The following is a 57,671-nucleotide window of genomic DNA, read 5'->3' as shown; positions in this document are numbered from 1 at the left end:
TTTCAACAACTATCACTATTTGAAGATAGAAATACTCATATTGCTAACTGTTTTTATAGAAGCATTGAGGAGTCTGGTTTTAACTATCAAGAAATTGATATAGGTGATATCACATTTAAAGCAGGACAAACAGAGTCAGTACATAGATGGTATCGGCTGACCCCTAGCTATTCGCCAAATTTAGTTCGCTTTTTTATTGATATATTTAAAATTAGTAAAGATGATTTTGTCGTTGATCCATTTAGTGGTAGAGGCACAACAGTTATTGAATGTCAGAAGCATGGAATTAAGGCTATGGGAATTGAGATTAATCCTCTACTTCAGCAAGTGGGAAATAAGTCGTTACTATGGAATATTGATAATACGCATTTAATTAATATTTATCTTGAAGAAATATTTGATACGATTAAAAAATATCAGACATTTTCACTAGAAGATGTTATTGAGATATTCAATACCAGAGTTCCAATTATTCATAATGTCTTTCGTTGGTGGAAAATTCATGTTTTAAAGAATTTGATTATTTGCCGTGAGATAATGAATCAGGAAAAATATAATCCTATTTCTGAATATATCTGGTTATCTTTGAATAAAGCGTGTTTAGATTGTGCAAATATTCATAGAAATCATCCAACTATTACATTTGATGATAATCATCAGAGGGAGATAGATGTTTATTTGGAAATTAGTACAAATCTCCAGAACATAAAGGAAGATTTGATCAAGCTCAATCAAAAGCAAATATTATTTTCAAATTTTAACTCCATTATAGTCGGTAATTCCACAAACAACTTACAAAATACGATTATTAATCGTTCTATAGATTTTGTAATTACTTCACCTCCCTATCCAAACCGTTATAGTTATATTCATCAAACCAGACCTCAATTGCATTTCTTAGAACTATTAGAAGATATTAGTGAAGCTACGGAAATAGATTTACAAGCAATAGGTGGAACATGGGGTAGAGCGACTTCAATTTTACAGAAGGATTTAATTATAGTTCCTGATGAGATTAAGCCATATTTTTCTTACTATGATGAGCTTAAAAATCAAAACATCTTGATGTGTAATTATGCTACTAAATACTTTATTGATTTGTGGAAACATATAAAATGTTTAAAACAGAGCGTATCCAGAAATTTTCAAGGTGTTTACGTTGTGGGTAATTCTAGGCTCTCAAATGTAGAGATATTTACAGAGGTGATTTTGGGTCAGCTTTTTCAACACGAGGGTTTTGAAGTTGAGAAAATAATTTCCTTTAGGAAAAGGGGTGGTAAAAAACGTTTGTATGAAACAGCAGTATGTATTAAAAATTAGAGAAAATATGAGAAAATATTATCTATCTCTTTTTTCAACAACTCTGAATTTCTCTGAAGGAAATTATAAAGGTCGAAACCAGTAATAGTATGAACTAAATCAAAACTGTTTCTTCCTTCATAGAGTTCCCAACTCTTTGATAATCTCAGTACAGGACCTTTTAAGGACGTATTGCAGAAAATTAGCATCACAGGCAGAATTTCGTAAGACTTCAAAGCCAAGGACATATCATAATCAGCCTGAATTCTTTTAGAATCACCAATTTGATAGCATGAACGGACTTCAAATCCTATTCCTTCATATTTAATCCAATCTGAGGGAATATTTTGATTGAACTTATCTTTTCTGATTAATCCATCAGTGGATCGAACCTGGTCACGTTTACCAATTTTAACATTGACACTAAAGTGTAGTTCATTCTCATTTAATCCAAAACTCTCTTTTAATAAATAGGCAAATAAATTCTCATACATATCACCAAGTTTGCGATGTAAGGAGGTTACAAGATTTCCTCCCACTCTGGCAATAATGTATCTTTCGTCGTCCAAACCTAAAGAGCCAAAAGCAGGATCATTAGCTATTAATTGCTGAAATTCCTCTTTGTTATTGACACCAGAATAGCTTTTATAAGGTTTAAATTTTGAAACTTTTCTAATATTTACTATAGCTATATTCAGTAAATCATCTTCATTTATCATTTTGTGTTTTCTCCATTTTCTATTGGATTATCAAACAAATCTTTAGCTGTAACTTGAAGAGCATCAGCTAAACGAAAAATATTCATTAAACTAATATTTCGTTCACCTCGCTCTACAGCACCAATATATGTACGATGTAAGTCAGATTTTTCAGCCAATTCATCTTGGGAAAGTTTTAAACTTTTTCTGAAATAGCGAACTCTGATCCCAAAAGCGTCCATTCTAGCATCCATATTTAAAAAATGTGTGCTTCAATAGAGTAAACATTTTACCTCATCAAAACCAAATTATTATATAATTTTATCTGACCTTGACTCTGGTTATAAAAAATTATGGCTTTCAATTTAGACCTGATTTAGCTCATTTTTTTTACCCAGAAATAGCGATCGCGAAAAACTGTATTTGGGGCTTGACAATTGATTTAATTCGTGAGGTTTGATCGTGGTTATTACTCAAACCAGTCCCCCCAATATTACTCAGGATATAACAACAACTCACTTCACTCCAGATGAGTATTGAGTGATGGAGGAAACCGCAGCCGAAAGACATGAATATTGTAACGGAGAAATTATCGCTATGGCTGGAGGTTCAGAAGTTCATAGCCTTTATAAAGGGGCGATCGCACTCCCGCCTTTGCTAAGGTTGTTTTACTCAGCAAATTGTAATGAATATCGGGGTGAACCGCGTGTTTTTCAGGAGATAAATGATCAAAGGGAAACAGGGTAATAATTTTCTCAAGGCGATCGCTCTGATTGAGGTGGTCGAGATAGACCGAGCGGGTCAGGACTTCAATATTTTCGTAGCGATAACCAAAGCAATCCCGCCAATAGTCGATCAAGATATTACGGGGCAGACGAGTGGTGATTCCCGTCAGATCATTGCCTAAAACCGCTAAATTTTTCCAGGGTTCCTTTTGGCAAATCTTGTCATAACTGACCTTATTGGCTTCATCACTACCGTCTTGGATAAAATATTTTTGGGTGTTGGGATAGTCTAAAATTAATTTTGCGTTATAGTCCAAACGACAGCCATGAAGATTGAACAGATCCGACTCTATCAAATCAAACAAAAGTTACCCACTTTATTCAAAACCAGTTATGGCGTAAACACCCACAAAAATTGTATTTTAATCTCTGTTCATACTCAAGGTTTAGTTGGTTGGGGGGAATGTGTCGCCTCTGAACATCCCTCATATTCTTATGAAACGGTGAAAACCGCAAGGCATATATTGGAGGATTTTTTAATTCCCATTACGATGCAATGTGATCTTGACACTGTTGATGATTTGCCAGATTTTAGCGCAATTCGCGGGCATTTAATCGCTAAGGCAGCCCTTGAAAATGCTTTGTGGGATTTGTTGGCTAAATCCCAGAATGTCTCCCTTTCTCAGATCATTGGTGGCGTGAAAACTAAAGTTGAGATCGGTTGTAGTATTGGTATCCAAAAAGATATACCAACCTTATTGGATAAAGTAGCCACAAGATTGGATGACGGATACAGACGGATCAAAATCAAGATCAAGCCTGGATGGGATATTGAGCCTGTGCGAGCTATTCGAGAGCATTATCCAGATATTCAATTAATGGTTGACGCTAATAGTGCTTATACCTTGGCAGACACCCCATTATTTCAAAAATTAGACTTATTTAACTTGCTAATGATCGAACAGCCATTAGCCCATGACGATATTATTGATCACGCCAAGTTACAAACAATCATCAATACGCCGATTTGTTTAGATGAAAGCCTTTATTCTGTCCAACAAGCACAACGAGCGATTGATTTGCAGGCTGGGCGCATTGTTAATATGAAAGTCGGCCGAGTCGGAGGATTTCGTCATGCACTGCAAATTCACGACATGATGCAGGCGGCGGGTTGGCAAATGTGGTGTGGAGGAATGTTTGAAACACCGATTGGGCGGGTTGTCAACCTACATTTGGCGGCTAAAGCCAATTTTACTCTAGCAAACGATATTAACGTTTATAGTTTGGGCAATTCATGGCTTAAAAATGGGACATTTGTGCGAAACAAACAAGATTCAACCGTAGCTGTGCCAACTGGTGCAGGCATAGGAGTCGATATTGATCAGGAAACCCTGGCTCAACATCAAATTTACCAAGTCAATTTTGAGCAAACTCACTACTTCTCTCATCAAAAAACCGTTGTTTCGACAACAAAAGACGAAGATAATAAGTCCCAACAACCAAATTATTTACCAAATCCGTCACAACCTCTGCCTTTTCGCTGGTTTGGTGCGATACATGAATCTTTTGAGCAACAAGTGGAAAGAGTACCAGAAAAGTCAGCCCTTGTTGGTCAAGATATTACCTTCAACTATCAACAATTAAATGAATTAAGTAATCAGATTGCCCATTACCTTCTGGAGTATCAATTAGAGGGAAAATTGGTAGCTATTTATGCGGCATTTTCACCGTTTTTGGTAGTTGCTTTGCTGGGAATCCTCAAAGCAGGTGCTTCTTTTATGGTCTTAAATAAAGACTATCCCGTGACGCAGCTATTGCGATATTGTCAATTAGCTGACCCAAAAGCGTTGATCTGTTTGGAAGTGGCTGGGGAGTTGCCAGAAGCTTTACAAGAGATTGCACCAAAAGTACAACTTCATTTACCAAAACAACTCCACCAAGCAAAGAAAATTTTAGGTCAGTATTCGATTACCAATCCCAATCGGATTATAACTCCTGAGCAATTGGCTTATATCGTGTTTACCTCTGGCTCTACAGGAATCCCTAATGGTGTTGTGGGTACTCATAGCCCCGTTACCCATTTCATTGAGTGGCAAATTCGCACATTTGGATTAAACGAAGAGGATCGTTTTAGCAATTTAGCCAGTATTGCCCATGATATTTTGTTACGCGATGTTTTCACCCCCTTGTCTTTAGGGGCAACCTTGTATGTGCCACCCTCGTTGGATGAATCCTCAATCAGTTTAGATTTGGGGGAATGGATGGGAGTCAATAAAATATCCGTTGCCCATCTCACACCCCCAAGAGGACAACTACTCACAATCACTAATCAGCCTTTACCTGATTTGCGCTATCTCTTTTTCGGTGGGGACAAATTACCAAACTCCTTAGTCAGTCAGTTGCAAAAATTGACGGTTAATTTGAGTTGTGTCAATTTCTATGGGACAACAGAAACACCTCAAGGGATGAGCTATTGCCGAGTGTCATCTGATAAAATGGCATCTGCGATCGCGCCTATTGGACAAGGTATAGACGATGTACAAATTTTATTATTAGATGACAATAACCAATTGGTTAGGATTGGTGAAAAAGGGGAAATAACCGTCCGTACCCCTTATCTTTGCCAAGGTTATTTAGATAATCCCGTTTTAACTCAGCAGCGTTTTATTACTAATCCTTACACAAAAAATCCAGGCGATCGCATTTACAAAACGGGTGATATTGGCCGATATTTGCCCAATGGAGATGTTGAAATTTTAGGAAGACGAGATAATCAAGTCAATGTGCGCGGGTTTCGCATTGAATTAGATGAACTTGAGGGAATTTTGTTAGAATACCCACTCGTTAAAGAAGCAGCAGTAAAATTGATTGAAGAGGGAGAAAAACAGTATTTAGTAGCCTATATTGTCGGTCAAAAAGGTCTAGATTTATCGCTTTTGCAAGTTTATATTAATGAACGTTTGGTAAATCGGGTAAAATTGAATATATTTGTTCGCTTAGAGGCTTTCCCGTTGACAGTAAACGGAAAAATAGACCGTCAATCTCTACCAAAACCGGACTTTTCTAAGCGAGAATATGTACCGCCGCAGACAGAGACGGAATCTTTATTAGTCAGTATATGGGAAGAGGTATTGCGGGAAAAAGTTGGGATTACAGATAATTTCTTTGAATTGGGCGGAGACTCTCTCATGGCGACTTATATTGTCGTTAAACTAGCAAAATTATCTGACACCCATCTATTACCGACGATACTATTTGATTATCCCACTATTGAGAGTTTAGCGACTCACATTGCTGCGTTACAAAACAACATTATTACCCATGCAAACAGCTATGTAACAACTTCAGTAACTTATGCCCCAGCAACGTATGTCCAAGAAAAGTTGATAAAATGGCTGGAGTCGGGGACAGCTACATTACCTTATCATTTGCCCTCTGTTTATCGGTTGCAAGGATCACTCAATGTAGAGGCATTACAACAGAGTTTCGCTTATTTAGTCCAACGGCATGAGGCACTCCGCACCAGACTTTTGTGGAAAGATGGTCAGTTGTTTCAATCTATCGCACCACAGATGTCAATTGATTTTCTGGTTAAGCAGTTGTCAGATCAACAAGCAATTGGAGATTATATCGATAGGTTTCTCTATCAACCCTTTGATCTTGCCCAAGAACCACCAGTAAAAGTCGCTTTACTACAAATAGCAACCGATGAACATCTTGTACTAATCATCTTTCATCATATTCTGGTAGATGGTCGAGCTAAACGTTTACTACTCAATGAATTGAGTATCTTGTATCGTGATCTTGTGTTGGGCAAAGAACCATCCCTTCCCCCTTTGTCAACTCAATATATTGATTATGCCTACTGGCAACGTCATCTCCCCACCACACTATTAGAACAACATCGCACTTATTGGTTGCCCCGTTTAGCTAATATCACCGATACCCCCGTCCTACTCCAAGATTATCCGACTCCAACGGTTCGTACCTTCAAAACTGAGCAGATTCGTCAAATTTTGCCACTGCCCTTGAGTGATGGCTTGAAGCAGTTGACTCAAAAAGAGCATACTACCTTATTTATGGGTTATCTTAGTTGCTTTTATCTGTTGTTATATCGCCATAGTGGTAATCGACAGTTAGCCGTTGTTACACCGAATACGGTTCGACCATCGGCTAATTTTAACGGCGTAGTTGGGAATTTCACCAATTACTTATTATTGCAAATTGAATTAGGAGAACAACCTACAACCTTTCGAGAGTTGTTACAAAAAGTGCGCTGCATAACCTCAGATGCTTATAAATATCAATATGTACCTTTTGAACAGTTAGCCCACGAAGCCCATCCCCATCGAGACTTTCTTTCTCATCCTCTTTCTCGGATTCAAATTAATATGATTACCTGGGAACAGCCTTTTGAACTCTATGAGATCAAATCGGAACGACACGCCCATGAAGAATCTGGCTACGCTTCGTCGCTGGTGGTCAACTTTTTTGATCTGTCTTTTGTAATTCGCACAAGACTATTGCCAGTTGCAGATGAATCTGAACCAAAAACTCACTACATGATACAGCTTAAATATCAATCGCAATTATTCAAAAGAGAGCGAATAAATCAGTTTTTAGCTGATTATCAAGATCTGCTCCAAGAAGTCGTTGCCAATCCTGACCAAAACATGGGACACAAGCCCCGTCCTAGAAGGACGGCTTTTCGTATTGATTAAGAATTTGAATAATCGCGCGAAGTTTCTCTGATTCTAGTTCGGGAAGTAGAGATTCTCCTGGCGTCGTCCCTTGACGCTGCATTTAGATGATTTCATAAATCGTCCGCGCCATTTCTGCCGGGGGTAGCACTTGATCTACAATACCTGTAGCGATCGCACTTTGGGGCATTCCATCAAATTCAGCAGTCCCCGGTGACTGGACATTTGAAATTTGTTATCATGAATTTGATAAGGAAGAACTATCTTAAAATAAATTATTTGCCTGTCTAGGATATCAAACAAGCGTTTTCTAAAATCTTGTCGAGCGCGAAAAACTGTATTTGGGGCTTGACATTCGTGAGGTTTGATCGTGGTTATTACTCAAACCAGTCCCCCCAATATTACTCAGGATATAACAACAACTCACTTCACTCCAGATGAGTATCGAGTGATGGAGGAAACCGCAGCCGAAAGACATGAATATTGTAACGGAGAAATTATCGCTATGGCTGGAGGTTCAGAAGTTCATAGTGCGATCGCTAGTAACCTCTTAGTCTATTTGGGGTTTTTGCTCAGAGATAGCAATTTTCGCTTATATAATAGCGATTTGCGCGTTTGGATTCCCGAATACAACTGTGGAACTTACACTGATCTAATGGTAGTAGATGGACAACCACAATTGAACGGTGAGCGCACCGATGAAATTCTCAATCCTCTGGTAATTGTAGAAGTTTTATCACCCTCTACTGAAGGTTATGATAGGGGTGATAAATTTAGAAAATATCGCTCCCTTCCTAGCTTTTGCGAATATCTGCTAGTTAGCCAAACTGAACCCTATATTGAGCATTATCACAAACTGGATGATAGTAGCGATAGCGTTCGCGGAGCGTCCCGGAGGGAACTAGCGCTGCTGCAAGCAGTTCGCTGGCAATGGCAAGTTTATGATCATCTTGAGCAGTCTATATTATTACATAGTTTAAACGTAGAAGTCCCTCTTGGTGAAGTTTATCGCCGCATTAATTTCTAAAAGCTGACTCACGATTTATATAGCGGTAATTTTTAAAGCTGGTTCGTTACAGTTAATTAAGCGTTCAACAAATTCTAATGCTTGAGCAATGTTAACCAAGCGAATGGCGTTGGCTAGTTGTAAGCTATTAGCAGCACTTTCTGAGACTAATTCTTTCACCATATCCCCATTGACTGTTTTACCCAAAGCATAGGTTTTGAGCTTTTCTAGTTCGGTGAATATCAGTCGTGTATTATTGCCTGTGTAATCAATCAATACTTTGTAAGCATCAGTAGTGAGTGTTACACCTACTTCGTCAGCTAATGTCCGAGCTTGCTGTATTAATGCTTGGGTTTGCCATTGGGGAATGAGAGGAAATTCTGTTACCTGTGCGTACTCCAGTAGGAGTTTGACGGATTTATTTCTCGCGTCAGGTTTGTGAGTGTTGGTGATCAGGTAGAGTCGAAGGCGGGTATTATCCCGCGCTCCTCTCTGTTAGATCCGGGCGTGCGACTTTCACCGCACCCGGCTCCCGATGTTCTTAGCTTTCGCTTTTGCTCATGTGTATGTAATCGTGGCAGCTTTCGTGAATTGCTAGAAGGTTTTTATATTTACCATTCTTATGGTTTCCGTCAACATGATGTAAATGTACCTTCTCATCACTGAGCATTTTTAACCCACAATGACCACATTTATGGTTTTGCCGTTTAAGGGCTTTAGAGGTATCGTTGTTATAGAGCTTGCTGTTACGCTCGCTCCAATAACTTAAATCTCCGTCATAGGGTGATTTCTCACCTTTAACATTGATGTGCTTGTTTTCGGAGTAAGGAACTGTTGGGAATGCTTTGTCTAGTAGTTTCTTGCTAGAGTAACGATTCTGTAACCTCTAACTACAGGGGCTAATTTCTCAGCCTTTGTGGTAGCACCATAATTCGAGTTGTTGACGATGTGTTTTACTTTCTTGCGAAAAGCCTTAAAGTTGTCCACTGATGGAACGCATCTAAACTTTCCGTTTTTCTGGACTTTAAAATGCCAGCCGAGGAAATCAAACCCATCTGTCGTGGCGGTTAACTTTGTCTTTTTCTCACTGACTTTCATTCCCCGCTCTGCTAGGAACTGACTGATTTTGTCAAGTATTTCTGTTGCATCGTCTTGGGGTCGGAGTATTATTACCATGTCATCCGCATAACGGATTGATGGTTCTTTTATTCGTCCCTTGGGGTCTTTGTATCTAAAAATACTTTCAATCCCATTTAAGGCGATGTTAGCTAGTAGTGGACTTACCACCCCGCCTTGAGGTGTTCCTTGTTCGGGAAACTCTGGATTAACTCCGGCTTTGAGACAGCGGAATATTCCCTGTCTTATGCTATAAGGAGCTATGAGTCTATCCATGATTGCGGTGTGGTTTATCCTATCGAAACATTTTTCGATATCGAGTTCTATAACTCGTTTATCTATTCCTTTTGCACTAGAGCTTAGGTTGATGAACAGGATTTTCTGTGCGTCATGCGCTGACCGTCCCGTTCTGAACCCGTAGCTCCTAGCATGGAAAGTTGCAACGCGCAAGCTGGTTCTAATGCGTATTTGACAAGACATTGATAAGCCCTGTCCGCAATAGTGGGGACTTTGAGAATTCGGGTTTTACCATCCTTTTTGGGGATGGGTATTTCGCGCAATCCCTGGTGTTTCCAGTCGTTGCATTCGGCTCTGAGCTTTTCGTTCAGTTGAAACCTTTGCTCGAATGTGAGTGCGGTTTTACCGTCAATTCCCGCTGTCTTTTTCCCAGCATTTAGCTGTGTTACTTGACGGATAGCCAGTAATCTCGCTGCGGTTGATTTCAGAATCAGCTTTTGTAGTGACTTAGCTTTGCGCTTGTCTCCAACAAGAACCGCTTTATACACGCGTCTTTGTAGGCGGAATAAGTTACGGCGGAATTTCTTCCAGGGTAATTTCTTCCAGGATTCACTAGAGTTGTCTCTGTGTCTAATCATGCTCTGCTCCAATCTGTGTATTCTGAACACCTCAGACCAGTTACGGTCTGTCCTACCCGAGTTGAGGGAGTTCCGCTGCTCGTCCAGCCTACTTAGGGTTCGACCGCCCTTAGACCCTCAACCCGTTTTTATTCGTTCCCTCGGTTAGATTATTAGTTCCGTTAGGTGTAGCCATTTCAACCACTGGATTCCCTAGACTCTTGCCGCTATTCTCTCCAAAATGCGGCGGGAATTAACTCCAGTTAAGTCAGGTTTTTTAAGTTGTGTCCTGCTCCAAATTAGGTTGCTTTTTGAGGCTCTGTTTCACCATAGGAACTCCCCATTAACGCCAAGTGTCACCCCACAACGGATGTCTGATTGCGTCCTGTTCCCAGCTTCGATCTCCCGAAACCGAGTCGGGTCATCGTGGGCAGATAGGGAGTCATACCTGAGTCTGGTAGATGGGACTTACACCCGTATCAGACCGAGAGTTCAACCTTTCTCTATTGCTAGATTGGGTTGGTTAGCTTATGTACGGACTGATTACCGTGATTCAGCTAACAACGAACCGCACGCAGGGTATTTGTTGAGGGAATTTTGGGGAGAATGGACTCCAAGAGCAACAAAATTTCTTTTGAACAAACTCCCAGTAATGTGCTGTTGGGCAAATGTACTAATCTTCCTCCACTCCCAACTGGTGGTGTCATGATATCGGATAATGCTTGAGGAATGGTTTCTTTAGATTCTGGGGGGTATTCTGTATAGTTGAAGTTTGACCATTGTTGATCTAGAGTGTGGGTTTTTAGTTGTTTGATGGTATGATTCAGAAAGAATTCGTCTTCACCAAAGTATAAGTATGTTGGCATGGTAGTACGGCAATACAATTGTCGTACATGAGCGTTAGCTCTAAACTTACTGTAATCTTGTCTGCTTCGGAAAGCAGTCATTTAACGTCTTGGCACTCTTTTTTCAACGTGGCTTTCAGGCTCTATCCCTTATGAAACAAGCTGTTTAACTACCTTTTCACGCGTTAAGGCGATTCAGAGTAATGCTGAAGTATTGAGACAGGTGCGTGATCGAATTTGAGGTATGCAGGCGTGGGGCTTAGAGGCGGGTCTTCATTACATATTGTGCTAAATTGCACTCATAAAAACGATGAAACCCTTATCCTGCAATAAACATTCGCATTATTTATTAACATTTTAGGTGTTTTTCATGCATTCTGGCTTTTTGCCTTTATTTTTGGACACATTTTTGATGTTTAATTGAAAATTTGGCATACAAGGTACTGAAGAACCAAAATAGCATATCTGTAGTATTAGTTGAGAATTTTTAAAATCTATATTGAGTTAGATAAATATTTTCTCTAAATCACTTAATTTTATAACTAACTGAATCAATCTCCTATTAATCTCTGTTCAATTAGTTTCATCACCTTCTGTCTGATTTTTTTATTTATCTCATATGAATGCAAAAACTTGCAATCTACCTTAAGAATGCTTGATCTTCGTTAATTATAAAATTAGATTGTTCGCTGGATATAACCCAAGCAAAGTAAAGTCCTGATGTCAGCACTAGCGATTAAGGGAAGCTAATATGAACCTTGTCAAAGAGAAAAAAGAAACCAAAACTCAAATAGAAAATAAAATTTTGATAGAACCAAAAGATGAATCATAACCTTTATCAAATTATTTATTAAATTTATTGGATACTTCGGTAGCTTTGTCTTATAATGAATTCTATTCGGTATTAAACTGTATCTTTAAGATACGAATTGATGAAGTAGTGAGCGCAATCGCTTGAAACCAGCCAAAACAATTTTCAATTTGTAGGGAAATATGAGGAATTAATAAATATGAGTTTATCGGGTCAACAAAATAAAGAATTACACAGTGCTTTAATTGATGCTTTTCCTAATACCGTAGCTTTAGAGCAAATGTTAAAATTTCAATTAGATAAAAATTTAAGAGAGATTGCTGGTGAAGGAACTTTAGGAGAGATTGTCTTTAAATTAATACAAAGAGCTGATGCTGAGGGATGGGTTGAAGATTTAGTTCGTGCTGCGTGTGATTTTAACCCTAAAAACCCAAAACTGATTACTATTATCGGACAAGTAGTTCCCCCAAAACCAACTCAGCATCAGAAAATTTTGATTCTAACAGCAATTCCTCATGGACTGCGTTTAGATAAAGAAATTCGAGAAATTGAGTCAGCTATACGACGAGCTACAAATCGGGATTTATTTGAAATTCGCGTAATTACTGCTGTACGTCCTCAAGATATCCGTCGTGCTATTGCCGAAGAACAGCCTCAAATTGTTCATTTTTGTGGACATGGTTTAGAAGATGGCAGCTTGGTGTTAGAGGATGATAGGGGAAACAATCAGCCAGTTGCACCGGAAGGTTTAGCATCTCTGTTTAGGTCGCACGCTGATTATGTTAGATGCGTACTGCTTAATGCTTGTTATTCAGAAAAACCTGCTGTGGCAATTAGCCAGTACATTGATTATGTGATTGGCATGAATAACCCAATTCAAGATAGTGCAGCTATTGAGTTTGCTAGAGGTTTTTATGATGGCTTGGGTTACAAAAATTCAGGCAACCAAGATGTGTTTCAGAGAGCCTTTGATGAAGGCATAGTTGCCATTAAAATGGAAAATATTTTACAAGGAGCGATACCAGTTTTAAAAAAAAAGAAAAAATACGATCCAGTTTTAAAAAAAAAGAAAAAATACGATCCAGTTTAAAAAAAAAAGAAAAAATACGATTGGGATAAAGCTCCTACAAATATAGTTCATTTTTTTGGGCGTAGTACAGAACTACATGAAGTAGAGGAATTAGTTATTAGCTGCCAGCTAGTAGCAATTTTAGGTATGGGTGGTATTGGAAAAACAGCTTTTTGTGTAAAACTAGCACAAAATATTCAAGATAAGTTTGATTATATTATCTGGCGACAGCTATTAACCTCACCACCATTAAAACAACTTTTAGTAGATTTGATTAAGTTTCTTTCTAACCAACAAGACGTGAATTTACCGAACAGTGTAGACCAACTACTATCAAAACTTCTTGATTATTTACGTGAGTCACGCTGTCTAGTAATAATTGACAATTTTGAGGGAGTTTTACAAGGCAAAAATTATGCTGGCCAATATCAAAAAGATAGGGAGGATTATGGTGATTTACTTAGACAAGTAAGCGAAGTTAAGCATAAAAGTTGTTTAATGGTTACTAGCCGTGAAAAACCAAAAGAAGTTTCTACATTGGAGACAATAACAGGACCTATTCGTTCTCTATTATTAACGGGTTTAAATGTATCAGACGTAAAAAATATTTTTGCACAAGAACTTTGCTCTTTCTCTGCCTCACAAGATGAATGGGAAGAATTGGTTCAATTCTACAATGGAAATCCTTTCTTTTTAAAATTAGTTTCTAAATATATTAAGGATGTATTTTTCGGAAAAATTTCTGATTTTTTAAGAGAAAAAAACTTACGTGAAACCAATATGAATAAATTCTTACGATGGCATTTTAACAGATTAACAGATAAAGAAAAAGAAGTTGTATATTGGTTAGCAATTCATCGTGAACCAGTATCATTTCTAGAATTAAAAGAAGATCTACTTTCTTTAAATTCAAAAAATCAATTAGGGAATACGCTACAGTCATTACAAAGAAGATTCCCGCTAGAAAGAACAGAAAAAGCAGAAAGGTTTAGTCTACACCCTATCTTTATAGATTACATAACTGAACAATTGATTATAAAAGTTAAGAAAGAAATTATCAATGGGAAAATTAATATTCTTAAGACCTATGGCTTACTAAATGTTTTAACCAAAGAATACGTGATAGATAATCAATGCCGCCTTATCCTGAAACCAATTGAAGAAATAATAACTGAACCTAAAGCTTTAGGGAGCAAGATACGGTTTGAACAAAGACTAATTCAAATTTTATCAATGTTACAAAAAGAATCACCTTTACAACCAGGATATGCAGCAGGTAATATTTTTAATTTATTATGTCACTTAAAAGAAAATTATTTTTGTAGCTCAAGAACAACTTTAAGAGGGTATGATTTTTCTCATCTAACTATTTGGCAAGTATCTTTTAAAAAAGTTAATCTTTATGATGTTAATTTTTCCTATTCAAAAATAGCTAAATCAACTTTTACTCAATTCTTTGGTAGTATATTTTCAGTAGCTTTTAGTCCTGATGGAGGACTTTTGGCTATAGGTGATACTAAGGCAGAAATTCATGTGTTCCGAGTTAGGGATAGTGAAAAACTTTTTGTCTGTAAAGGGCATATCCATAGAGTATGGTCAGTCACTTTCAGTCCTGATAGTCAAATGCTTGCCAGTGGCAGTGGAGATCATACAGTCAAAATATGGGACGTTCGTAACGGTCAATGTCTTAAAACTTTAGAAGGACATACTAATTGGGTACAATCAGTTGCTTTTAGTCCCGATAGTCGAATGCTTGCCAGTGGCAGTGAAGACCAAACAGTTAGGATATGGAATGTCGATAACGGTCAGTGCCTCAAAATTTTACAGGGACATACAGATTGGGTACAATCAGTTGCATTTAGTCCTGATGGTCAAAAAATAGTTAGTGGAAGTTTAGACCAAACAGTTAGGATATGGAATGTCGATAACGGTCAGTGCCTCAAAATTTTACAGGGACATACCCATTCAATATGGTCAGTCGCTTATAGTCCCGATGGTCAAACAATAGCTACTGGCAGTAGAGATCAAACAGTAAAGATATGGAGTGTTCATAGCGGTGAGTGCCTTAAAACTTTACTAGGGCGTACTAACTGGGTGTGGTCAGTCGCTTACAGTCCCGATGGTCAAACAGTAGCTACTGGCAGTGAAGAGGGAATATTAAAGATATGGAATATCCAAAATGGTCAATGTATCAGAACTTTACAGATCCATACCACTAGAATAAAGTCAATTGCTTACAATTCCGACGGTCAAACAATAGCTACTACTAGTGAAGACCAAACAGTTAAGATATGGGATGTTCACAACGGTCAGTGTCTCAAAACTATACAGGGACATACTAATGCAATAAGGTCAGTTGTCTTCAGTCCCGATAGTCGAATGCTTGCCAGTGGAGATGAAGATCACACAGTTAGAATATGGGACATTCATAATGGTCAATGTCTACAAACTCTAGAAGGACATACCAATTGGGTACGAGCAGTCACTTTTAGTCCTGATGGTCAAACATTAGTTAGTGGCAGTGAAGACGAAACAATAAGGATATGGAATATTAATAACGGCCAATGTCTCAAAATTTTAAGAGGGCATACAGATTCAGTACGGTTAGTTGCTTTCAGTGCTGATGGCCAATTACTTGCTAGTGGTAGCCGAGATCAAACAGTAAAAATATGGGACATTCATAATGGTCAGTGTCTCAATACTTTAGAGGGACATACTGATTGGTTACTTGCAGTTGCCTTTAGTCTTGATGGTGAAACAATAGCTAGTGGTAGTGGAGACCAAAAAGTAAAAATATGGAACATTCATAATGGTCAGTGTCTCAATACTTTACAAAGCCAATCCCAGGCAGTATGGTCTATTGCATTCAGTCCTGATGGTCAAACAATAGCCACCAGCTATGAAGATCAAACAGTTCAAATCTGGAGTCTTCGTGATGGTCAGCACCTTAAAACTTTACAAGGACATACTCATAGGGTATGGTCTATTGCATTCAGTCCTAATGGTCAAACAATAGCTAGTGGCAGTGGAGACAAAACAATAAGAATATGGGACATTTGTAACGGTCAGTGTCTCAGAATTTTGGAAGATCATAATAACAGAATTTGGTCAGTTGTTTTTAGCCCTGATGGACAAATGCTTGCCAGTGGAAGCGAAGATGAGACAATTAAGATATGGAATGTACAAACAGGTGAGTGCTTGAAAACTCTGAGAACACCTAGACCTTATGAAGGTACGAACATCACTGGAGTTACAGGATTAACAGATGATCAGAAAGCTACGCTGAAATCTTTAGGAGCAATTGAAGACATATAGAAATTTTATATAGCTAATACCAATTTAATATGAAGCTGCATAGAATAGGGCTTCAAGAATGAAATTATAGTATGACAATGAGCAGATTCGTTCTGGTGTAATTTGTCCTAATACTTGTTGTAATCGGTCGCGTAATTGTTCGAGTGTTGTAGGGGTACAGAAAAAAGTATTGAAGTAAAACAAACTCACTATTATAAGTATAAGCAGAGATTATGAAAAAGCCCAAAACCCTGATTCTGACGTGGGGTGAATGATAAGTTGAAGAAAAATGCTGCCTTAGCTGCTGTCATCCATCACGCAAACACAACCTTTCGCCTGTGGAGTAAACGAAATCGAGGTTTAATAGCCTCATTAAGCAACGCTAAAGAAGAAATAGATGTAAGAGTAAGAGGTATGGATACAAAAATTATAGGCGATCTCATCATTAGTATAATCCCCCACTCAAAACAGACTCAACTGCTTTCCCACATCACCTTGAGGCTCAACAACCGAAAGTAACTCATCTCGTTTTTTAGCCATCAACTCCAAATAATACCCACTAGAATAGACTTCAGAATTAGTCAATCCCAGAATTCCTTGATAAAACGTCACAACATCCCCAGTATTACCCAGAACCAAAAGAGCCTTTTCACCCTTCTTAATTTTCCGAGTAACCTGTAACTGTTCTACAGGAAAATCACCAGAACGAATAACCTTGGTTAATTCCTGGTAATATTGTTATGCCTTAGCCTTTGACAGAAGATATTGTGTCAGGTAGTTCAAAGGAAACTCCTTTTCTAGACGAGAACGGTCTCTTTTCCGCCATGAACCCTTAGTAGTAATTTTACTATCTTCATGCCAGATCATATAATTCTTAGCTCCTCTAGAGGGAACAAACATCGCTTGAGCAAGAATTTCTAACTCTATTTTGATACCAGTAGGTAAAGCATTTTGCAGCTTTTCAAATATCAGCAGAGGTTCAGAGTGGGAGAAGAACACACCATCAGTATCACTTTCCACCTGGATACCTCCCGCTTTTTCAATCACATCAATCATGAATCGCAGAATCCGTCTACCATAAGCTGTAACCAGTGCAGCAGCTTGCATATCATTAAAACCAACACCAGAAGTCCCATAAAAGCCAAACAACGAGTTGATTAACACCTTGAGAGCAGCTTCAGCTTGTTTAGCAGCTTTCTTTACTAGGAATCAGCCCTACTGTATTTCATATATTACTCCCATTCCCTTAACTGCTTATGCACTGCGGCTAAATACCACATATAATCATCAATTTTATACTCATCAGCAGCCTTAACTATATATTCCTGCGCTAACTCTAAATTATTCTCAGCTTCATAATATAAACCCAAATAAAGATGACTGTAAAACTTACCTTTTAATCCTGTTAATTTTCCTACATTTAAAACGTCATCTTTTGTACAATTACCTGCAAATAAATCATAGATAGATTTCATGATTTTTCGCGGATCATTTTTCACAGGTAATAAAGAATTACGAGCTTCTGTCACACCGGATAATCTAGCTATACAAAGATATCTCCAGACTGTTTCTTCTACATCTTGAGCATTAACAGTTAAATCAGTTTCAAACTGTTTTGCACCTTCAGCAAATCGTTCTGCATAATAATAACTTAACCCGCGTTGCCAAAGATAAGGAGTAATTTGAATATCTAACTTTTCTGCATGATCAAAATCTTGAATTGATTCGGTAATTTTTCCTAATTTAAAATAAACCATGCCTCGACGAACATAAGCATTAGCATTACTTGGCTGAAGATTAATGGTATTGTTACACTCTTGAAGTTGATTTTCTAAGGAATTGGTAAAAAACATTTTGGTAATGAAATTTGCTACTTTTAATCTAGCTCTCTGCGTCCTTCTAAAGCTCTTGCTAAAGTTAATTCATCAGCATATTCTAAATCACCACCGACGGGTAAACCAAAGGCAATACGGGTTACTTTAGTAAATGGTTTTAGTAATTGACCGATATACAATGTTGTGGTTTCCCCTTCGATACTGGGACTAATGGCTAAAATCACCTCTTGGGGTTTTTGTTCACTTACCCGTCTCACTAAAGCTTGAATGGTTAACTGTTCTGGTCCGATACCATCCATAGGGGAAATTACACCACATAAAACATGATATTTACCTTTAAATTCACGAGTTTTTTCTAAGGCAATCACATCACGGGAATCTGCAACTACGCAAATAGTTGTATTATCTCGTTGAGGGTGACGACAAATTTCACAGACTGGATCTGATGAAAGGTGAAAACAAACTTTACATAAACCTACCTGTTTTTTCGCGTCAACAAGTGCTTGGGCTAAGGCTTCTACCTCTGCTTCTGGTCTTTTTAAGATGTGCAAAGCTAAACGTTGGGCGCTTTTGGGTCCAACTCCGGGTAGCCGTTGCAATTGTTCGATTAATCTGGCTAGGGGACGTGCGTAAACCGTAATTCTACCTCCGGGGTTTTTTTCTATTTTACAGTTAAATTATGTTTCGCGCAAAGGCGCAAAGGAGCAAAGACGCAAAGTTTGAGGAATTTTAACTAATCAAATATTATAATCATGTTTTATGCGGAGAGATTCACTTTTTTATAAACTCTTTCAACAATATCCATCTTTGTTGTTTGAACTGTTGACAGATCCACCTATTAATGCTCAGGCTTACCGCTTTGATTCTGTGGCTGTCAAAGAACCGACTTTTGCAATTGATGGTGTATTTTTACCACCAGAAAGTGATGGAAAGGGCATAGTATATTTTTGTGAGGTACAATTTCAAAGAGATGAGGAATTGTATGAACGAATATGTGCGGAAACTTCACTATATTTTTATCGTAATCGCAAGAGATTTTGTGATTGGCAAGTAGTGATCATTTATCCATCTCGAAATACAGAACAAAATGACATTTATCCTCATAGGGGATTTCTCAGAGGATGTTTGAAAAGTGGTATTCCGTAATTTTCATCACATTGCTACCCCCCTTAGTCAAATCCAGTTCCCTCCCCTTTACAAGGGGAGGGTTAGGGTGGGGTAAAAAATATTTGATACATCAACCATAACTTTTCAAACACCCTCTCAACAGTCCTCAAGTACATCGGGTATATTTAGATGAATTGGGAGATATTCAAGAATTACCATTAGGTTTAGGTGTTATGTTACTAACTACCCTGGAAGAAAGTCAAGCCCCAGCAGTAGCTAGATATTTATTAAATAGAACCCATGAGGAGATTGTCACACCATCAAGTCAAGCTATGATGGAGATGATCACGACAATCATGGTCTACAAGTTTGAAAATCTGAGTCGTCGGGAGGTAGAATCAATGTTAGGAATTACACTCAAAGAAACTAGAGTTTATCAAGAAATTAAAGAAGAAGGCAGAGAGGAAGGACTGGAACAAGGCAGAGAAGAAGGACTAGAGGAAGGACTAGAACAAGGCATAGAACAAGGCATAGAACAAGCTACAATTAATTTGGTGATTCGATTATTAACAAAGCGGTTTGGTAAAATATCTCAGAGAAAGATAAAATCTATTTCTGGTTTACCATTATCTGTGTTGGAAGAATTGAGTGAAGCTCTTTTAGATTTTCAGAGTTTGAATGATTTGCAATCTTGGTTGTTAATCCATACTCCGGCAAAAACTGACTAACTATGTATTCTCGGTTCTGGGTGTAAGGTTGATAATAATTGACTTTCCACCTCTGCTAATTCGTCTAATCTGTCCATGACGATTTTTCGGTCAAAATAGGTGTCAGCTAATACCCAATACATCCCAAAATGTCGGGCTTCTGATGCCATTAAACTGCGGTAAAATGCGGCTAATTCTGGTTCTGGACAGTTAGCAGCTAGGAGTCCTAAGCGTTCATGACTACGGGCTTCTATTAAGCCGGTGACGAGTAAGGAGTCTAAAAATCTATGGGGTTCTTGTCCCCGGACTTGGGATTTTAACCCTGCACCGTAAGGGGGTGCGGATAGGGCTGCTAGTTTGATGTTACGGCGTTCTAGCCATTGATTGACGAGTTCAAAGTGTTCTAGTTCTTCACGAGCGATCGCTGTTAACTCTCTCACCATTTTAGCATTAGAGGGATAGCGAAACATCATATTTAATGCTACTCCTGCGGCTTTGCGTTCACAGTGGGAGTGATCTAGTAAGATAATATCAAGGTTAGCGATCGCTTGCTCTACCCAAGCATCACTGGTAGGTTGTTTGAGGGCGTTGATTGTGGGTAAAGGTGAACTTAACACAGCGAAAAACTCCAAATTTAACAATTTAGCTCATTAATTTTAATCTTAAATCAGCTTCTGCATCTTTGGATAAGTTTCTTAATGTTTTACTTTTGAATTCCGTTCTCTGATCCTATCAATTGTGTTTATTAACAGACACAAACGGTAATTTTAATAAACTGATAAAATTAAGATCTCTGGTTTCTTCCGATATACCTAACTGGATGCTTTCTGGTTGGGGTGGATAATAACGAGATTGAAAAATTAGATCCCATATAGTTAATAAACTTGTATAATTACTATTTAAATATTTTGTTAATTGACAATGATGAGCGCGATGATAATTAGGTGTAACAATAAAATAACTCAGGAATTTATCTATTTTAAAAGGTAAGGCAAAATTACTGTGATGAAAAACTAATGATACCGCAAATAAAGATTCATATAATATCCAAGCATTTGGTGTAATTCCCAACAGATAAATTAACCCAATTTTGGGAATATTGGCAACAATAACTTCTCCTGTATGAAAGCGGTAAGCTGTGGATATATTCATCCATCTATCTGTATGATGGACTTTGTGAAAACGCCAAGCAAAACCCCAAGTGTGGATTAATCTATGCCACGTATACATATACAAATCAAGCAATAAAAAAGAGAGAATAAAATGTAACCAGGGTAAATTAATATCATAAAATAATCCCCGCCATAAAGTTGGTTTCCAGAGAGAATTTAAGATTAAAATAACAGTTAAATTAACCACCAAAAAATTTATTAACCCCAAAATTAAATTGTGAATAACTCTTTTAATGGGATTTTGACGATATTGAAAGAAAGGAACTAAGGTTTCCAGAATTCCAAATATAACGATACTGCTGACAATAGCCAGAGATTTATATTCCATTTTGTTTGATGTCCTGATAATTCTGGCGTAGATGGTTCATTTTTTTCTCTTTCTTCATGAATTTTACCATGAATATTTTCTTCAAGAACAAGATCCCCGACTTCTCTAAGAGGATGTTTGAAAAGTGGTATTCCGTAATTTTCATCAATCCAGTTCCCTCCCCTTGACAAGGGGAGGGTTAGGGTGGGGTAAAAAATATTTGATACATCAACCATAACTTTTCAAACACCCTCTAAGAAGTCGGAGATCTGAAACTCTCAAATTTAGGAAAACTTGGTTAAAAATCCCAACAATTGCTTAGTTCTTGGTGTGAGTAAAGTCTTGCGATAAGCGTCTGCGGCTTTTTTAATGGCTTCCGCTTGAGTGGGATAAGGATGAATTACACTACTCAGTTTACTTAAACCAATATTATTAACAATAGCTGTAGTAATTTCCGAAATCATCTCCCCTGCATGATTAGCAACTATGGTTGCACCGAGGATTTGATCTGATCCTTTTTTGTGATGAATCTTTAAAAAACCAGATTCTTCATGATCTGCGATCGCTCGGTCTATACTTTTAAAAGGAATCTTAATAGTTTCTATCTTTATACCTAATTTTTCTGCCTCATTTGCATACATCCCCACATGAGCAATTTCCGGGCTGGTATATGTCACCCAAGGCATCACTAAACTACTGAGTTTAGATCGTCCCCAACCAAAGGGCGAAAATAGAGTATTCTTAATCACAATTCGCGCTGCCGCATCTGCCGCATGAGTAAATTTCCAATTCATGCAGATATCACCAGCGGCGTAAATTTTGGGATTTGTGGTTTGTAAATAATCATTCACTTTTACACCCCAGGTTTGATCATATTCTACACCCACTGCCTCTAAATTCAAATTTTCCACATTTGGCGCCCGTCCCGCACCAACTAATATTTCATCAACTGTCACCGAATCTCGTTCACTATTCACAGAAAAATATAGGCGTTTTCCTTCCGTAACTGTAACAACTTCTTCTAATTGACAATTTAATACTAAACGAATACCTTCATCAATTAAAACTTTTTGCAAAATCTCCGCTGCTTCCGAATCTTCCTGATTTAAAATATGTGAACCTCGATGAAATAATGTCACTTCACAACCTAACCGCTGAAATGTTTGTGCTAATTCACAGCCAACAGGACCACCACCAATTATTGCTAATTTTTCGGGTTTTTGAGTTAGAGAAAAAACAGTTTCATTGGTTAAATAACCTGCTGCTTCAATTCCCCGAATTTTCGGTTTAACAGCCCTCGCACCGGTAGCAATGACAGCTTTTTTAAACTTTAATGTTTGCTGATCAACTTCTATAGTATTCTTGTTTATAAATTTACCATCACCTAAAAAAACATCAATTCCTAAACTTTTAAATCTTTCCAAAGAATCATGATGACTAATACTCGCCCGAATGCGTCTCATTCTCTCCATAACTGTGGCAAAATCCACATCAAATTTCTGAGAAATATTAATCCCTAAATCTTTAGCTTTTCTGATTTCTTCAACTACACGAGAAGAACGAATTAAACATTTAGAAGGAATACAACCAAAATTTAAACAATCTCCTCCCATGAGATTTTTTTCAATTAATGCTACTTTTAAACCCAAGTCTAATCCCGCACCCCCCGCAGCGACAACTAAACCCGCAGTTCCCCCACCAATTACTACTAAATCATAACAATCAGCCGTTTGGGGATTTACCCAATTATCTGGATGAACATTTTTGAGGAGTTTTTGATTATACTCATCCATGGGACGAATTGTGACTCTTGGAGATTCTGAAGTTGACATTAGTATTACCTCTGAATGGTTAAGTATAAACTATGTTTTTGATTATATGATCTGTTATTTATAAATACATTATCATCAGAAATTTATCGGTTTTATATTTAACAAAATTACTAAAATTATTGAGAAATAAAAAACAAAGAATTTTTATAAGTTCTCATCTTTTAAAGCTTTCTTAGCTATCTTCGTGACATAAACTGTGACAGCAATTGTTGCTATCAACCCCATGATTTGAATTACCCAGTGGAGGATGATGTTTTCAGGTTGATTTTTACTGCCAATTAAGGCTATATCTCCTACTAAAGATCCAAAATAAACATACATAATTGTTCCAGGAATCATCCCCACTGAACCAATTAAATAGTCTTGAAAAGAAACACTAGTAATTCCGAAAGCATAGTTTAATAAATTGAAGGGAAAGAGGGGAGAAAGTCGAACTAATAGGACAATTTTTAATCCTTCTTTACTAACTGCTTTATCAATGATGGCAAATTTTTTGTAACTAGATATTTTTTCTTTTACCCAACCTTGCGCTAAATAACGTCCTCCTAAAAATGCTGCTATAGCACCTAATGTAGCCCCAATAAAGACATATATAGAACCCCAAATTACACCAAAAATTACCCCAGCACCCAATGTCAGCAGTGCAGCCGGTAAAAAAGCTAGAGTAGCTATAATATAGATGCCAATAAATACTATTCCTCCTATAGCACCAAGGCTATTAATCCACTGTAAAGCATTCTCTAAAAATTCTTGAAGATTGGGAGAAGATACTTTAACAGATTCTTGAATTACAGCAAAATCTATTTCTGATAACAAGGTAATAAGCATAAAAATTCTCTATAATTTTGGGGAAGAGTACCAATTACGAATTTGGGTTGGGGAAATACCGAGTAAATAAGCAATGACAATAATTTGATTCAAAATAGTAGTTTGGATAATTCCTTTTTTTAACCATCTGCGAGGTGAGGTAATTACGGGTGTTGGTAATAGGTGAATTTTGCCCAGAGTTTTTAATTTTCTCATCATTGCAAAGTCTTCCATAATTGATATTTGCGGGAAATTACCAACTTGCTGAAATACATCTTTGGTGAGAAAAATAGCTTGATCACCATAGGGCATTTGCCAAAGATGCGATCGCCATTTTACCCCAAATTCTACCAAACGCAAGCCCCAATTAGGGGCATTTATCCGTAAAGCAAAGGCACCAGCCACAATTCCCGGTTTTGCTAAGGTTGTGCGAATCATCTGCTCGAAATTAGTCGGTAAACGGGTATCAGCATGGAGAAATAGGAGAATTTCCCCACTAGCAGCCATAGCACCTGTATTCATTTGATTAGCACGTCCGGGAGGAGAAATAATTACCTTAACATTCAATGATTTAGCGATTAATAATGTTTCATCTTTTGAACCACCATCAACTACAATTATTTCTACATTACTACTAGATTGACTGCTAATAATTGCTTCTTTAATATTATCCGCTTCATTGAGAGTGGGAATAATAATAGAAATTTGAGCATTCATGTTGACAAAAAGATTTAAATTAACTATTCTGTGATTTTGTGCAAAACTCCACTGCGAATCATCATCTGCGGCCAAATTAACAGAAAAAATCCCATCCAAATCAATAATGGAATAGCAACTAAAATTGTTAACCAAATAATTTTGAAGATTAACCAACTACCGCTGATTAATGTTAAACTGGTTAGGATAATTGACCAAGGTTGACACCACCAAGGTTTAGATTTCCAAGGGCTAATGGTTTGTTGTTCAGACATTTTTTGATTTAATCAGTAAACCTATACCTTACCTCATATCTTGCACTTACTCAAGAAACAGGGAAAATGCAAATATGAAAATTGCTTCTGATCCTTACAGACGTTATTAGCAACTGTCAAATATTTAAACAAGGGGAGAATCTCAACAGTTCTGAATTTCTCAACTATATTCATCATCAACATAAGATTCATATATTTCAGGCGTTTCAGTGGAAGTAACAGAATCAGATAATTGAAAACTATCATCTGTCATGCGGATGATTTCCCCAGAAAAGAATTTTGCTAGACTTTCCGCAGCTTTAACCACACCATCATGATCCCAACTTGATGGCGATGGTTGCACTGGTGCTGCATTGGTAACAACAGGCTCAACTCGGACTGGTACGGGTGGTGGTGCGGATACTGTAGCTACTGGCTGTGGTACGGCTGAGGGTGGCTGTGGTGTGGCTTGCGGGGCTGGTGGTTGTTGATAGGATGTAGGTTGGGGTGGTTGTTGAACGGGAGTAGAATTTTGTGGAGGTGGATTTCGCTTAGTTGATGTGGCGTTGGCAGTGGTAGCTTTTTCTAAGGTAACTTGAATTTCCTGCTGGAAAGTTTGTCTAAAGGCCGTAGTGATGATCGGTAGATAAGATTTCACTTTGTCATACCAAACCGCTTTTACACCTACACGAGCAACTACACCATTAAATTCCATTAAATGGCACATTTGACCCAATAATGCTTGTGTGGGTAGCTGCTGAATATGTCCACGGACTTGTTGCCAAAGTTGAGTTAAATTGTATTGTGAACCTTCTCCTACTGGCTGTATTGGTTCTGGTTGATGGTTAGTAGGTGGTGGTGCATATACAGGTTCTGACGTGGGTACTGGTGCAAAATTCACAGATGAGTTGTGATTTGTGGGCGGATATGCTGGTGGTGCAGCAGCGGGAGGATAAGCTGGAGTGACAGCAGTTGTATTAACTTGCTGAGAAATATTTGCAGTTTGGATTTGAATATTGGCGCTGGGTAATAATCCTAATAATGTTACTTCTAACCATAAACGGGGTTGAGTGGTGTTTTTTAGTTGTAATTCTGCTGTTCTCAGGTGTTGTTGTCCTCGTAAGATGGTACTAATATCAAATTTTTGGGCAAAGTCAACTAATGATGTCCAAGTTGATTCAGTACAAGCAACTAAATCTTGACGATTGGGAGCGGTTTTAGCTATGAGGAAATCTCGATAAAAAGCGGCGAGATTTTGGAGAATGATCAGGGGTTCTCGACCTCGATCTAGGATTTTCCGGGTAGAGTCTAGGACTATTTCGGCTTGATCTTGAGCGATCGCTTCTAATAGTCCAAATAGGTCTTTTTCGCTGACTGAACCTACCAAATCCCAAACCTTATCCGGTGTCACTTCCCCAGCAATTAAAGCTAATTGATCAAGTAAACTTTCTGCATCTCTTAATCCTCCTTGGGCAATTTGTCCCACCAGAGTCAGAGAATCATGAGAAATATGAATACTTTCCTTAGCGGCAATATACGTTAAATGTTTTACCATTGCCTCTAACTGAATCCGTCGAAAATCAAACCTTTGACAACGAGAAATAATTGTGGGTAATACCCTTTGTGCGTCTGTTGTAGCGAGGACAAAAACAACGTGCTTAGGTGGTTCTTCTAGGGTTTTAAGTAACGCGTTGAACGCTGCGGTACTTAGCATATGACATTCATCAATCACATAAACTTTATAACGACACTGCATCGGGGCAAACTGCGCCCTTTCAATCAGTTCACGGATATTATCAACACCAGTGTTACTGGCAGCGTCAATTTCAATAACATCAGTAGAATAGCCTTTAGTAATACCCTGACAGATTTCACAAACACCGCAGGGTTGGGGGGTTGGCTGGTTGCCTTGGAGACAATTGAGAGATTTAGCGAGAATTCTCGCACTGGAAGTTTTTCCTGTACCTCTAGGGCCAGTGAACAAATAGGCAGGGGCGATTTTCGCTGAGAGAATGGCATTAGTTAGGGTAGTAGCGATCGCCTCTTGACCCACCAGTTCAGCGAAACTCTTTGGCCGATACTTATGGTGCAGGGGTTCGTAAGACATGGAGACAGGTTTAAATCCGTATATCCCAGGCAAATTTTAGGGTTTTATCATTCTAACAACTCATGGCAATTTTGCCTCAGACATAGCCGCTAGTACCGCAGGGCGGAAGTCAAAAGTCAAAAGTCAAAAGTCAAAACTAATATACAGTCAAAATAAATTTGACGAACTACTAGTCACTCACACCGCTAAAATTTTATTAAGCAACATCAATGGTGCATCAAATGTTTAAGCGGCTAATTCAATGGCTCAAAAAATTTTTTCGGCACTTGTTTGGTGGTAAACAAAATTTTACCCCCAGTCGGGAACAAGTCCCCAAAGCAGTAGTTCCACCCCTCACTGACACAGATTTAGAATTTCTCTTTACAGAACTACTGGCAGGAGTTCATCAGGTCAAGGGACAAACTTGGGCGCAAAAATGGTTACATAATCTTGAACATCGTGTTAGCACCCAACAGTGGCTAGAATGGTTAAATCGTTTTGGTGACAGATTATTAGCATCTTCTAAACCCCATAATGAATTAGCAGCCAGATTAGTTCAACTTGGTGAGTTAGGGGTTGGGGAAATCAGCAATCTGTCCTACGATATAGGCATGAAAGTCTTAACAGGCAATCCAGGAGAACCAGTTTGGGAATACGAAGGTCCCGATGCAGTAGAAAATAATCTTTTAATACCTGCCAACACGGAAGAAAATTTACCAGAAGGGGAATACAAAACTGTCAGCCTAGATGAATTGTTGATGATGTTGCAGCAGGATGAAGCCCTATGCGAGCAAATCTCCCAACAACTAGGAGTGGAAACAAATAATCCAGAAGAAATTATTCAGGTATTAGTTAGTCAGTATAATGAAGCGAACGAGTCTTCTGAATCACAAGGATAAATCCCAATGACTAAGTTTGATTTGTGCGGTGTAGCTATCAATATTTTTACGTGGGTCTATTTGGTTTTCTAGTCCATTCCGTAATTAATAATTTTTTTTGACACAAGGATAGCTACAATCTAGAAGAAAGAAAATCCCATAAATTGGCAGATGTTCAGGTGGCTCTTGCAGTGGCTTAACAAATTTTTACAGTCCCCCTTTGACAGTCTGGGAATCGTGACTAAGTTTGATTTGTGCGGTGTAGCTATCAATATTTTTACGTGGGTCTATTTGGTTTTCTAGTCCATTCCGTAACTAATAATTTTTTTTGACACAAGGATAGCTACAATCTAGGAGAAAGAAAATCCCATAAATTGGCAGATGTTCAGGTGGCTCTTGCAGTGGCTTAACAAATTTTTACAGTCCCCTTTGACTATCCTGGGAATCACCGATTCCCAGGATAGTCAAGGCAATCTGGTGGCAGATCAACCACCAGAACTCACGAATGCGGATCTAGAGTTGTTATTTAATGAACTACTAGAAGGTGTGCATCAAGCGCGCGGACAACAGTGGGCGTTGAAGTATTTGCAGCGGATGGAACCAAGAATTACAGTTGATCGGTGGATAGATTGGCTGTTGATATTTGGGGGCAAATTATTAGCTTCTCCTGCACCGAATCTTCCTTTAGCCAAGCGCATGGTGAAACTGGGTGAGTTAGGTATTGGTGAGGTTAGCAACCTGGCCTATGATATTGGGATGCAGCTATTGCGGCGCAACCTCAATCAGGAGTATGAGCGCAAGCAAAAGTCACAGGAGTTGGAAAGTTCCATCCCCACAGCAGAGGAGTTAGATACTCCTGGTCAGGAATTGCTCCGCCAATTTGGGGAACAAATCTGGCAAGATCAGAATGTGGAAAGTGTGACTAATCCATCAGTATCCCAAATGGTTGAGGATCTCTTCACTGGTCAGTCTGTAGGGTTAAGTAATGGGTCTTTAGCTGAGAATGCAGCTAAGACAGAAAATGACTATCACAGTTATGAGTATAGAATTCAGGAATTTTCCCAGAATGCTGCGGAAATAATTGCCGATCCAGAATCTCCCAGGGAGAAAAGCTGGAACGAGTCTTTGATGAATATAGAACCGCAGTTAGCATCCACTTTAGATGAGTTGGTGGTGCGGTTGGAGCAAAGTAGCAATCTTGTCCAGCATTTAGCGTCGGAATTGGCAATTCGTGATCGGCAAATTGTCCAGCAATCAACATCACAAATAGTTGTTACTAATCCGGCGGAAAGTTTATTTTATGAGGGTTTACGGCAGGCTAAAGCTGGAGATTTGTTGACGGCTTTGGCTTTATATGAACGGGCAAGTCAAACCCAACCTCATGTTTATGAGTATTGGTTTAATCAGGGTTTAGTATTATTTTACTTGCAACGGTTTTCCGAAGCGATCGCTGCTTATGACCAAACACTGGCTCTCAAACCGGATTTTTATCAGGTTTGGTATAGCCGAGGCAGTATTCTGGGCGAGTTGGGAGACTTTGATGCGGCTATTGCTTCCTTTGATCAAGCGATCGCTATTAAACCAGATTACCAAACAGCTTGGTCTAGCAGAGGTTTAGCATTACTCAAGTTAGGTTTAATTGGGGAAGCTATTGATAGTTATGATCAAGCCCTGAATTTAGAACCCCAAGATTCTGAAACTTGGTACTACCGGGGGATAGCTTTGGCTGTGGTTGAGCAATATGCAGAAGCAATTGCTAGTTATGATCAAGCCCTCAATCTCCAACCCAACTATCATGAAGTGTGGATTGATCGGGGTGTGGTGCTATTTAATTTAAAACAATGGTTAGAAGCAATTGAATCATGGGATCAAGCCCTGGCCATTCAGCCAGAATTTTATCTAGCTTGGTATAACCGGGGTGTGTCCTTTGAACACTTAGGTCGTCGGGAAGATGCAATCTCATCCTATCAACAAGCGATCGCCATCAAACCCGATTTCCACCCAGCCTGGTATAACCAAGCCGTAGCCCTATTTTACCTAGACCGTTCCGCCCAAGCTATATCCGGCTATGACAGGGCTTTAGAAATTAAACTAGACTACTGGGAAGCTTGGCTAGGAAGGGGTGCGGCGGCTGGTCATCTCACCCCCCACCAATCATCACTAATTGTAGTTAGTAACATTTCTGCATCCAATCCTGCCCTTAACTTAGGCGGCTATGAAGGTAAATTAGCAAGTTATCAGGCAGGTTTGAAACATCTTCGCCCGGATACTCACCCAGAAGGTTGGGGAAGATTACGTATAGCTATTGGTAATACTTACTACGAGCAAGGGAAAAAAGCCGCCACACCTCGTGATTATTGGCATCATGCCATGTCCGAATATCAACTGGCACTATCTACGCTGACACCAGAAGATTTTCCAGAATTGCATTTGGATATTTTGCAATCTCTGACGAAAGTGCTTATCTGTTTGGGGGAAACAGTAGCGGCACAGGAATTACAAAAATGGGGAATTGAATTATTACAACAATTACTCACTCAGCCGAATCGGACTGATGAAAATAAAAAACAACTGGTACTAAAATTTGCAGGTTTGGGACAACTAGCAGTTGATTTAGCTGTAAATACAGGAGATTTAGTAGAAGCTTGGGAAATTGCTGAACAGGGGAGAAATAACTGTTTACAGTTGTTAATGCCTGATTTGAATTATCAACTTGAGTCAGGAGATTATCGCTCTATTCAACAATTACTGAATCCCACCACAGCCATAATTTATTGGCATCTTAGCCCAGCCGCTTTACAGACATTTATTATCAAAGATCAAGCCCCATCTCCGATTTTACTGTTTACACCCATTCAAGATATAGAAGGAATTCCCGAAGCAATAAAACGCTTAATTGAATTTGAACATTGGTTAGCAGATTGGCAAGAATCATCAACACTATCAAAACTATTGCAGTTGCAAAATATCTTGAATATTTCCACAATTACTCAAGAATTGGAAGGGATAGATACAATAATTTTAGTTCCCCATCGGGACTTGTACAAATTACCTTTGCACAGTTTATTTAATCTGTCTTTTGCTTCAGTATCTTCTGTAAATGTGGCAAATTACAATATTACCTATTTGCCTAGTTTAGCTATGGGAATTTATTTACAATCTCAATCATTCTCCAATGGGCATCAACATCATGGTCTTCCGGCTTATCCCTTACTCAAATCTGATAAATTAGCATCAGAAATTATCAGCGAAACCTTGGCTATTTCTCAGGATTTTCTCAGTTATTAATTGTCAACTGTCAATGATCAATTGTTTAAGAAGCCATTGCACAGCACTTTCCACATCTGCAACTTGTTCTCCTGGGGGTACAGGTGGACGATTTACCATCACCACCTTTATCCCTAGTTTCCTAGCGGCGATAATTTTGGGATAGGTGGCACTACCACCGCTATTTTTGCTGACAATGGTATCTATATTGTATTTGAGGAGAATTTCTTGTTCGTTTTCTAAACTAAAGGGACCGCGATCGCATAAAATCAATCCAGGTGGAACGACAACATCAGCATTTGGTGGATCAATCATCCGCATTAAAAACCAAATTTCCTGTAAATGTGCAAAAGTCGCAATTTCTTGTCTACCAATTGTTAAAAATACTCGGTTAGCTTGATTTGCTAAAACAGCAGCAGCAGCCAAATTATTTTCTACTTCTAACCAATAATCATCCTTGAGTTTTTCCCAAGCTGGACGAATTACCATTAATCGGGGAATACCGACTTCCTGAGTCGCTGCGGCTGCATTTTCCGAAATCTGATTAGCAAAAGGATGAGTAGCATCAATTAATATATCAATTTGCATTTCTCGCAGATAAGTCACCAATCCGGCTACACCACCAAAACCGCCTATTCGCACATTACCAACAGGAGTAGCAGGTTCACGGGTACGACCGGCTAGAGAGGAGATAGCCTCAATACCAGGAATATTTGCTACCTTAGCAGCTAATTCTACCGCATCACCAATTCCACCGATAATTAAAACCCGCAACATATCAATTTAAAACAAATGGGATTGAAGCCAGCAGTTTAAGTTTAACTAATACTAACCAGTTTCTCTGTGTTCATTGACTAGATTCTAAAGTTTTAACTTGATTTTGGAGTTTTTCTAAAGTTTGTAAATGGGATTGGTGCAATGAATTACTTAGCCAAATCAAACTCCCACTAAATAAAGTTACTGTAATAACTAAAATACCTGTTAACAATTTCACCTGTAAATGCAGAAGTTTTATCTGATTAATTTGATTTTCCTCTGGAAGCTGAGAAATACTAACTAAACTGAGATTTTCATTTTCTGTCATCACCTCTAATCTCGTTTCTTTTTCTCTAGGAAATGTAACCTTACCTTGCAGCCATCCAGTAATCAAATCAGGGCAATTTTTCTTAAACCATTGCCAAGCCAGTATTTTAAATGCAGGTTTAGATATTTTAGTCATAAATTTTAGAGTTTTATTGAGAGTTCCAAACTTAAATTTTTGATTTACTAAATTAGTTGAACCAACATCATAGAGACAATCCATGATGGATTTAATTGTAATTTCTTCCTGATAAATCAAAGTTCTTACTAATAACCTAAGTTCATTAATTAGTTGTTCCTCTTTCTCTTTCTCTTTCTCTTGAGACTGTTGTGTTAAATGATTTGATATTTTTATTGATTTAGACATATTTCAATAATAAGTTTTGAAGTTTTCCACGTTTTCCTCATACCAAGTCACGTTAATTCAGGAAATGAGATAGGACTGACAAAACGACCTACTTATCTACCCTGATTTCCTGTTCCTCATTCCCTCCCTTAAAAGCTAGTACCGCAAGGCGAAAGTCAAAAGTCAAGCCTAAGACGGTATAGACTTTTGGGCGATTTAGAATGGACGTTTGACGTAGCTCAGTTGAGCCGTTGGTTTATTTACGCCCTTGTCTACTAGTTAATATCCTGGCAAATCTAAGGCAATTAATAACGCTTGCTCCAAATGTGCCATGACAACTTCAGAAAGTATTCCTCTTAAACGCAAAAAGCGGGTTTTAGATAACACCCGTACCTGATCTGCCATGGCGATTGAGTCTTTCTTGAGTCCGCCATCTGGTGATAAAATTAAAACTTGAGTAGGGTAAACTCGCTTTCCGTCTTGATAGGTGGTACAGGGTACTGCTAAAACGACTGGGCTGGATAGATTAATTACATCGCGACTAACGATAATCACCGGGCGAGTTCCTCCCTGCTCCGAGCCTTCAGTCATTTCTAGACGCGCATCATAAACCTCACCCCTTCTCATCTTGGCGATTCCCCTAACTGCAACGCCTCCCACTGCGCGGTAGCAAATTCTACCTCTAGTTTTAAGACCTCTGCTTGATAATCTGGATCATTAGCCATTTCTGCCAATGCGGCATCAATTTCGGATCGCTTTTGTAAGGCTAGTTCCCTTCGTAAAGCCTGAGCGACAAAATCATTCCGACTTTTAGCTTTCCCTTCCATAACTGCTTTATCTGTAGCTTCTAGCAGTTCCCTGGGAATGGTTAATGTCGTGCGAACGGTTTCTGTTTTCATAGAGCGTTCATTATTTGATGACTGAAGTGATGTCTTATATCATATCGTTTTACGCATCAATTTAGTAAATTTAAGTTGGTCATTAGTCATTGGTCAGTAGGGGCCAAGCATTAGGAAGATAAATTATCGGTCATTGCCATGTTAGTAGGGGCGAAGCATTTGGAAGATAAATTATCGGTCATTGCCAAAAATAGTTCTCCAAATGCTTCGCCCGTACAGTTGTCAGTTGTAAAACTCTTGGTTATTTTTTGATTTACTTTTCAATTTAGCACCTAAAATACCCCAAATTGTGGCAATCTGAGAAGTATAACCGCTGGCAATCTGATATTTTAGCTACAGAAAATCTACCTATTTAGATTATGCAAACTCTGCCGACTTTGGAAATTACCAACACTACATCTAGTCAACCAACCTTTGATACCACCATCAAACGCCGCAAAACCCGCGCTGTACAAGTGGGAGATGTCACCGTTGGAGGAGGATATCCAGTGGTGGTACAGTCAATGATTAATGAAGATACTCTGGATATTGATGGTTCTGTCGCTGGCATTCGTCGTCTCCATGAAATAGGCTGCGAAATTGTCCGCGTCACTGTTCCTAGTATTGGACACGCTAAAGCACTGGCGGAAATTAAACAAAAATTAATTCAAACTTACCGTGATGTGCCAATTGTAGCCGACGTACATCACAATGGCATGAAAATCGCCTTGGAAGTTGCCAAACATATCGAAAAAGTGCGAATTAATCCAGGTTTGTATATATTTGAGAAAGCAAATACCAGCCGCACCGAATATACAAAAACTGAATTTGACGAAATTGGCGAAAAAATCCGCGAAACCTTAGCACCGCTGGTAATTTCCTTGCGTGATCAAGGTAAAGCTATGCGAATTGGCGTAAATCATGGTTCTTTGGCGGAAAGAATGCTATTTACCTATGGTGACACCCCGGAAGGGATGGTGGAATCTGCCTTAGAATTTATTCGCATTTGTGAATCTTTGGATTTTCATAATGTCGTAATTTCCATGAAAGCCTCACGAGTTCCTGTCATGGTGGCTGCATATCGGCTCATGGCTAAACGCATGGATGATTTAGGCATGGATTATCCTCTTCACCTGGGCGTGACAGAAGCAGGTGACGGGGAATATGGCAGAATTAAATCTACTGCGGGTATTGCCACATTATTGGCTGACGGTATTGGTGACACAATCCGCGTCTCTTTGACAGAAGCACCAGAAAAGGAAATTCCGGTTTGTTACAGCATTCTGCAAGCTTTGGGTTTGCGGAAAACAATGGTTGAATATGTGGCTTGTCCTTCTTGCGGACGGACTTTATTTAACCTAGAGGAAGTGCTGCACGTAGTCCGGGAAGCTACTAAACATTTAACAGGTCTGGATATTGCTGTGATGGGTTGTATTGTGAATGGACCTGGAGAAATGGCCGATGCTGACTATGGATATGTTGGTAAAAACCCTGGTTATATTTCTTTATATCGTGGTCGGGATGAAATTAAAAAAGTTCCAGAAGCCCAAGGTGTAGAGGAATTGATTAATCTGATTAAAGCCGACGGACGTTGGGTAGATCCTTAATTAATAAAATTTTTACTTCTGTCTCTCCGGTGAATTACTTAATTTTTTATCTGACCGCGAATAACCCAAAGATAGAAAATTAGTAATTTTGCAGGAGGCAGAAGGTTTATCGCAGATGAAGATCTAACCTCAACGGAACGCCAGCAATCTTGAGATCAGGGATTCTAAAATTTTTTCAAAAAACCCCTTGCTATTTTCTTTAGTCTTGTGATATATTAAGAAGAGTGACTTGATAAATTTTAGATGGACAATTTTGGAATCATCCCCACTCCAAAAGTCTAAAATCTCAAGTTCACATTTACGGGACGTAGCGCAGCTTGGTAGCGCGCCACTTTGGGGTAGTGGAGGTCTAGGGTTCAAATCCCTACGTTCCGATTTATGCAAACTTTAATCATGGCACATTCTTCTCCTTCAAGTAAATGTTTGTGTGGAATACTGCTTTTGATGGTTGTATGTCTCTCCAAATCTGGGGATATTTTAAGTACAGGCTATTTCATGCAAGCTATTACAAATTTAAATTGATTGCTATATATGTCTGATTACAACTGGAAATTTGTAAGACTAATTTTGTCTTGGCAAGGTGTATTTACTATAATTATTGCTAGTTGCTTATTAATTCTCAACTTAGTTACCGCACCAGCTATTGCTCAAAAGGGACAGGATTGTCGGGTATCATCAAAAGCAACTCAAGAAAAAGAAAAATTACGTTTATTAGCTTTTAAAGGCAATAAAGAGGCAGAAAGTCGCTATCAGAAATTACTCAAACAGCATACACAAGAATTAAAAACCTGTCGTAGTCAGACTTGGCCACAAACTCAAGCTATTTGGTTGCGCTTGTATCCCTGCGATATCCAGCCGGGAGTAGTTGATCAAATTATGGACCGCATTGTCAACCAAGGCTATAACCAAGTTTATTTAGAAGTATTTTATGATGGCCGGGTACTATTACCAGCCGCAGCTAACCCAACTGTTTGGCCTGCTGTGGTTCGCATTCTTGGTGCAGAAAAATTTGATTTATTGGCATTAGCAATTAAAAAAGGGCAACAACGCGGGTTGAAAGTTTATGCTTGGATGTTTACGAATAACTTTGGTTATACTTATGCTCAACGGGCAGATAGACAAAATGCGATCGCTCGTAATGGCAAAAATCAAACCAGCTTATCCGTAGTAGAAGATAGTTCTCAAGTCTTCATTGATCCTTACAACACTCAGGCTAAAAATGATTACTACCGCATGATACAACAGGTTATACGCCGTCGTCCAGATGGTATTCTCTTCGATTATGTTCGCTATCCTCGTCAAATTGGTAATGATTCTATTGCTACCAAAGTTCATGATTTATGGCTATTTACCCCTGCTACCCAAGAAGTCTTATTTCGTCGCGCCAAAAATTCCAAAGGATTAGAATTAATTCGCCGTTTTCTCACCAGAGGATATGTGAGTGCTGGTGATATAACAGAAATTGATAAACGCTATCCTCAAGAAGATGAACCCATGTGGGAAGGGCGTATTCCTCCAAAAAAACAGAAATCTTTGCCTTCCCCAGCGGAAAAACAGCGGGTTTTGCAATTGGATTTATGGTTATTCACTGTTGCTCATGCTATGCAAGGTATCTTAGATTTTGTGGCTTTAGCAAGTTACCCAGCCAAACAAAAAGGTATTCCCGCTGGAGTGGTATTTTTTCCCGAAGGTAATCAAGCGTTAGGACAAGGGTATGATTCCCGTTTGCAACCTTGGGATAGGTTTTCTAGTAACTTACAATGGCATCCCATGTCTTATGCAAATTGCGGTAATGTTGATTGTATTGTGGCACAAGTTCGACAGGTTTTGAAGATGGCACAACCAGGGACAAAAGTGATTCCGGCTTTAGCTGGTAAGTGGGGAGAATCAATTAGTAATCGTCCATCTTTGGAAGTGCAAATGCAAGCTCTCCGGCAATTATCTCCTCAAATTAAGGGTGTTAGTCATTTTGCTTATTCTTGGCAATATCCTCAAGATGATAATGAACGCAAATCTTGTAATGTTCGCTAAATCGTTATAATTCAGTAGGGGCGGGGTTTCCCTACCCAAAATTCAAGAGTTAATGAACCACGAAGGGACGAAGGACACGAAGGAAGAAGGAAGAAGAAGAAAGAAGGAGTAAAATTGGGAAATGTCTACTCTCCTTTTAAGTTTAATTTAGATTTCTAATTCTCCAGTTTTGTTGTATTTTTGCAATATTCCCATGACAACTGCTGGTATTTCTAAATGGGGAAGAATTCCAGTGTCGGGTATTTCATGAAAGCCTTTAATTGCACCAGGATTTAAACTTGCTAATCGTCGTCCTAATTGCATATTTGTAAATTGGGCTTTTTCTCCCCACAACATGACAGTTGGAACTTGAAGTTGCTGAATATATAAACTCAAATCAAAATAAAGATTTCCGCGTAAGAAGGACAAAGCCGCAAACTTGGCTTGATATTGTTGTGCAGAACTTAAATAAGCTGATACCATTTCTTGGGTAACTCTTTCTGGTTTAGCAAACAGAAAACTTTGCAAAAAGTTCCTAACTGCAATTTCATTTTCTGCACCTAAAGCATAAATTAAATTATCTACCAACGGTGTATTAATTAAAGAAAGTGGTAATCTCCTTCCTGCACCTTCTCCAAAATCGTTAAAACCGGAAGGACAAGCTAAAAACAAAGCTTTAAATAAGTCTGGATAAGTAACAGCAAGACGAATAGTTAAAGCCGCTGTTAAAGAAGATGCTACTACAGTTACAGGTTGATTACAGGTTTGAGTAATAAATTCAAGAATCGTCGTTAAATAATCTTGAATTTGATAATCTCGCACGGGGTGAGCAGATTTTCCCCACCCAATTAAATCTGGGGCTAAAATTCGATATGTTGACGCATAAGCCGGGTAGATTTTCGACCATTCATAAGCAGATGCACCACCACCAAAGTTATGTAAAAATAATAATGGTGGTAAATCTTGATCTTTGCTATTTTCCCAAGGGGCGCTAATTTGGGTATAGTAAACCATTACCCCTAAAGATGTATGAATGAATTTACTACCAAACCCAGGAGGTTGAAATTGCAGCATAATTATGAAAGTGAATCTTTGGTAATTTGTACAAGTTGATTTATATTATCACTATTAATATTATAGGCAGCCCCAAACCCAATGACAAAACGTCCGGTATTCGGTGTAAGTTGCAAAATCCGAAAATCGGGTAAACTGCGTAATGTCGTAATCAATTCTCCAAAACGAATTTCAAATTTATCAACAACTTCCTGCCATTTTTCAGTTTCTCTAACTATCAAATTTGCTGTACAATCGAAATTTAACCGCCGACGGGCAAAAATCTGTTGAGTTTTAACTTCGTCGTCAATAAATAAAACATTCACAAAAGGATGATTATGAATATTTTGGGTGTGTGTAGCTAGTCCACTCACATAAATATAGATATTTTTATTATCGTCCATAATAAAAGGAGCATAACTAGCATGAGGGATTCCTTGTTTATTTACTGTACTAATGATAATGCTAGTAAATTCTGTGGGAAATTTCTCATATTCAGCTTGGGCTTTAGCAAATTGATTCATCGCAATTATCCTAATTTATAAAAATTATAATACCATTTTTAAGAACAATAAAAATTCCTCCTTAACCTCTTCTCTCTGTGTCCTCTGTGCCTCTGTGGTTAGATAAATTACCTTTAAACCGCAGACGAGATATTTCTGAAGTTACATCAAAAAGGCTGTATAGCAATACTATTTGAGTTTAAAGAATATTCTTTTTAACCAACCACAGAGGCACAGAGAGCGCAGAGAAAGAGGAAAATGAGATATTATATCCAGGAGTTGATATTTTATCTACTATATACTCGAAAGTTGATACAATAAGACTAAAATAACATGATTAAATCGTAACTATGAATAATAACAATCGTTCTCGATGGGATTTATGCAGGTTTATTAAAACCCTAACTTACTTTGAAGTATTTCCGGTTCTGAACTGGATACAAAAACTCTTTCAAGGTAGTCCAAAAGATCATCAAGATATATCAAAAGCAGGAGGAAATATGGCTGTAATTCTGGTAGCTGGGGCGACGGGTGGTGTGGGTAAACGAGTTGTCAAAAAATTGACAGCACAAGGCTATAATGTCCGTTGTTTAGTTCGAGATATTGCAAAAGCGCGGACAATTCTGGGTGATGATATTGATTTGGTAGTTGGGGATATTACGAAATCAGAGACTTTGACGAATTTAGTTATGGCTAATATTCAAGCTGTAATTTGTTGTACGTCGGTGCGTGTTCAACCTGTGGAGGGAGATACACCAGATAGGGCAAAATATAATCAAGGGGTGAAATTTTATCTCCCGGAAATTGTCGGAGATACACCAGAAAATGTTGAATATCAAGGTGTGAAAAATTTAGTTGCAGCCGCTGCAAAGTATCTAGTTTCTGTGGGTGAAAAACCGATATTTGATTTTACTAAACCATCAGATGAAATCAAAAATATCTGGGGGGCTTTAGATGATGTGGTTATGGGTGGTGTCAGTTCCAGTAGTTTTCAAATTAGGGAAAATACAGCAGTATTCACAGGTAATGTTTCAACTGCTAATTCTGGGGGTTTTGCTTCAGTAAGAACTAAGAATTTTTCACCATTAGTTGATTTATCTGGTTATCAAGGTGTGAAATTGCGAGTAAAAGGTGACGGTCAACGTTATAAAATATTTATCCGCACAGAGTCAACTTGGGACGGTGTTGGTTATAGTTATTCTTTTGATACTGTTGCTAATAATTGGCTAGATATTCAGATTCCTTTTACAGATTTAGTTCCGGTATTTCGTGCCAAAATTGTTAAAGATTGTCCACCAATGGACGTTAGTAAAGTTTGTTCTTTGCAATTAATGTTGAGTAAGTTTGAATATGATGGTGCTTTAAATCCTGCTTTTAATCCGGGGATTTTTGCGCTGGAAGTTTCCTCAATTCAAGCCTATGGTGGGGAAACTTTACCTCAATTTGTATTAATCAGTTCTGCTGGGGTAACTCGTCCCGGAAGACCAGGAATTAATTTAGATGAAGAACCACCAGCAGTGAGATTAAATGACCAATTGGGAGGAATTTTAACTTGGAAATTGCGAGGAGAAGAAAGTGTCAAAGCTAGTGGGATTCCTTATACAATTATTCGACCTTGTGCTTTGACAGAATCAGCAGGGGGGAAGGAATTAATCTTTGAACAAGGTGATAATATTAGAGGAAAAATTAGCCGTGATGATGTTGCGGAAATTTGTGTACAAGCAATTAAAGAACCAAAAGCCAGTAATCTCACTTTTGAGGTTAAGGAAAGTGAAGTAATTGCTAATGATTTAGATTGGAAACGGCTATTTTATTCTTTGCAAGTTGATAAATAGAACTTTAAGTAATTAGTGAATTTGTTGGGTTTCCTTTGTCAACCCAACCTACAACTACAATTAGAGTTAATCAACTGGAGAAACTTAATGTCAAGTAAAGATAAATCTGTTACGTATGACGGTGGTTGTCATTGTGGTACGGTGCGGTTTCGGGTAGTAGTTAATAATCACAAAGTTGATGATTGTAATTGTTCAATTTGTGCTAAAAAAGGATTTTTGCATTTGATTGTTCCCCAAGAAAAGTTTACTTTGCTACAAGGGGAAGATGTCTTAAAAACTTATAAATTTAATACGGAAGTAGCACAACATAAGTTTTGCAGTATTTGTGGGATTCATTCCTTTTATATTCCCCGTAGTCACCCTGATTGTATTGATGTTAATGTGCGGTGTTTAGACGGAAATATAATTGGCAATTTTGAAATTGTGCCTTTTGATGGTGTAAATTGGGAAGAAAATATTGATAAGTTACAAAGAGGTTAAATGATAACTATGATGGAAACTCAAGCACAGCAAACAGAACAAGGAAATTATTCTTCACCACAAGATAGTTTATCTTTTTCCGGTGAAGACAATCGCAGTTTACCAAAATTACCTGCTGCTAAAGAATCTGAATCCCAATGGCAGCAAATTAGTAGACAAATTCTTGAATTCTTAAATCAACTGCCAGAGTATTTAGGCAGTATTTTTAACAACAATAAACAGGGTTTAATCACCCTAGTTTTAATTTTATCAGCTTTGGTCACAGTTAAGGTAGCGATCGCATTACTAGACGCTGTGAATGGTGTACCTTTGCTACAACCGATTTTCGAGTTAATTGGCGTATTTTACTTTATCTGGTTTGCTTTCCGTTATCTCCTCAAATTTGAGTCTCGGCAAGAATTATCCCAGAAATTTAACTCTTTTAAACAACAATCTTTAGGATAAAGATTTTTTATCAAGCTAATAAAATGTAGGTTAGTTCTAGACTAGCTTACATTTTTTTATTTTGGATTTGAGTATATCAAATATATCTATAGATAGAGAATTTTAATCAAAGTATTTTTATTAATTATATCCTAAGATAGTGTATTTATCTGCTAGAAAATTCTAAGCTAGTCCTGGTAATCCTAGAAAAGTACAAGGGGTTAATTGTATGAATGAGAAGATTACCGCAGATACTTATGATAGAGGCATAATTCCCGCTGAGACAGCAGCCCGAATCAAACGAGAAGGAGTAAATTATAAACACTTGCCGACTGAAGAGGATCTTGCCAGTGCTGCCACTGATGACCAAACTGATATTTACAGTATTCGGACAACGGACGGTTATACTGTGGATAAAGAGGGGTTATTGAATAATTATCCAGTTGAACCGGAAATGTATTATGAAGTTCCTGGTGATGCGCGGGAAATAGCAGAACAAGAAAAAGCTGAACGAATACAGGAATTGCGAGAAGTAAATGCAGATAAAACAGGTTTATTAACAGAGGATTTTGATAAAAGAGGTAAAGGACCAGGAATGATCTAATTTACCATTTCTTTGATTTTCTCCCGAAATCCTAAAGCCGCATCTAAAGGGTCATCTGCTACTACATATTGCGCCAAAATTGACAAATCTAAGTTTGGCAATAATTCACTTGTTGCCACCAATTCATAACTTTCACCGCGCAGATGATAAACGGCAAATTGATTGTTTTGAAAAAACCAAACTTCTGCTACACCTAATCTTTTGTAAACTTCTAATTTATCAATTCCCCCACTGGTGACTACGACTTCAATGGCAAGATCAGGAACTTCTTTTTCTATGCCTAGACAGTAGGATTCATCTGGTTCTACTCCTCCTCTTTTCGCTTGTTTACGGAAGGTGGTAGAACCAAGGGGAAAATAGCGAATGCGTTTTTCTTGAAAGTAAATTTCCAGCAAAGATCCAATAATTGTTTTGCGAATTTCATGACGGCGACTTGGTGACATTAATTCTATGACTCCATCTAAATATGTAACTCTATATTGTAAACTGTCACCTAAATCATTGAGTAAAGCTTCATAATTTTTCCAATTAACACCACTGATAGTTTGCCGTTCTTCTGGATCTTCGGCTTGTAATAGTTCAGATAATTCTGGAAGTAAAAGCATATAATTTCCTTAAAACCGAATTATTGCTAACTTGATTATATTCTAATTTCCAGATTTCCAGATCCCCGACTTCTTTGAGAAGTCGGGGATATATTTCAAAAATTGTAAATAAATGTAAAGCTACTAGCAAATGAAATCTTCACAGAATTAGGTTAATCTAATCCGGTACGTCACTCCCTGCGGTAGTCTAGATAAATGTTAATTTATCGCCTGGTTTGACAAATAGTTTTATGACTTCAGTTTCCAGTCCTGCACGCGTTATTCGTATTGGTTCACGTAAAAGCCAACTAGCTCTAGTTCAAACATACTGGGTACAAGCGGAACTCCAGAAAAGCTTTCCCCACATTACTTTTGAAGTCCATACCATGTCTACCCAAGGGGACAAAATCCTGGATGTGGCATTGGCTAAAATTGGCGATAAAGGACTATTTACCAAGGAACTGGAATTGGGCATGATCAATAAAGAGATTGATTTTGCTGTGCATTCTCTCAAGGATCTTCCCACCAATCTACCAGAAGGGTTGACACTGGCAGCGATTACAGAACGGGAAAACCCCGCAGACGCGGTGGTATTGCATGAAAAGCATAAAGGTCTGCAAATCGAGACTTTACCCGCAAATGCGGTAATTGGGACTTCTTCCCTGCGACGTTTGGCACAGTTACGCCATAAGTTCCCTGATTTTACCTTCAAAGATGTGCGGGGAAACTTGATCACACGCATGGCAAAACTGGATGCTGGTGAGTATGATGCTTTAATTTTAGCAGTAGCTGGTTTAGAAAGATTGGAAATGAGCGATCGCATCCATCAAGTTCTGACTCCTGAAATCTCCCTCCATGCCGTTGGACAAGGCGCTTTAGGAATAGAATGCCGAGCCGATGATACGGAGGTAATTAGCTTACTGAAAGCGATTGAACACCCGCAAACACGCGATCGCTGTTTAGCAGAAAGATCATTTTTACGAGTTTTAGAAGGCGGTTGTCAAGTTCCCATTGGTGTAAATACGGTAATTAGTGGTGACGAATTAACTCTAAAAGGTCTGGTTGCCAGCGTTGATGGTCAACAAATAGTTAAAGATACCGTCACCGGTACGGCTGCTGATGCTGAAAAATTAGGCGCACAACTAGCCAGTATTTTACGAGAACAAGGCGCTACAGAAATCCTAGAAAAAATCTTCACCGAAGTTCAACGAGGATCATAGATTGACAGCCATTTTCAGGTAAATGAACCACATTTAATTTCGAGGCTTTGGGCTAAATATGTGGAAACTACTTTAATCACGTAATTACCAATTACCAATTACCAATTACCAATTACCATGAAAATTTTATTTGTAGCAGCGGAAGCTGCTCCCATTGCCAAAGTTGGCGGTATGGGGGATGTTGTCGGTGCATTACCCAAGGTCTTGAGAGCAATGGGTCATGATGTGCGGATTTTCATGCCTTACTATGGCTTTGTACCCGACAAAATGCCAGTTCCCAAAGAACCCATTTGGAAGGGAGCAGCCATGTTCCAGGAGTTTGCAGTTTACGAAAGTGTACTGCCTGGAACTGATGTTCCTTTGTATTTATTTCAACATTCATCTTTTTCACCTCGGCGGGTTTACGGTGGAGAAGATGAAGATTGGAGATTTACTTTATTTTCCAATGGGGCGGCGGAATTTTGCTGGAATTACTGGAAACCGGAAATTGTCCATTGTCATGATTGGCACACAGGAATGTTACCTGTGTGGTTGAATCAATCTCCAGATATTACCAGTGTATTCACCATTCACAACCTCGCTTATCAGGGTCCTTGGCGGTGGTATTTAGAGGAAATTACTTGGTGTCCCTGGTATATGCAAGGACACAATACCATGGCAGCCGCAGTCCAGTTTGCCAATAAGGTAAATACAGTTTCTCCTACCTATGCGGAGCAAATCAAAACACCTGCCTATGGTGAACAAATAGAAGGGTTATTATCTTTTATTGGGGGCAAATTATCAGGAATAATCAACGGCATAGATACGGAAATTTATGATCCTAGTAATGATAAATATATCACCCAAACCTTTACGATAGATACCCTTGATCAACGCAAAGCTAATAAAATAGCCCTGCAAGAAGAAGTGGGTTTAGAAGTTAATTCTAATGCCTTTCTCATCGGCATGGTGACAAGGTTGGTAGAGCAGAAAGGGATGGATTTAGTATTACAAATCCTTGACCGTTTCCTGGCTTATACAGATGCTCAGTTTGTCTTGTTGGGAACAGGCGATCGCTATTATGAAACCCAAATGTGGCAACTCGCATCCCGCTATCCCGGACGCATGGCCACTTACCTTCTGTATAATGATGCCCTTTCTCGCCGTATTTACGCTGGTACAGATGCCTTCTTAATGCCTAGCCGCTTTGAACCCTGCGGAATCAGCCAAATGATGGCTTTGCGTTACGGTTCTGTTCCCATTGTTCGTCGTACAGGAGGATTAGTTGATACCGTCAGCCACTTTGATCCTGTCAATGAAGCGGGTACAGGGTATTGTTTTGACCGCTATGAACCCTTAGACCTTTTCACCTGCATGATTCGCGCTTGGGAGGGTTTCCGTTTCAAACCTCAATGGCAAGAATTACAAAAACGGGGGATGAGTGAAAACTTCAGTTGGTATGAATCCGCTAAGGAGTACGATAAACTTTATCGTTCTATCTATGGTTTACCAGATCCAGAACCGGAAGCAATACTAGAAGTAATACCAGAACCAAAACCAGAACCAAAACCAACACTAGAACTAAAACCAAAACCAAAATTAGTTTAAGGTGTTGTAGGAAGTTGGAATTTTAGACAATATTGATGGGGTATTTATCTGGAATGCCCCTTTTTAATACACGATAGTATAGAATTAAGAAAAGATGGATTGGTTAGAGTTAATCGCCACAAAAGGTATTACTCAGAGTATTAATGCTTCTAGCGAGTTAGATATTTGTCTCATTAAATTGAAAATCAGCTTTCTCTCTAGCCAATATTGCATTTGTTAGTTTTGGGAAATATTAGATTCCCTTGCGTCAACCCAAGCTACCACTACTATCAAGCTTAATAATGTCTATGAACATGAGAGTGAATTATTATGCGAATTAAGCAAATTTCGGTTAGCGGCTTATTTGGAATTTTTGATCATGTAATTCCGTTAAATATGGATGAGAGAATCACCCTCATTCATGGACCTAACGGTTTTGGAAAAACAGCAATGTTGAGAATATTAAATGGATTTTTTAACTCCAAATACTCGGAGTTAGAGACTATTCCCTTTAGTAAATTTTGCGTTGATTTTGATGATGGTAGTAATTTTGAAATTATAAAGAATTATGATGATACGGAAAACATAGAGAATAATGTCAGTTTCAATTTTTATCAGCCAAGTATAGCAGCTAAAAAATGGCTTCACACTCCTATTAATACTAAAGAAAATTCTTCTGTAAATCCAGAATTACTACATCATTATGCTATGATATTGTTTAACCCTCTATTTAAATCAAAAGAAGAACCTGAATGGTTAAAAGAATTAAAAAATAATATTCATCTTCGCCTGATAGAATCGCAACGGTTATTAAATGTATTTCCTAATCATCGTTCTCAATTAAGTGATAATAGAAGACCTTCAATATTATCAACTGGACTTCTATATAGTCCTGAACTTACAAGAGAGATGAGCGGGATAGAAGATAAGTTTGATGACAGAACACCTTCAATATTATCAACTGTTTCTGCATATTCTTATGAACTTGCCAAGCTAATGCAAGATAAGTTTAAGGAATATGGAACAATATCTCAATCTCTTGATAGAAGTTTTCCCATGAGGGTAGTAAAACAACAGTCATCACCAGATATAACAGATGAACAACTGCGTAATCAACTCAACGAACTTGAAGAAACTCGTTCTCGTCTTATAGAAGTAGGTCTTTTAGATCCAGATGAAAATTCAGAGTTTCAAATTCAGCCTCAAGATATAGATGAAAGTACAAAAAATGCTTTATCGGTATATGTTGAAGATGTAGAAAAAAAACTCAATGTTTTTACTGAAATAGCGACAAAGATTAATTTACTGAAGAGAATTATCAATAATAAATTTTCCTATAAAGAGATAAACTTTAGCAAAGAAAAGGGATTCATTTTTACAACTCTTTATAATTCATCCTTATCTGATTCAAAAATTCTATCACCAACTGATTTATCATCGGGTGAACAACATGAATTAGTGCTTTTGTATGAACTACTATTCAAAATTGAACCTAATTCCTTAGTTTTGATTGATGAACCTGAATTATCTCTTCATGTAGGTTGGCAAGTGCAGTTTTTAAAGGATTTGCAAGAGATTACAAAGCTTGCTGATTTAGATATTCTCATAGCTACTCATTCACCAGATATTATACAAGATCGCTGGGATTTAACGGTTGAATTGAAAGGTCCAGCAAAATGAGAGAATTTTTAACCGTTGACCGTGTTGCTAACCAAATAAGATTACGACGTAGCACTTATTCAGGAACTTTCTTATTAGTTGAAGGAAGTTCTGATAAAACTTTCTATGAGCGATTTGTTGATAAATTAGGTTGTGAATTAGTCATTACTGCGGGGAAACCTTCTAGTAAACAGCGTGCTATTGCCATTTTAGAAATTTTAGAAAAATCAAATTTTCGGGGAGTTTTAGCAATTGTTGATGCAGATTTTGATCGTCTGCAAAATACATCAGTCACAAGTCCTAATCTACTCCGCACCGATACTCATGATCTGGAAACTATGTTAATACAATCACCTGCTTTAGAAAAAGTAATTAGTGAATTTGGTTCTGAAGAAAAAATTACCCAGTTGAATCGAGATATTAGAGAAGTATTAATTTCAGTTGGTATTGCAATTGGTCATTTACGTTATATTTCTCAATCTGATGGATTGAATTTGACATTTGAAGGTATAACTTTTAGTAAATTTATTGATGAAAAAAATTGGCAATTTAATGACGTAAAACTCATTCAAGAAATCAAGAATAAATCTCAAGCTTTTTATTTGAAAGATGAAGATTTAGAAAAACGGTTATTTACCGAAAAAAGCAATAATCAAGATCCTTGGCAAGTCTGCTGTGGTCATGATTTAGTAGAAATCCTATCACTTGGTTTACGCAAAGCTATTGGAACTAATAAAACGGCTGATGTTGAACCAAATAGTCTTGAGCGTAATTTACGACTTGCTTATGAAGTAGCTTATTTTTACAAAACTCAGCTTTATTTAGAAATTCGCAAATGGGAAACCAATAATCAACCATTTCATGTTTTACAGATTATTGAATAAATCTGGGATATCAACCTTTTCTATTTTCATCAATCAAATCGGATTACTATAGTTATACCTGAATAATAAAGTTATCATCAAACCCATACGCAAAGAAACATTTAACTCCTATATGCAAATCAATTTTCAAACCTTTACCGTCAACAAACGATTTCCCCTCACAATTAGTCGCGGCACAACAGCACAAACAACAAATATCTGGTTACAAATTACCGCAGAAGGAATTGCAGGTTGGGGAGAAGCATCACCTTTTGGTGTAGGCAACCACAGGCAATCTACCGAGATAATCCAAGAAACTTTACAGCAAATCATACCTATTATTAAATCCTTTAGCCCTTGGCAACGGCAAGAAATTGAGGCACTATTAGAACAAATGCAAATTCCTTCCGCAGTCAAAGCGGCTGTGGATATGGCATTACATGATTGGTTGGGTAAGCGCGTGAATTTGCCATTGTGGCAACTGTGGGGGTTGGATAAAAATGTTATAGTGCCAACATCGGTAACAATTGGCATTAATTCCCCAGCAGGTGCAAGGGCAAGGACGCGAGATTGGTTACAATTTATGGACGTGCAGTTATTCAAGGTAAAATTAGGTTCAACCGAGGGAATAGAAGCAGATCAAAAAATGTTGTTAGCGGTACGGGAAGAAGCAGCCGGAAAAGATGTGTTTGTTGATGCTAACGGAGGTTGGAGTTTAACTGATGCCATAAATATGTGTAATTGGTTAGCTGACTTGGGAATCAAGTATGTAGAACAGCCTTTAGCAAGAGGTGAAGAAGCAAATTTAGCCCAATTAAAAAAACATTCTCCATTACCAATTTTTGTAGATGAAAGTTGCTTTACCAGTGCGGATATTCCCCAATTAGCTAATTATGTAGATGGCATTAATATCAAATTAATGAAATCTGGGGGAATCACCGAAGCCATGCGAATGGTGCATACAGCCAAAGCCCACAATTTACAAATCATGTTTGGCTGTTATTCTGATAGTTGTCTTGCTAATACCGCCGCATTACAACTTGCACCACTGGCTGATTATTTGGATTTAGATAGTCACTTAAATTTAATTAATGATCCTTTTAGTGGTGCTGTGGTAGAAAATGGGCGAGTTTTGCCGAATAATTTACCTGGTTTGGGAGTGAAACATTGTGCGTCTGTCGCTTAATCAAAAAATAGCAATTCTTCTTCATGAGGGAATTACTGGAGTTCAAGGAAAAACTGGGTTATCAATTTTACGCTACAGCGAGTCGCCCATTGTAGCGGTGATTGACAGAGAAACTGTAGGTAAATCTTTAGTCGAGTTAACAGGTATTCAGCGAGATGTGCCAATTGTGGCATCTGTGACGGCAGCATTACAGTATAAACCGGAAGTTTTGGTAATTGGGATTGCGCCTAAAGGTGGGGCTGTTCCTGATGATTATTGGCTGGATATCAAAGATGCCCTGAAAGCGGGAATGTCTTTGGTAAATGGATTACATACACCAATGGCAAATATACCGGAATTAAATGCCCTCCTCAACCCAGGACAATTAATTTGGGATGTTCGCAAAGAACCTGCTAATTTAGACGTAGCATCGGCAATGGCGCAAAATCTGCCTTGTCGGCGGGTGTTGACGGTGGGAACGGATATGGCTATTGGCAAAATGTCAACTAGTCTGGAATTGCACCGGGTGGCTAAGTTGCGGGGTATCCGTTCTAAGTTTTTGGCCACTGGTCAAACTGGGTTAATGTTGGAGGGGGAAGGGGTGGCTTTAGACGCTGTGCGGGTAGATTTTGCGGCTGGTGCGGTGGAACAGTTGGTAATGCGTTTTGGTCAACATTACGACATTTTGCAAATTGAAGGGCAAGGTTCTCTTTTACACCCTGGTTCAACGGCTACTTTACCGCTAATTCGGGGTTCTCAGCCTACACATTTAATATTGGTGCATCAAGCGGGACAAACTCACAACCGTAATAATTCTCATATACCGATTCCAGCTTTACCGGAAGTAATTCGGATGTATGAAATTGTTGCTAGTGGTGCGGGGGCTTTTCGTCCTGTTCCTGTGGTGGGAATTGCTTTGAATACTCGGAATTTGGGGGAAGTAGAGGCAAAAAATGCGATCGCTCAAACTATAGCAGAAACTAAGTTACCTTGTACAGATCCTGTTCGGTTTGGGGCTGGGTTGCTATTGGATGCTGTTATGCAGAGTTAATTTTTTTGCACGCAGAGGCGCAGAGGCACGGAGAGTAGGAGTTTTATTGCTGGTGGAGCTAATTTAAAATTCGTCAATTTAAACGAGATAAACTTTGCCTCTACATCCTCAATTCTGTTGTATCTGAACCAAGGCTATGTGATGAACGGAATAAATGATTATGTTCAGGATGATACAAGCGTGAGCGCCCACTTACTGGTAATAGTGCAGGACTAATCACATAAAGTGTCGTTCGGCGTAATTTCTCTTCATGAGTACAATTTGCCATTTGTGCTAAATTCACAACCCGGATTTTTTCATCTGGCCAGCCTAAGCGATAGCAAATTGCTACTGGAGTATCTGGATCATAATGTTCTAACAATTTCCCTTGGGCTTCAGTGATATGAGTCACACTTAGATATAAACATAAACTGGCACGATGTGCTGCTAAAGCTGTTAACTCTTCCGTATCTGGAACATGGGTACGGCCACTAATGCGAGTCAGGATGATAGTCTGCACTAAACCAGGCACAGTTAATTCTATCTTGAGTTTAGCTGCGGCAGCTTGAAAAGCACTGATACCAGGAATGACTTCAAAAGGAATATTAGCATCGGCTAATAGCTGCATTTGTTCATGAATAGCACTATACAGACTAGGATCACCAGAGTGTAATCTTACTACAGATTTATGCGATCGCACGGCATCAATCATCAGTGGTAAAATTTCTTCTAAAGTCCGATTTGCTGTTTTGATAATTTCCGCATCTGGACGACAAATATCTAGAATTTGTTCGGGAATTAAAGAATCTGCAAATAAAATCACATCAGCCGCAGCCAACAACTTTTGCGCTCTAACCGTTAATAAATCAGGATCTCCCGGTCCAGCACCAACAATATAAACCCCAGGCTCTAAGGTATTTGGATACTTGAAAAAACTCAAATTATTAGTAGATTCACTCATTAATTTCCCCCTGCAAAACCCTGCAAAAAAACTTTTACCATTTCCCTAGTACCCTTCCGGATTCAGCCACTTTGCCTAGTAGAAATAGATGGTAGATGCACCCTGGTTAAGCCCTAGAGATTAATTACTCTGGGGCATTTTTTTCTCCATTCCCCCCAGAAACAACATCAGGTAAGGAACGCTTGAATATATATAGCCAAGCTAAACCAAATAATCCTAAAGTCATTCCCCCTAAACTTACCATCTGTGCCATCCGTAAAGGTCCTAGCATTAAGCTATCTGTGCGTAAACCTTCAATCCAAACCCGTCCCAAGCTATAAGCAACCCAGTAAACTAAAAATAACGTCCCTACTTTCAACCGGGGTTTTTTAGCTAAAGCTCGAAAAAACAAAGTTATTAACAATGCAAACACCATTAAATTCCACAACGATTCATAGAGAAAAGTGGGATGGAAATATTCAAAATTCACTAAATCCAAAGGACGACGATCTGAGGGAATATATAACTTCCAAGGTAAACTAGTTGGTCTGCCAAAAGCTTCCGAGTTGAAAAAATTTCCCCACCGACCAATTGCTTGCCCTAATATTAATGAAGGAGCAACCAAATCAGTCAATTGCCAAAAAGATACCTTATTCAGTCTAGCAAAAATTAACGCCGCGATCGCACCACCAATAATTGCCCCATGAATCGCAATACCCCCTTGCCAAATTGCAATTATCCGTTCTGGATGTTGAGAATATTCTGGCCATTGAAACAAAACATAATATAACCTAGCGGCGGGAATAGCTGCAATCACCAACCAAATTGATAAATCACTGATTAAATCGGGATTAACATGACGACGCTTGGCTAGGTATTGAGAAAGACTAACACCAATTAACACAGCAGAAGCAATCAACAACCCATACCAACGAATAACAATTGGTCCCAATTTAACCACAATCGGACCAGGGGAAGTAAATAAAAACCCCAAGGGCAAAACAGAAAAATCCACTATCATACAAAATTACCTATAGGAGTATGAAATCTATGGGGATAAAACACAATAATATAGTACGCCTTCCTGACTTCCTGACTTCCTTCTTCCTCCTTCCTTCTTCCTCCTTCCTTCTTCCTCCTTCCTTCTTCCTCCTTCCTTCACTCCTGACTCCTGACTCCTGACTCCTGACTCCTGACTCCTGACTCCTGACTCCTGACTCCTGACTCCTGACTCCTGACTCCTGACTCCTGTGTTAGATTTAATAAAGTTCTGTGGAAAATCTGTCAATATAATCACTTAAAATAACCTTGTGATTGCTATTTATCCTGGTAGTTTTGATCCCATCACCTTGGGACATTTAGACCTTATTCAGCGCAGTAGTCGCCTATTTGAACGAGTCATTGTTGCCGTCCTCCGCAATCCCCATAAAATGCCATTGTTTACAGTAGAGCAAAGATTAGAACAAATTCGTCTAGCTACAAAACATTTACCAAATGTAGGAGTAGACAGCTTTGACGGTTTGACTGTAAAATATGCTCAAATGCAACAAGCGCAAGTTTTGTTACGGGGGTTAAGAGCGGTTTCTGACTTTGAGATTGAGCTACAAATGGCTCACACTAATAAAACATTGTCTACTCAGATCGAGACAGTTTTTCTGGCAACATCAAATGAGTATAGTTTTTTAAGTAGTAGTGTGGTAAAAGAGATTGCCAGGTTTGGTGGCTCTGTTGATCATCTTGTTCCCCCACACATTGCCCTAGATATATACCAATGCTACAACCAAAAATCCCTAGCCTCGAATCCAACCATAACGGCAACAATCCTACCCCAAGAGAGTACGTGAATGGTATCCCCTCCATTGGTAATCCAGAACCAACAGCAGGGGTAGATATTCAGCAGGAACTCAACCGCTTAGAGGACATAGTTCTCTCTAGTTTGAGGATTCCCCTGACAGGACGAACTTTAATAGATGAAGATAAATTATTAGAACAACTTGATTTCATCCGTCTTTCTTTGCCAACAGTGTTTCAGGAAGCACTCGATATTTTGGCACAAAAGAATGAAATTCTTCTAGAAGCGGAAGAATATGGACAACAGGTTGTAGATGTAGCCCAAGCAAAAAGAGCGCAAATTTTGGCAGAAAGTGATATTGTCAGGCAAGCACAGCGGGAAGCTGACCAACTACGGCGACAAGTCCAGGACGATTGTGAAGCAATGATGCAAGACACTCTTGCAGAAATTGACCGCAAACGTCGCGCTTGTCAGCAAGAATTAGAAGAAATGCGCCAAACTGCAATTTCTCAAGCTGAAGAAATTGAAGATGGTGCTGATAAATACGCCGATAACGTTCTGGCTAATATTGAACAGGATATTCAAGAAATGTTAAAAATTATTACTAATGGCCGCAAACAATTAAATTCTGCTAATGTCCCCAAGAATGGAGATCATCCCCAACAACGCCCCCATAATTCCAAAAAAAGATAGTATCACCTCGTTCCCAGTCTCTGACTGGGAATGCTATTACAGAGGCTCTGCCTCTTAATCATTATTCTCATCTAGAATATACAAATATTATATAGCAGTTCTTGTGATCTTAGGTACGAAGTTTTTTAGTTTTAGGGAACTGGGAATAGGAAATAAGGAATAAGTTAATGATATATAACAGTTCTTATAAGGAAAATGCCGAAAACCCTTGAAGGTGTGGCTGACTCAGGAAGCCACACCTGTGCTTTAGACGAGGGATGAAGGCTAGGGGCAGGATTTATCCTGCATTGACGTTAATTGCTCTGCTCTTCAATATATTTTTTCACTGTTTCCGTGTAAATATTCATTTTATAATAGTTATAGGTCGTAAACAATAAACCAATGATAGTTCTAGAATACAAAGTTAAAGGTAAACAACATCAATACAACGCCATAGACGATGCAATTCGTACCACCCAATTCATTCGCAACAAAGCGATAAGATATTGGCTGGATGCACCACGCGAGCTAAAAATTGATAAGTTTGCCCTAAATAAGTATTCAACAGAACTCCGCTCAGACTTTAGCTTTGCTGCTGAATTAAACTCAATGGCAGTACAATCAGCCGCAGAAAGAGGATGGTCTGCTATATCAAGGTTTTACAACAATTGTCAATCTAATAAATCTGGCAAGAAGGGATTCCCACGTTTTCAAAAAGATTGCCGTTCAGTTGAATATAAAACATCAGGGTGGATTACTTTTACTGATAAAAAAGGGATTGGTGAACTCAAATTATTAGGTAAATGGGATATTCAATCCTACGAACTTAAAGATATTAAACGAGTGCGTTTAATCCGGCGTTCAGATGGCTATTATGCACAGTTTTGTATTGGTATTGATGTTGTAGATATTCAACCAAAAACAGGTAATGAAATCGGGTTGGATGTTGGTATTGAGTCGTTTTACACCGATTCTAATGGACATCATGAACCCAACCCTCAGTTTTTGAGAAAGGCTGAAAAATCTATCAAACATTCTCAAAGACGGATTTACAAAAAAGTCAAAGGTTCTAGTGGTAGGAAAAAAGCTAGAAAAGTTTACGCAAAAAAACACTTAAAAGTAAGTAGGCAACGGATTGAACACGCTAAAAGAATAGCGCGTAACGTATGCAAGTCTAACGACTTAGTGGCCTATGAAGATTTAAGGGTTTCAAATATGGTAAAAAATCATTGTTTAGCAAAATCAATTAGTGACGCTAGTTGGTATTTGTTTAGGCAATGGATTGAATATTTTGCGGTTAAATTTGACAAGATTGCTATAGCTGTAGCACCACATTACACTTCTCAAAAGTGTTCCGATTGTGGTGTAATTGTCAAAAAATCTCTATCAACTCGTACTCATAAATGTAGTTGTGGATCGTATCTTCATAGAGATACAAACGCCGCAATCAATATTTTAAATCTTGCAAAAGCTAGGGGAGGGCATCCCCAAAGTAACGCTACAGGAGTTGAAGCCACTACTCTACTTGGTGCAAACCTGGAAAAGCCAAGTTTTGACGATGAATGTAGAATCCCCGTGTCTTTAGACCGGGGAGTGTCAATTAATTACTATTTTGAAGGATAGCATCGAACGCAGATAAACGCAGATAAACGCGGATTTTTTTGTTCTCTCTGTTTATAGATAATTTTTTCTGCAAATTATATTTAATTCAATCAGAAGTTTTAATTTGATCTAGGATAATACTCGCGTATTTATCCCAATTTATGGTACAAATAAAACAATTAGAGTAGTTATTGTTCTGCTGACAATTAAGAAGGGGTAGTTTTTATGGTTGAACCACTCACTGGCGCTGTTATTGTTTCTTTATTTTTCTCGGAAGCAATCAAGGAAGGTGGAAAATTTGCAGTTAAAGGAGTCGCGGATACTTTTGCAAAGTTGGTTAGCACTATTCGACAAAAGTTAACTACGGAAGGAATGGAAGGTTTATTAATTCGGGCTGAAAAAGATCCAAATGAAAAAAATAAACTTCAGTTACAAGATGAATTGCAAGAATACATTAATGCTGATAAAATTTTTGCTAATCAACTTAAATTGCTGGTTGAAGAACTCAAAACACAAGACCCTAAGATTCGTCAGGTTATTCTGAGTGGAATTGAATTAACTGGTGATTTAAAAGCTCAGAATATCACTCAAAGAACTTCAGGAAGTAGTGGTTCTGTTGACCAAGCAATGCTCACCAATATCAAGGCTAATAATATTATTATAGGTGATTTAACTCAAGAAGGTTAAGAGATTGTGTGAAAAGTATTGGATACAATCCATTATCTCCAAAAACCTAAGTTACCTCTCCCTAGCCCTCTCCTAAAAGGAGAGGGAACTAGAAAAAAATAAGGGTTTTAATGCTTCTCTTTTGGTAGAGGAGAGGTTTAGAAAGGGGTATATTTACATATTAAAAACTTTTAAAACATTCTTTAAGTTCTAATCATGAATACAAATCATCTCCCTCAAGTTGTTCAAGAGCTTTTCAAAAATGTGCAAGCGGGGGGTGATATCTCTGTGGGAGATATTACTCAAGTTTTTCAAAATGTCAATAATTTAAATGATTGGGATAAACCTCTAAATTTTCCCCACAATATCCCTAATAGTAATACTAAAAAATTTGTTGGTCGAGAAAATGAATTAGTGTTAATTCATCAACATTTACAAACTAGCAATCATGCTGTAATTTCTGCTGTTGAAGGTATGGGTGGTATTGGTAAAACTGAATTAGCTACCCAATATTCTCTTCTGCATTTATTCCTAAATTCTTATCCGGGAGGTATTTGTTGGTTGTCGGCTACAAATCAAAATCTCGGTTTACAAATTATTCAATTTTGTCGCACACATTTAGGTTTAAATCCCCCAGATGATTTTGATGTATTACTACAAGTAAAGTGGTGTTGGCAACGTTGGCGAGAAGGTACTGTTTTATTAGTTATTGATGATGTCCAAAATTATTCGGCGATTCAGCCTTATTTGCCGCCACAATCATCTCAATTTCGGGTTTTGATCACAACAAGACTAAAACTAGATTTATCTGGTTCTTTGTCTTTACAAATCCTTTCTCTACCGGAGGCAATGGCATTATTATCAAAATTAATTGGTGAGGATAGGTTAAATCAAGAAACAGCACTAGCAGAGGAACTTTGTCAACGATTAGGTCGTTTACCACTAGCTTTACAATTGGTTGGTCGTTATCTCAAATATCGTCAGATATCTTTAGCAGAAATGCTGAAAAGATTAGAAGCTAAAGGTTTAGGTCATCCTGCTTTAGTTGTTGATATGAATGACCCAACCTGGACTCTATCTATAACTCGTGGTGTTGAAGCTGCTTTTGCATTAAGTTGGGAAGTTCTCAGTTCTGCTGCTCAAGAATTAGGTTGTTTACTGAGTTTGTTTGCTCTAGCTCCTATTCCTTGGTCACTTGTGGAAAGTGCTGCACCTGAAAAAGATACAGAAGATTTAGAAGATGCCAGAATTGAATTAGAACAATTACATCTTTTACAAAGTGAAGATAATTATTATCAATTACATCAACTAATTCGTGAGTTTTTGAAAAAGAAGCACAACAACTTAGCTTCTGGACAACAACAAATATCTCACTTCTGCCAAGCAATGATTGATGTAGCTCAAACAATTTCTCAGCAGCCAATACAGGAAGATATTAAAAAATTAAAATTAGATATACCGCATTTAGAGGAAGTAGCAGAACATCTAGTTGATGTTGTTAGTGATGAAAATTTATATTTGCCTTTTGCTGGATTAGGAAGATTTTATGAAGGACAAGGATTATATAAACTTGCAGAACCTTGGAAAGAAAAATGTGTTTTATTACTAAAACAGCGTTTAGGTGATGACCATCCCTATGTCGCTCTAAGTTTTAACAATTTGGGAGGACTCTACTATTCCCAAGGCAGGTACAGCGAAGCAGAACCTCTTTACATCCAAGCTTTAGCT

General features: G+C 38.3%; 51 protein-coding genes, 1 tRNA gene and 5 pseudogenes (1 of these 57 running past the window's edge). 28 read left to right on the top strand and 29 right to left on the bottom strand.

What is annotated here, in order from left to right:
* On the top strand, positions 1 to 1,320 hold the 3' portion of the coding sequence (locus tag AN490_RS15530) for a DNA methyltransferase (RefSeq protein WP_300005117.1). 3 nt of this gene lie to the left of the window's left edge; the window shows 1,320 of its 1,323 coding nt (coding positions 4-1,323); the start codon falls outside the window, past its left edge; it ends in the stop codon at positions 1,318 to 1,320.
* On the opposite strand, the gene AN490_RS15525 is transcribed toward AN490_RS15530, so the two are convergent.
* Together AN490_RS15525 and AN490_RS15520 are read right to left on the bottom strand one after the other, a co-directional pair.
* Positions 1,317 to 2,018, bottom strand: a complete 702-nt coding sequence (locus AN490_RS15525) for a type I restriction endonuclease (protein ID WP_300005114.1) — start codon at positions 2,016 to 2,018, stop codon at positions 1,317 to 1,319. The genes AN490_RS15530 and AN490_RS15525 overlap by 4 nt on opposite strands.
* Positions 2,015 to 2,251, bottom strand: a complete 237-nt coding sequence (locus AN490_RS15520) for a helix-turn-helix transcriptional regulator (protein WP_041457682.1) — start codon at positions 2,249 to 2,251, stop codon at positions 2,015 to 2,017. The genes AN490_RS15525 and AN490_RS15520 overlap by 4 nt, the downstream gene beginning before the upstream one ends.
* Positions 2,252 to 2,459: 208 nt before the next feature.
* On the opposite strand from AN490_RS15520, the pseudogene AN490_RS15515 reads away from it, so the two are divergent.
* Positions 2,460 to 2,621: pseudogene (locus AN490_RS15515) on the top strand (Uma2 family endonuclease); the annotation flags it as partial.
* Here AN490_RS15515 and AN490_RS15510 read toward each other — a convergent pair.
* On the bottom strand, positions 2,593 to 3,039 hold the full coding sequence (locus AN490_RS15510) for a hypothetical protein (protein ID WP_300005159.1): 447 nt from the start codon (positions 3,037 to 3,039) through the stop codon (positions 2,593 to 2,595). The pseudogene AN490_RS15515 and the gene AN490_RS15510 overlap by 29 nt on opposite strands.
* Positions 3,040 to 3,048: 9 nt before the next feature.
* Between AN490_RS15510 and menC the strand changes: the two genes are divergently transcribed.
* On the top strand, positions 3,049 to 7,443 hold the full coding sequence (menC, locus tag AN490_RS15505; protein ID WP_300005109.1) for an o-succinylbenzoate synthase: 4,395 nt from the start codon (positions 3,049 to 3,051) through the stop codon (positions 7,441 to 7,443).
* An 82-nt stretch (positions 7,444 to 7,525) separates the two neighbouring features.
* On the opposite strand, the gene AN490_RS15500 is transcribed toward menC, so the two are convergent.
* Entirely contained in the window at positions 7,526 to 7,654 is a 129-nt protein-coding gene (locus AN490_RS15500; protein ID WP_300005156.1) for a chemotaxis protein CheB, read from the bottom strand.
* A gap of 138 nt (positions 7,655 to 7,792) precedes the next feature.
* Between AN490_RS15500 and AN490_RS15495 the strand changes: the two genes are divergently transcribed.
* Positions 7,793 to 8,449 carry a Uma2 family endonuclease gene (locus AN490_RS15495; RefSeq protein WP_300005106.1) on the top strand — a complete coding sequence of 219 codons (657 nt, stop codon included), beginning with the start codon at positions 7,793 to 7,795 and terminating at the stop codon, positions 8,447 to 8,449.
* A gap of 15 nt (positions 8,450 to 8,464) precedes the next feature.
* Here AN490_RS15495 and AN490_RS15490 read toward each other — a convergent pair whose 3' ends face one another.
* The 3 genes and pseudogenes from AN490_RS15490 to AN490_RS15480 form a co-directional block, all read right to left on the bottom strand.
* On the bottom strand, positions 8,465 to 8,881 hold the full coding sequence (locus AN490_RS15490) for a hypothetical protein (RefSeq protein WP_300005153.1): 417 nt from the start codon (positions 8,879 to 8,881) through the stop codon (positions 8,465 to 8,467).
* Positions 8,882 to 8,969: 88 nt separating this feature from the next.
* Positions 8,970 to 10,419, bottom strand: a pseudogene (locus AN490_RS15485) (reverse transcriptase domain-containing protein).
* A 536-nt stretch (positions 10,420 to 10,955) separates the two neighbouring features.
* The gene (locus tag AN490_RS15480; RefSeq protein ID WP_300005103.1) at positions 10,956 to 11,264 is read right to left on the bottom strand and encodes a hypothetical protein; all 309 of its coding nucleotides are present in this window, start codon (positions 11,262 to 11,264) and stop codon (positions 10,956 to 10,958) included.
* 989 nt (positions 11,265 to 12,253) lie between these two features.
* On the opposite strand from AN490_RS15480, the gene AN490_RS15475 reads away from it, so the two are divergent.
* Positions 12,254 to 13,144 (top strand): effector-associated domain EAD1-containing protein, encoded by an 891-nt coding sequence (locus AN490_RS15475; RefSeq protein ID WP_300005100.1) that lies wholly within the window; start codon positions 12,254 to 12,256, stop codon positions 13,142 to 13,144.
* A gap of 42 nt (positions 13,145 to 13,186) precedes the next feature.
* Positions 13,187 to 16,438 (top strand): NB-ARC domain-containing protein, encoded by a 3,252-nt coding sequence (locus AN490_RS15470; RefSeq protein ID WP_366925048.1) that lies wholly within the window; start codon positions 13,187 to 13,189, stop codon positions 16,436 to 16,438.
* Between the two features lie 441 nt (positions 16,439 to 16,879).
* Here the strand turns inward: AN490_RS15470 and AN490_RS15465 are convergent, their stop codons facing one another.
* From AN490_RS15465 to recR, 4 genes and pseudogenes are all read right to left on the bottom strand, one after another.
* Positions 16,880 to 17,002, bottom strand: a complete 123-nt coding sequence (locus tag AN490_RS15465) for a hypothetical protein (RefSeq protein ID WP_300005097.1) — start codon at positions 17,000 to 17,002, stop codon at positions 16,880 to 16,882.
* A gap of 153 nt (positions 17,003 to 17,155) precedes the next feature.
* A pseudogene (locus tag AN490_RS15460) lies at positions 17,156 to 17,587 on the bottom strand (DNA polymerase domain-containing protein); the annotation flags it as partial.
* 62 nt (positions 17,588 to 17,649) lie between these two features.
* Positions 17,650 to 18,270: a hypothetical protein gene (locus AN490_RS15455; RefSeq protein ID WP_300005094.1), complete on the bottom strand. Its 621-nt coding sequence runs from the start codon at positions 18,268 to 18,270 to the stop codon at positions 17,650 to 17,652.
* Between the two features lie 23 nt (positions 18,271 to 18,293).
* Entirely contained in the window at positions 18,294 to 18,893 is a 600-nt protein-coding gene (gene recR / locus AN490_RS15450) for a recombination mediator RecR (protein WP_015078902.1), read from the bottom strand.
* Positions 18,894 to 19,011: 118 nt separating this feature from the next.
* Between recR and AN490_RS15445 the strand changes: the two are divergent.
* Positions 19,012 to 19,359: pseudogene (locus AN490_RS15445) on the top strand (Rpn family recombination-promoting nuclease/putative transposase); the annotation flags it as partial.
* 155 nt (positions 19,360 to 19,514) lie between these two features.
* Positions 19,515 to 20,087: pseudogene (locus AN490_RS15440) on the top strand (DUF2887 domain-containing protein); the annotation flags it as partial.
* Here AN490_RS15440 and miaE read toward each other — a convergent pair.
* The 8 genes from miaE to AN490_RS15400 all read right to left on the bottom strand — a co-directional run bounded on the left by miaE (position 20,084) and on the right by AN490_RS15400 (position 27,241).
* The gene (miaE, locus tag AN490_RS15435; protein WP_300005091.1) at positions 20,084 to 20,683 is read right to left on the bottom strand and encodes a tRNA isopentenyl-2-thiomethyl-A-37 hydroxylase MiaE; all 600 of its coding nucleotides are present in this window, start codon (positions 20,681 to 20,683) and stop codon (positions 20,084 to 20,086) included. The pseudogene AN490_RS15440 and the gene miaE overlap by 4 nt on opposite strands.
* Before the next feature lie 115 nt (positions 20,684 to 20,798).
* Positions 20,799 to 21,566 (bottom strand): sterol desaturase family protein, encoded by a 768-nt coding sequence (locus AN490_RS15430; protein WP_148763214.1) that lies wholly within the window; start codon positions 21,564 to 21,566, stop codon positions 20,799 to 20,801.
* Complete coding sequence (locus AN490_RS15425; protein WP_300005085.1) at positions 21,503 to 21,781, bottom strand: hypothetical protein; 279 nt, start codon at positions 21,779 to 21,781, stop codon at positions 21,503 to 21,505. Before AN490_RS15425 ends, AN490_RS15430 begins: the two co-directional genes overlap by 64 nt.
* A 48-nt stretch (positions 21,782 to 21,829) precedes the next feature.
* A complete protein-coding gene (locus AN490_RS15420; RefSeq protein ID WP_300005082.1) occupies positions 21,830 to 23,377 on the bottom strand; it encodes a mercuric reductase in 1,548 nt (515 codons plus the stop codon).
* A 144-nt stretch (positions 23,378 to 23,521) separates the two neighbouring features.
* Positions 23,522 to 24,205 (bottom strand): TVP38/TMEM64 family protein, encoded by a 684-nt coding sequence (locus AN490_RS15415; RefSeq protein WP_300005080.1) that lies wholly within the window; start codon positions 24,203 to 24,205, stop codon positions 23,522 to 23,524.
* Positions 24,206 to 24,214: 9 nt separating this feature from the next.
* Positions 24,215 to 24,901: a TIGR04283 family arsenosugar biosynthesis glycosyltransferase gene (locus tag AN490_RS15410; RefSeq protein WP_300005076.1), complete on the bottom strand. Its 687-nt coding sequence runs from the start codon at positions 24,899 to 24,901 to the stop codon at positions 24,215 to 24,217.
* 23 nt (positions 24,902 to 24,924) lie between these two features.
* Complete coding sequence (locus AN490_RS15405) at positions 24,925 to 25,155, bottom strand: DUF6737 family protein (RefSeq protein WP_300005073.1); 231 nt, start codon at positions 25,153 to 25,155, stop codon at positions 24,925 to 24,927.
* Positions 25,156 to 25,315: 160 nt separating this feature from the next.
* Entirely contained in the window at positions 25,316 to 27,241 is a 1,926-nt protein-coding gene (locus tag AN490_RS15400) for a DNA polymerase III subunit gamma/tau (protein ID WP_300005070.1), read from the bottom strand.
* A 221-nt stretch (positions 27,242 to 27,462) separates the two neighbouring features.
* Between AN490_RS15400 and AN490_RS15395 the strand changes: the two genes are divergently transcribed.
* Both AN490_RS15395 and AN490_RS15390 read left to right on the top strand, forming a co-directional pair.
* On the top strand, positions 27,463 to 28,119 hold the full coding sequence (locus tag AN490_RS15395) for a hypothetical protein (protein WP_300005067.1): 657 nt from the start codon (positions 27,463 to 27,465) through the stop codon (positions 28,117 to 28,119).
* A 375-nt stretch (positions 28,120 to 28,494) separates the two neighbouring features.
* Positions 28,495 to 31,386 carry a tetratricopeptide repeat protein gene (locus AN490_RS15390; RefSeq protein WP_366925047.1) on the top strand — a complete coding sequence of 964 codons (2,892 nt, stop codon included), beginning with the start codon at positions 28,495 to 28,497 and terminating at the stop codon, positions 31,384 to 31,386.
* 3 nt (positions 31,387 to 31,389) lie between these two features.
* On the opposite strand, the gene AN490_RS15385 is transcribed toward AN490_RS15390, so the two are convergent.
* The 4 genes from AN490_RS15385 to AN490_RS15370 form a co-directional block, all read right to left on the bottom strand.
* On the bottom strand, positions 31,390 to 32,142 hold the full coding sequence (locus AN490_RS15385; protein ID WP_300005064.1) for a cobalt-precorrin-6A reductase: 753 nt from the start codon (positions 32,140 to 32,142) through the stop codon (positions 31,390 to 31,392).
* A 70-nt stretch (positions 32,143 to 32,212) separates the two neighbouring features.
* Positions 32,213 to 32,812 (bottom strand): hypothetical protein, encoded by a 600-nt coding sequence (locus AN490_RS15380; RefSeq protein WP_300005061.1) that lies wholly within the window; start codon positions 32,810 to 32,812, stop codon positions 32,213 to 32,215.
* A gap of 258 nt (positions 32,813 to 33,070) precedes the next feature.
* On the bottom strand, positions 33,071 to 33,418 hold the full coding sequence (locus AN490_RS15375) for a type II toxin-antitoxin system PemK/MazF family toxin (protein WP_015078916.1): 348 nt from the start codon (positions 33,416 to 33,418) through the stop codon (positions 33,071 to 33,073).
* Complete coding sequence (locus AN490_RS15370) at positions 33,415 to 33,690, bottom strand: ribbon-helix-helix domain-containing protein (protein ID WP_015078917.1); 276 nt, start codon at positions 33,688 to 33,690, stop codon at positions 33,415 to 33,417. Before AN490_RS15370 ends, AN490_RS15375 begins: the two co-directional genes overlap by 4 nt.
* Positions 33,691 to 34,049: 359 nt before the next feature.
* On the opposite strand from AN490_RS15370, the gene ispG reads away from it, so the two are divergent.
* The 3 genes from ispG to AN490_RS15355 all read left to right on the top strand — a co-directional run bounded on the left by ispG (position 34,050) and on the right by AN490_RS15355 (position 37,307).
* On the top strand, positions 34,050 to 35,276 hold the full coding sequence (gene ispG, locus AN490_RS15365; RefSeq protein ID WP_015078918.1) for a (E)-4-hydroxy-3-methylbut-2-enyl-diphosphate synthase: 1,227 nt from the start codon (positions 34,050 to 34,052) through the stop codon (positions 35,274 to 35,276).
* A 301-nt stretch (positions 35,277 to 35,577) separates the two neighbouring features.
* A tRNA-Pro gene (locus AN490_RS15360) sits at positions 35,578 to 35,651 on the top strand.
* 156 nt (positions 35,652 to 35,807) lie between these two features.
* Positions 35,808 to 37,307, top strand: coding sequence for a family 10 glycosylhydrolase (locus AN490_RS15355; RefSeq protein ID WP_271822946.1), 1,500 nt, complete (start codon positions 35,808 to 35,810; stop codon positions 37,305 to 37,307).
* Between the two features lie 147 nt (positions 37,308 to 37,454).
* Here the strand turns inward: AN490_RS15355 and AN490_RS15350 are convergent, their stop codons facing one another.
* Complete coding sequence (locus AN490_RS15350) at positions 37,455 to 38,360, bottom strand: alpha/beta hydrolase (protein WP_300005054.1); 906 nt, start codon at positions 38,358 to 38,360, stop codon at positions 37,455 to 37,457.
* A 2-nt stretch (positions 38,361 to 38,362) separates the two neighbouring features.
* Positions 38,363 to 38,863, bottom strand: a complete 501-nt coding sequence (locus AN490_RS15345; protein ID WP_300005052.1) for a HugZ family protein — start codon at positions 38,861 to 38,863, stop codon at positions 38,363 to 38,365.
* A 329-nt stretch (positions 38,864 to 39,192) separates the two neighbouring features.
* On the opposite strand from AN490_RS15345, the gene AN490_RS15340 reads away from it, so the two are divergent.
* The 4 genes from AN490_RS15340 to AN490_RS15325 all read left to right on the top strand — a co-directional run bounded on the left by AN490_RS15340 (position 39,193) and on the right by AN490_RS15325 (position 42,184).
* Complete coding sequence (locus tag AN490_RS15340; protein ID WP_300005049.1) at positions 39,193 to 40,677, top strand: CIA30 family protein; 1,485 nt, start codon at positions 39,193 to 39,195, stop codon at positions 40,675 to 40,677.
* 87 nt (positions 40,678 to 40,764) lie between these two features.
* Positions 40,765 to 41,157 carry a GFA family protein gene (locus AN490_RS15335; RefSeq protein ID WP_300005046.1) on the top strand — a complete coding sequence of 131 codons (393 nt, stop codon included), beginning with the start codon at positions 40,765 to 40,767 and terminating at the stop codon, positions 41,155 to 41,157.
* Positions 41,158 to 41,166: 9 nt separating this feature from the next.
* Positions 41,167 to 41,601, top strand: a complete 435-nt coding sequence (locus AN490_RS15330) for a CAAD domain-containing protein (RefSeq protein ID WP_334310704.1) — start codon at positions 41,167 to 41,169, stop codon at positions 41,599 to 41,601.
* 208 nt (positions 41,602 to 41,809) lie between these two features.
* A complete protein-coding gene (locus AN490_RS15325) occupies positions 41,810 to 42,184 on the top strand; it encodes a hypothetical protein (protein WP_213710033.1) in 375 nt (124 codons plus the stop codon).
* Here the strand turns inward: AN490_RS15325 and AN490_RS15320 are convergent.
* Positions 42,181 to 42,789 (bottom strand): Uma2 family endonuclease, encoded by a 609-nt coding sequence (locus AN490_RS15320; protein ID WP_300005042.1) that lies wholly within the window; start codon positions 42,787 to 42,789, stop codon positions 42,181 to 42,183. The two genes, AN490_RS15325 and AN490_RS15320, sit on opposite strands and share 4 nt — an antisense overlap.
* A 230-nt stretch (positions 42,790 to 43,019) precedes the next feature.
* Between AN490_RS15320 and hemC the strand changes: the two genes are divergently transcribed.
* The 6 genes from hemC (at position 43,020) to AN490_RS15290 (ending at position 50,292) form a co-directional block, all read left to right on the top strand.
* Positions 43,020 to 43,988, top strand: coding sequence for a hydroxymethylbilane synthase (hemC, locus tag AN490_RS15315; protein ID WP_300005040.1), 969 nt, complete (start codon positions 43,020 to 43,022; stop codon positions 43,986 to 43,988).
* Between the two features lie 117 nt (positions 43,989 to 44,105).
* On the top strand, positions 44,106 to 45,575 hold the full coding sequence (gene glgA / locus AN490_RS15310; protein ID WP_300005037.1) for a glycogen synthase GlgA: 1,470 nt from the start codon (positions 44,106 to 44,108) through the stop codon (positions 45,573 to 45,575).
* 309 nt (positions 45,576 to 45,884) lie between these two features.
* On the top strand, positions 45,885 to 47,234 hold the full coding sequence (locus AN490_RS15305; protein WP_300005034.1) for an AAA family ATPase: 1,350 nt from the start codon (positions 45,885 to 45,887) through the stop codon (positions 47,232 to 47,234).
* Positions 47,231 to 48,097, top strand: coding sequence for a DUF4435 domain-containing protein (locus AN490_RS15300; RefSeq protein ID WP_300005031.1), 867 nt, complete (start codon positions 47,231 to 47,233; stop codon positions 48,095 to 48,097). The genes AN490_RS15305 and AN490_RS15300 overlap by 4 nt, the downstream gene beginning before the upstream one ends.
* A gap of 112 nt (positions 48,098 to 48,209) precedes the next feature.
* Positions 48,210 to 49,262 carry a dipeptide epimerase gene (locus AN490_RS15295; RefSeq protein WP_300005028.1) on the top strand — a complete coding sequence of 351 codons (1,053 nt, stop codon included), beginning with the start codon at positions 48,210 to 48,212 and terminating at the stop codon, positions 49,260 to 49,262.
* On the top strand, positions 49,246 to 50,292 hold the full coding sequence (locus AN490_RS15290) for a DUF1611 domain-containing protein (RefSeq protein ID WP_300005025.1): 1,047 nt from the start codon (positions 49,246 to 49,248) through the stop codon (positions 50,290 to 50,292). The genes AN490_RS15295 and AN490_RS15290 overlap by 17 nt, the downstream gene beginning before the upstream one ends.
* Positions 50,293 to 50,392: 100 nt before the next feature.
* Here AN490_RS15290 and cobM read toward each other — a convergent pair whose 3' ends face one another.
* The 3 genes from cobM to AN490_RS15275 form a co-directional block, all read right to left on the bottom strand.
* Positions 50,393 to 51,232: a precorrin-4 C(11)-methyltransferase gene (gene cobM / locus AN490_RS15285; RefSeq protein WP_300005022.1), complete on the bottom strand. Its 840-nt coding sequence runs from the start codon at positions 51,230 to 51,232 to the stop codon at positions 50,393 to 50,395.
* Between the two features lie 124 nt (positions 51,233 to 51,356).
* Positions 51,357 to 52,232: a prolipoprotein diacylglyceryl transferase gene (gene lgt, locus AN490_RS15280; protein WP_300005019.1), complete on the bottom strand. Its 876-nt coding sequence runs from the start codon at positions 52,230 to 52,232 to the stop codon at positions 51,357 to 51,359.
* 27 nt (positions 52,233 to 52,259) lie between these two features.
* On the bottom strand, positions 52,260 to 52,508 hold the full coding sequence (locus tag AN490_RS15275) for a hypothetical protein (protein WP_300005016.1): 249 nt from the start codon (positions 52,506 to 52,508) through the stop codon (positions 52,260 to 52,262).
* A gap of 13 nt (positions 52,509 to 52,521) precedes the next feature.
* On the opposite strand from AN490_RS15275, the gene coaD reads away from it, so the two are divergent.
* From coaD to AN490_RS15250, 5 genes are all read left to right on the top strand, one after another.
* Positions 52,522 to 53,055 (top strand): pantetheine-phosphate adenylyltransferase, encoded by a 534-nt coding sequence (gene coaD, locus AN490_RS15270; protein ID WP_213798476.1) that lies wholly within the window; start codon positions 52,522 to 52,524, stop codon positions 53,053 to 53,055.
* The gene (locus AN490_RS15265; protein ID WP_300005011.1) at positions 52,983 to 53,696 is read left to right on the top strand and encodes a DivIVA domain-containing protein; all 714 of its coding nucleotides are present in this window, start codon (positions 52,983 to 52,985) and stop codon (positions 53,694 to 53,696) included. The genes coaD and AN490_RS15265 overlap by 73 nt, the downstream gene beginning before the upstream one ends.
* A 381-nt stretch (positions 53,697 to 54,077) precedes the next feature.
* Positions 54,078 to 55,298, top strand: a complete 1,221-nt coding sequence (locus AN490_RS15260) for a transposase (protein ID WP_300005008.1) — start codon at positions 54,078 to 54,080, stop codon at positions 55,296 to 55,298.
* 204 nt (positions 55,299 to 55,502) lie between these two features.
* A complete protein-coding gene (locus AN490_RS15255; RefSeq protein ID WP_300005005.1) occupies positions 55,503 to 55,964 on the top strand; it encodes a hypothetical protein in 462 nt (153 codons plus the stop codon).
* Between the two features lie 195 nt (positions 55,965 to 56,159).
* A partial coding sequence (locus AN490_RS15250; RefSeq protein ID WP_300005002.1) for a tetratricopeptide repeat protein occupies positions 56,160 to 57,671 on the top strand: 1,512 nt, incomplete at its 3' end.

It is taken from the genome of Anabaena sp. AL09 (genome assembly GCF_001672255.1).
Taxonomy (GTDB): domain Bacteria; phylum Cyanobacteriota; class Cyanobacteriia; order Cyanobacteriales; family Nostocaceae; genus Dolichospermum; species Dolichospermum lemmermannii.
The sequence above is the reverse complement of the archived record's forward strand: the minus strand, read 5'-3'. Positions and strand labels throughout refer to the sequence as shown.

What these genes read in the sequence shown, in the direction of transcription:
- AN490_RS15525 (WP_300005114.1), bottom strand. Translation starts at nt 2,018, where the DNA reads ATGATAAATGAAGATGATTTACTGAATATAGCTATAGTAAATATTAGA.
- AN490_RS15520 (WP_041457682.1), bottom strand. Translation starts at nt 2,251, where the DNA reads ATGGATGCTAGAATGGACGCTTTTGGGATCAGAGTTCGCTATTTCAGA.
- menC (WP_300005109.1), top strand. Translation starts at nt 3,049, where the DNA reads ATGAAGATTGAACAGATCCGACTCTATCAAATCAAACAAAAGTTACCC.
- AN490_RS15480 (WP_300005103.1), bottom strand. Translation starts at nt 11,264, where the DNA reads ATGCCAACATACTTATACTTTGGTGAAGACGAATTCTTTCTGAATCAT.
- AN490_RS15475 (WP_300005100.1), top strand. Translation starts at nt 12,254, where the DNA reads ATGAGTTTATCGGGTCAACAAAATAAAGAATTACACAGTGCTTTAATT.
- AN490_RS15455 (WP_300005094.1), bottom strand. Translation starts at nt 18,270, where the DNA reads ATGTTTTTTACCAATTCCTTAGAAAATCAACTTCAAGAGTGTAACAAT.
- AN490_RS15430 (WP_148763214.1), bottom strand. Translation starts at nt 21,566, where the DNA reads ATGGAATATAAATCTCTGGCTATTGTCAGCAGTATCGTTATATTTGGA.
- AN490_RS15425 (WP_300005085.1), bottom strand. Translation starts at nt 21,781, where the DNA reads ATGGTTGATGTATCAAATATTTTTTACCCCACCCTAACCCTCCCCTTG.
- AN490_RS15420 (WP_300005082.1), bottom strand. Translation starts at nt 23,377, where the DNA reads ATGTCAACTTCAGAATCTCCAAGAGTCACAATTCGTCCCATGGATGAG.
- AN490_RS15415 (WP_300005080.1), bottom strand. Translation starts at nt 24,205, where the DNA reads ATGCTTATTACCTTGTTATCAGAAATAGATTTTGCTGTAATTCAAGAA.
- AN490_RS15410 (WP_300005076.1), bottom strand. Translation starts at nt 24,901, where the DNA reads ATGAATGCTCAAATTTCTATTATTATTCCCACTCTCAATGAAGCGGAT.
- AN490_RS15405 (WP_300005073.1), bottom strand. Translation starts at nt 25,155, where the DNA reads ATGTCTGAACAACAAACCATTAGCCCTTGGAAATCTAAACCTTGGTGG.
- AN490_RS15400 (WP_300005070.1), bottom strand. Translation starts at nt 27,241, where the DNA reads ATGTCTTACGAACCCCTGCACCATAAGTATCGGCCAAAGAGTTTCGCT.
- AN490_RS15395 (WP_300005067.1), top strand. Translation starts at nt 27,463, where the DNA reads ATGTTTAAGCGGCTAATTCAATGGCTCAAAAAATTTTTTCGGCACTTG.
- AN490_RS15385 (WP_300005064.1), bottom strand. Translation starts at nt 32,142, where the DNA reads ATGTTGCGGGTTTTAATTATCGGTGGAATTGGTGATGCGGTAGAATTA.
- AN490_RS15380 (WP_300005061.1), bottom strand. Translation starts at nt 32,812, where the DNA reads ATGTCTAAATCAATAAAAATATCAAATCATTTAACACAACAGTCTCAA.
- AN490_RS15375 (WP_015078916.1), bottom strand. Translation starts at nt 33,418, where the DNA reads ATGAGAAGGGGTGAGGTTTATGATGCGCGTCTAGAAATGACTGAAGGC.
- AN490_RS15370 (WP_015078917.1), bottom strand. Translation starts at nt 33,690, where the DNA reads ATGAAAACAGAAACCGTTCGCACGACATTAACCATTCCCAGGGAACTG.
- ispG (WP_015078918.1), top strand. Translation starts at nt 34,050, where the DNA reads ATGCAAACTCTGCCGACTTTGGAAATTACCAACACTACATCTAGTCAA.
- AN490_RS15355 (WP_271822946.1), top strand. Translation starts at nt 35,808, where the DNA reads ATGTCTGATTACAACTGGAAATTTGTAAGACTAATTTTGTCTTGGCAA.
- AN490_RS15350 (WP_300005054.1), bottom strand. Translation starts at nt 38,360, where the DNA reads ATGCTGCAATTTCAACCTCCTGGGTTTGGTAGTAAATTCATTCATACA.
- AN490_RS15345 (WP_300005052.1), bottom strand. Translation starts at nt 38,863, where the DNA reads ATGAATCAATTTGCTAAAGCCCAAGCTGAATATGAGAAATTTCCCACA.
- AN490_RS15340 (WP_300005049.1), top strand. Translation starts at nt 39,193, where the DNA reads ATGAATAATAACAATCGTTCTCGATGGGATTTATGCAGGTTTATTAAA.
- AN490_RS15335 (WP_300005046.1), top strand. Translation starts at nt 40,765, where the DNA reads ATGTCAAGTAAAGATAAATCTGTTACGTATGACGGTGGTTGTCATTGT.
- AN490_RS15330 (WP_334310704.1), top strand. Translation starts at nt 41,167, where the DNA reads ATGATGGAAACTCAAGCACAGCAAACAGAACAAGGAAATTATTCTTCA.
- AN490_RS15325 (WP_213710033.1), top strand. Translation starts at nt 41,810, where the DNA reads ATGAATGAGAAGATTACCGCAGATACTTATGATAGAGGCATAATTCCC.
- AN490_RS15320 (WP_300005042.1), bottom strand. Translation starts at nt 42,789, where the DNA reads ATGCTTTTACTTCCAGAATTATCTGAACTATTACAAGCCGAAGATCCA.
- hemC (WP_300005040.1), top strand. Translation starts at nt 43,020, where the DNA reads ATGACTTCAGTTTCCAGTCCTGCACGCGTTATTCGTATTGGTTCACGT.
- glgA (WP_300005037.1), top strand. Translation starts at nt 44,106, where the DNA reads ATGAAAATTTTATTTGTAGCAGCGGAAGCTGCTCCCATTGCCAAAGTT.
- AN490_RS15305 (WP_300005034.1), top strand. Translation starts at nt 45,885, where the DNA reads ATGCGAATTAAGCAAATTTCGGTTAGCGGCTTATTTGGAATTTTTGAT.
- AN490_RS15300 (WP_300005031.1), top strand. Translation starts at nt 47,231, where the DNA reads ATGAGAGAATTTTTAACCGTTGACCGTGTTGCTAACCAAATAAGATTA.
- AN490_RS15295 (WP_300005028.1), top strand. Translation starts at nt 48,210, where the DNA reads ATGCAAATCAATTTTCAAACCTTTACCGTCAACAAACGATTTCCCCTC.
- cobM (WP_300005022.1), bottom strand. Translation starts at nt 51,232, where the DNA reads ATGAGTGAATCTACTAATAATTTGAGTTTTTTCAAGTATCCAAATACC.
- lgt (WP_300005019.1), bottom strand. Translation starts at nt 52,232, where the DNA reads ATGATAGTGGATTTTTCTGTTTTGCCCTTGGGGTTTTTATTTACTTCC.
- AN490_RS15265 (WP_300005011.1), top strand. Translation starts at nt 52,983, where the DNA reads ATGCTACAACCAAAAATCCCTAGCCTCGAATCCAACCATAACGGCAAC.
- AN490_RS15260 (WP_300005008.1), top strand. Translation starts at nt 54,078, where the DNA reads ATGATAGTTCTAGAATACAAAGTTAAAGGTAAACAACATCAATACAAC.
- AN490_RS15255 (WP_300005005.1), top strand. Translation starts at nt 55,503, where the DNA reads ATGGTTGAACCACTCACTGGCGCTGTTATTGTTTCTTTATTTTTCTCG.